This is a genomic window from Georhizobium sp. MAB10, assembly GCF_045012825.1.
Taxonomy (GTDB): Bacteria; Pseudomonadota; Alphaproteobacteria; order Rhizobiales; family Rhizobiaceae; genus Georhizobium; species Georhizobium profundi.
The window spans coordinates 1115485-1173155 of the sequence record NZ_CP118314.1 but is presented as its reverse complement, the minus strand read 5'-3'; the positions used below and the strand labels follow the sequence as shown (position 1 = coordinate 1173155).

The window sequence follows — 57671 nt, the reverse complement described above, 5'->3', positions numbered from 1 at the left end:
TGTAATCAGAATAAAAGCTCGACCGTTTTCCATGACCACGCTGCGCATACATCAGCACCGCATCGATGGTGAACGGCTCACGCTTCCATTTGAACCAAGGGCCGCGCGGCCGGCCGGGCACGTACGGGCTGTCCCACCGCTTCAGCATCAGCCCTTCGATGATCGGGTGCGGTGGCTCGGTGCGGAAGTCGACGATCTGCTGCCAGTCGGTGAATTCGACGAGCGGAGAGATGTCGAAGCGCGTCGGATCGAGCCCGAGCACGAAAGCTTCCAGGCGCGCCCGTCGCTCGCGAAACGGCGCCGCACGAAGGTCTTCGCTGCCGTCTTGCATCAGATCATAGGCGCGGATGAAGGCCGGATAGGCCTCCATCGTCTTCGCGGTCACGGCCTTGCGGTTCAATCGCTGCTGCAGGTCGCCGAAAGTGCCAATCTCGACCGGACCCTGCTTGCCCGCTGTCAGGTCAGGGCTATGGCCGACGAGCAGTTCGCCGTCCATCGCGCCTTCGAAGTTAAGCGCCTCGAGAATATCGGGAAATGTGCCGGAGATATCGTCACCAGTCCGGGTATAAAGCCGGCGCACCCCCCGCTCCGATGTCGCCTGAACCCGGATGCCGTCCCACTTCCATTCGGCGGCGTAATCGGCAGGGTCAAGCTTGTCGAGATCGCCATCCTCGATGGCGGTGGCCAGCATCACCGGCCGAAACGGCGCGGCGGCAAGGCTCTCAGGCTTCGGCGCATGGCCTTCCAGCCATGCAAAAAGTTCCAAATAGGGCAGCTTCAGCCCGTGCCAGAGCTCCTCGATCTCGACCACGTCGACCCTGCCGAAATCCGCGAGCGCCTGTTTGGCGAGCCGCGACGACACGCCGATCCTCAAGCCCCCGGTTGCCAGCTTGATCAACGCATAACGGCCCGATGCGTCGAGGCGATCAAGCCAGTCCGCCATCACGGCCGGAGTTTTAGCCCGGCTCGTCGCATCCAGCGTCTGCACCACTTCCGAAAGTGTCGGCACATCGTTTCGCCGGTCGAGCGCGCTCGCCTCGGTCGGCCAGATGAGCGCGATCGTCTCGGCCAGATCGCCGACATAGTCATAGGAATAGCCGAACAGGATCGGATCGATCCGCTCCTCGACCAGCGCCCGCAGCATCGACGGCTTTACCGAGGCGATCGACAGATCGCGCGTGATCGCGGCAAGCGCCAGCCCCCGTTCGGGGTCCGGCACCGACTTGAAATAGTCGACGAGCAGCGTGAGCTTGCCGTTGCGCGACGGGGTCAGGAGCAGGCGGTCGAGCAGTTCGGCGAAGCGTTTCATCGGATCACGGCGCGGGCGTCAAAGCAATGATTTCAAAGAACGTCTCGTCCTTCGGCTGCATGCCGCGTGCCTGCGTCGAAATCAGGTAGACGCTGTCGCCGAGTTGCGCCGCCAGGCCCACCTTGTTGCCGAAATTGGAATTGCCCGCATTGGCGGGGTTGGCCGCGTCGTAAGCGTTTTCGCTCTGGCCTTCGAGAAACGTGCGGCCGACATAGACCGTCCGGTCACCATCTGCCACGAGATTGGCGGCGAGGCGCTCACCCGAAATCTTCTCGACGATTGTCCCGATCTCGGCTTCGGTGACCCGGCAGCGATGGTCGCCAACCCGGCGCGCGCCCTGGTCCAAGAAACCGTACCAGTAGACCGTGCAGGCATAGGCGCCCGGGGCCAATGCGATCGCCGAGAAGGTGTCGTTCAGCCCGGTCAAGGCGTTGTCAGCAGCGTCCATGGCGCCGGCATCGAGCGGCTCGCCGCTCGACTCGATCTCGGCCAGTGTCCGCTCCGCAGCCGCCCGCATCGTGTCGAGGTCGGCCCGATCCTCGCTCGCCAGAAAAGCAAGGGCATCGCCGGTTGCCGCAGTCATGGGCAATTCACCGCCAAGTTCGGCCTCCTCGCTCTGCTTATCCATCACGCAGATGCGTTCGACCGCCGCCTCGCCAACCCGGCCGGAAACGATCGCAAGGCCGTACGTTTCGCTGCCGAACGGGTCGACCCGAACCGCCTCGATCTCCATCTCGCCCTCGGCCAGCGCGCGGCACTTCTCGTCCACGGTCTCGGCGAATTCGGCCCAGGCGTCCGGAGACGCTGCCGACACCGGTTGCAGGCAGGCCGCGAGCAGAACTGCGGTCGTTCCTAAAAGTCTGGCAATCATCACTCAGCCTCGTCTTCGTATCCGACCAGATGTAACGGGCGAGCGCGGATACCGTTCAACTCGCACCAGCGAACCAGCGCCTCTTCGCGCCCATGCGTCACCCAGACTTCCGAAGGCGAGATGGCGGTGATCGTTTCGATCAACTCGTCCCAGTCGGCATGGTCGGAAAGAATGATCGGCAGTTCCACGCCGCGTTGCTTGGCGCGCTGGCGCACGCGCATCCAGCCCGAGGCGAAGCAGGACACCGGATCGGGAAAACGCCGCGCCCAGCGATCGGCAAAGGCCGACGGCGGTCCAACGACGATCGCGCCCGCGAAATCGCCCTTCTTGCCGTTGTCGATGGTGGCCGGCGCCAGCGGACCGAGCGCAACCCCTTGGGATTCGTAATAGTCGCAGAGCGTCTTCAGCGCGCCGTGGATGTAGATGGTTTCGTCATAGCCCGCGTCGCGGATCAGCCGGATCACCCGCTGTGCCTTGCCGAGCGCATAGGCGCCGACGAGGTGCGAGCGCTCCGGAAACTGCCGCACGGACTTCAGGAGCTTGCCGATCTCTTCGCGGTCGTCGGGATGGCGAAACACCGGCAGCGCGAAGGTCGCCTCGGTGATGAAGACATCGCAGGGCACCGGCTCGAACGCCGCACAGGTCGGGTCCGGCCGCGGCTTGTAATCGCCGGACGCAACGATCCGAAGCCCATCCTTCTCGACGCAGATTTGCGCCGATCCCAGCACATGCCCGGCGGGATGAAACGACACGGTGACGCCGTTGATCGTCAGCCTCTCGCCGATTGCCGCTTCTTGCCGGCTGGCCGCGAAGTTCTCGCCATAGCGGATCGCCATGATGTCCAGCGTCTGCCGGGTGGCGAGCACGTTCTGATTGCCCGGTCGGGCGTGATCGGCATGGCCGTGCGTGACCAGCGCGCGCTCCACGGGGCGCACCGGATCGATGTAGAAATCTCCTGGGGGACAATAGAGCCCCTCGGGGCGCGGCTTGAGCAGATCATCGGGGCGCATAACCTCTAGATAAGGCGCCTGTGGTGTGGCGAAAAGGCGCTTGCCAAATCATCGCCATGCGCGCATAGCCCGCGCCGTCCTCCTTTGGCGCTTGATCATCATGACACAACTGTCGTTTTCCTCCGGCGATCTGGTCGCCGATCGGCGCGCCGATTATGCGCGCATGCTCGCCGATGGCGGCGACTTCGCGGCCGCTGCCGATCTCATGCGCCAGGCCCTCGAACTCGTGCCCTCATGGCCGGCAGGCCATTTCACCCTCGGCGTGCTTGAGGAAAAGTCCGGTCGTCTCGAAGCGGCGAGCGATGCCTTTCGCGAGGTTCTGCGTCTCGCCCCGGCGGATATTTATGGCGCCGGGCTGAAGCTCGCGGCGCTCGGCCAGGCACAGGCCCCGAGCCAGCCCCCGGCCGCCTATGTCGCGCGGCTGTTCGACGACTACGCCGAACGCTTCGATTCAGCGCTCGTCGAGGGCCTGTCCTATTCGATCCCCGAGAAACTGACCGCGCTGATCGTCGCCAACGCGCCGGACCGATTCAAGACGGCAATCGATCTCGGCTGCGGAACCGGACTTCTCGGCGAACGCCTGCGCAACCGCGTCTCCTTCCTCAAGGGCTACGACATCTCCAAGGGCATGTTGGCAAAGGCAGCGGAAAAAGCGGTCTATGACCAGCTCGCACCAGCAGACCTCGCAAGCGGCCCCGCCAACGGGGGCGTGCCGCTTCCTGAAAACGATGCGCTGAAAGCCGATCTCGTCACCGCCGCCGATGTCTTCATGTATTTCGGCGATCTGGAGCCGGTCTTCGCGACGGCTGCCGCGATCATTGCAACCGATGGCTATTTCGCCTTTTCGGTCGAGGACGGAGCAGCCGATGTCGACTGGCAACTGCAGCCATCCCTTCGCTACAGGCACGGCGAACACTATCTGCGCGCCCTTCTGGATCGGCATGGCTTCGACATCGTGGTGACCGAGCGCGGGCCGATCCGCAAGGATGGAGCCGAGACGATCATCGGTCTTCTGGTCGTTGCCCGTAGGCGCTCGGCCGCGGGCGTCACGCTCGCCGATCTGCCGGTGATCGACGCTTCACCCGATATCGCACCGACGGAAGTGCTGCACTGAGCGTCTGCGCCTTGGCGATTGCCGATGCCGGGCCTACCTTAACGGGTCATGGAGCATGACCCGCGACTGGCAGCACAACTCGAGGTGGATGGCGAAGGGCCTGGGTTTGCCCTGCCTGCGCAATTCATCGACTGGTTCGCCTCGCGCGGGTGGCAGCCGCGTGCGCACCAGTTGGAACTGCTGGCGAAGGTTCGGTCGGGCAAGTCGGTTCTGCTGATCGCGCCGACAGGTGCTGGCAAGACGCTCGCCGGCTTTCTCCCGAGCCTCACCGATCTGGCCGAGCGCGGGCCTGCAAAACCAGGCGCTGCCAGAAACGGCATCCACACGCTCTACATTTCGCCCCTCAAGGCCCTCGCCGTCGATATCGAGCGAAACCTGTCGCGCCCCGTCGACGAAATGAAGCTGCCGATCCGCACCGAGACGCGAACCGGCGACACCTCGCAGACCAAGCGCACACGGCAGAAGACCAATCCGCCCGACATTCTTCTGACGACGCCGGAGCAGCTGGCGCTTCTCCTTGCCTCCCCGGATGCCGATCGGTTCTTTTCCAACCTGAAGACCGTCATCTTCGACGAGCTGCATTCGCTGGTGACCTCGAAGCGCGGCCATCTGCTGGCACTCGGGCTCGCGCGGCTCCGGCGCCTGCGCCCGGATCTCGTGACCATCGGGCTCTCGGCGACCGTGGCCGAGCCGGAAGAACTGCAGGGCTGGCTGGTGGCGCAGGATGGTCGTGAGCGCCGGCTGGCCGAGCGCATCGTCGTCAGCGGCGGCGCGAAACCCTTGATCAGCATCCTGCAATCGGATGAGCGCGTGCCCTGGGCCGGCCATTCGGCCCGCTACGCGATCCCGGACGTCTACAAGGCCATCAAGGACCATCAGACAACCCTGCTCTTCGTCAACACGCGCAGCCAGGCGGAAATGCTGTTCCGCGAACTTTGGCACGTGAACGAGGACAATCTTCCGATCGCGCTGCATCACGGCTCGCTCGATGTCAGCCAGCGAAGGCGCGTGGAAGCGGCGATGGCCGACAATGCGCTGCGTGCCGTCGTCGCGACCTCCACGCTCGATCTCGGCATCGACTGGGGCGATGTGGATCTCGTCATCCATGTGGGCGCGCCAAAGGGCGCAAGCCGGCTCGCCCAGCGGATCGGGCGTGCCAATCACCGCATGGACGAACCGAGCCGCGCGATCCTCGTTCCGGCCAATCGCTTCGAGGTGATGGAGTGTCAGGCGGCGCTTGACGCCAACTATCTCGGTGCACAAGACACGCCCCCGATCGGCGCCGGCGCGCTCGACGTTCTGGCCCAGCACATGCTCGGCATGGCCTGCTCGTCCCCTTTTGATGCGGATGAGCTCTTTGCAGAAGTCACCTCCGCCCTGCCCTATCACGAGGTCGAGCGCGACACGTTCGACCGGGTTCTGGAGTTCGTGGCCACAGGCGGCTATGCGCTGAAGACCTATGACCGCTATGCCAAGATCCGGTTGACCGAAGACGGCCTCTGGCGCGTCTCCCATCCGCGGATCGCCCAGCAATATCGCCTCAACGTCGGAACGATCGTGGAGGCCCCAGCGCTCAACGTCCGGCTCGTTAAGCGCGGCAAGGCAGGCGTGACAGCGGCGCGTGGCGGGCCCACGCTCGGCAAGATCGAGGAATACTTTCTCGAGACGATGGTTGCCGGCGACACGTTTCTCTTTTCCGGCCGCGTGCTGCGTTTCGAAGGTATTCGCGAGAACGAGTGCATCGTTTCGCTGTCGCCGAGCAACGATGCGAAGATCCCGACCTACGCCGGCGGCAAGTTTCCGCTCTCGACCTATCTGGCAGACCAGGTGCGCGCCATGCTGGCCGATCCCACCCAATGGGGCGCTCTGCCCGACCAGGTCGGAGACTGGCTGCGCATCCAGAAGGAAAAATCGATTCTGCCATCACGCGACGAGCTCTTGATCGAGACCTTTCCCAGAGGCCGACGGCATTACATGGTCGCCTATTCCTTCGAAGGCCGCCTCGCCCACCAGACGCTCGGGATGCTCCTGACGCGTCGCCTGGAGCGGGCGCGCGCAAAGCCGCTCGGCTTCGTGGCAACCGACTATGCCCTGGCGATCTGGGCACTGTCCGACATGGGCGAACTTTTCGACAGGCGCCGGCCGGCTCTCTCCGATTTGTTCGACGAAGACATGCTGGGCGACGACCTCGAAGCATGGCTCGCCGAATCCTGGCTGCTCAAGCGGACCTTCAGGCAGTGCGCCGTGATCTCAGGACTCATCGAGCGCCGGCATCCGGGCCAGGAAAAGACCGGCCGTCAGGTCACCGTCTCATCCGACCTCATCTACGATGTTCTGCGCAGCCATGAGCCGGACCACATCCTCCTGCAGGCGACCCATGCCGATGCGGCGGCGGGACTTCTCGACATCCGGCGTCTTTCCGACATGCTCGCGCGCATCAAAGGGCACATTGTGCTAAAGCGGCTGTCGCACATCTCGCCGCTCGCGGTGCCGATCATGCTCGAAGTTGGCAAGGAATCGGTGGCCGGCGAGGCCAATGACGCCATCCTGGAAGAAGCGTCGGAAGATTTGATTGCGGAAGCCATGGGCGAATCGGGTATCGGTCTGTGACGAACAAGCCGAGAACGATCAGACCCTACCATGAACCATCATGCCGCCCTTCGGCTTTCCTCCGCCGAGCCTGACATGCCCGGCCGCACGATCGCCATAGAGATCGCTGGCGTCGAAGTCGTGTGCGACGCGCTGGGCGTGGCCTATCTGGAACGAAGCGGCACGCTGATCGTCAGCGACCTGCATCTGGAAAAAGGCGCCGCTTTTGCCCGGCGTGGCATGATGCTGCCGCCCTACGACACGGCCGCGACCCTCGATCTCCTGGAAGCGGCCATCCGGCGCTACGAGCCGAAAGCCGTGATCAGCCTCGGCGACAGTTTCCACGACCGAATCGGCGCGGCCCATATGCCGGCGATCTATGAAGAGCGGCTGCGCCACGCCATGGCGGGTCGGCAGTGGTTCTGGATCTCCGGCAACCACGATCCGGAGCGGCCGGCGAACCTGCCGGGCGAAGCGACCGACGCGCTTTATGTCGATGGCTTGTGCTTTCGCCACGAACCGACTGCACGGCGCGCCGACTGCCGGGGCGAAATCGCCGGCCATCTGCATCCCTCCGCCCGCGTCGTTCGGCGTGGCCGCGCGGTGCGCCGCCCGTGTTTTGCCTCCGACGGCACCCGCCTCGTTATGCCGGCCTTCGGCGTGACCACCGGCGGGCTGGATTTGCGCCATCGCGCCATGCAGGGCCTCTTCGACCGCGCAACGCTGTCGGCCCATCTTCTCGGCCGCGAACGCCTCTATTCGGTGCGCTTCGCCAATCTGATCGGCTAAGCATAAGCGTTTCCAGGTGAAGTGGATAGCGGTTCACCGTTCGGAAACGCGACAACTCAGACTCAGTTCTTGCGGAAGATCACGCTGCCGACCCAGCCGGTCAGCATGGCGAGCACGACGCAGACGATGCCGTAAAGCAGCGAATCCTCGTAGGCCGCGGAATAGATGAACTGCTCCAGGCCGGTCTTCACCACCCGCAGCGGCAGATCGCGCTCCATCACGAAATTGCCGCTCTTGAACAGATAGGCGCGGATCGTGTGCTCGCCGAGCGGCACGTTGGCCGGCAGGCGGATCGAAGCCCGAAACAGGCTGGAACTGACGAAATCGACGCCGTGCGGCGCGGCTTCATAAAGCCCGCTCGTCTGCTTCAGGCGCCGGAGCGCATCGCGAAACACTGCGATATTGCTGCCGTCGCCAATGGCGCCTGTCGGCACCAGCCGGATGTTGTTGGACCCGATCTCGTAGCGATCGAGCACGATCGACCCGGTGATTCGCTCCACCGGCCGCGTGCTTGACAGCGAATAGGAAGCCGCGACGGGCTCGAATTCCATCGATCGACGGTTGACCCAGATGCCGAGCACCCTTTCCTTGCGCCAGACGGTCGTCTGGCGCTGCGGGCCGACCAGCGCCACGACGATGTCGTACTCGCCGAGTTCCAGGAGAAACGGATCGGCACTGTCGAGCGCCCCGAACACCGTGATGTCGGCCCCCGTGAAATCGGATGTGATCGCGATTTCGTTCGTCGAGACGCCGATATCGAGGCGCTCGGTAGGCTCGCGTTGCTGGGCGAGCGCTGCCCCAGCGAGCAGGCAGACGAGGATGCCGAAAAGTGCTGCGAACGGCCTCATGTCAGAACACCGCTCCTTCGATGATCACCGAATAGACTTCATCCGGCGGCAGCAGGAGATCGAGCCCGAGGCGCATGCCGACGGCGAGCACCAGAAGCGCAAGCAGCGCCCGAAGCTGCTCGCCGCGCAGTTTCTGCCCGACCCGTACGCCATATTGCGCGCCGATGACGCCGGCGACCATGAGCAGGAAAGCAAGAACGATATCGACCGAGTAGTTCGTCGTCGCCTGCATGATTGTGGTGAAGGCCGTGACGAAGATGATCTGGAAGAGCGATGTCCCGATGACGACGTTTGTCGGGATGCGCAGGAGGTAGATCATCGCCGGAACCATGATGAACCCGCCACCGACGCCCATGACCGAGGTGAGAACGCCGATGGCAAACCCAAGCGCGATGACCGGGATGACGCTGAGATAGAGCTTCGATTTCTTGAAGCGCATCTTCATCGGCAGCCGGTGCACCCAGATGTGCTGGCCGGGCTTGCGCAGCGCGACCGTCTCCTTGCGCGCGGCGCGGCGCATCGAATTGATGCTTTCCCAAAGCATCAATCCGCCGACGATGGAGAGAAACAGCACGTACATCAGCGAAACGATCAGATCGAGCTGACCGAGCCGCCGCAAAAGCGTGAAGATCCAGATGCCGAGTGCCGCCCCCGCGATGCCGCCGATAAGCAGCACCACCCCGAGCTTGATGTCGAGAGAGCCACGCTTGAAATGCCAGAGCGAGCCGGAGAAGGACGAGGCCACGACCTGATTGGCGCCGGTGGCGACGGCGACTGCAGGCGGGATGTTGTAGAAGATGAGAAGCGGCGTGATGAGAAAACCGCCGCCGATGCCGAACATGCCCGACAGGAATCCGACCGCCGCACCCATGCCGAGAATGACGAAGATGTTGACCGATAATTCTGCGATCGGCAGGTAGATGGTCACGTCTTGCCCCTGAGCGCTCCGCACGGTTCTCGGGCGTTTCCAGGTGAAATGCGAACCGGTTCACCGTTCGGAAACGCGGTATGTCACAAACCTGGAGCAGCGGACCGCTTTGATGAAGCGAACTGCTCAAGGCGCCGGCCGAACGCCGAAGTCCCGCCAACAGTGCAATTGCGCAACGTTGAACGGGATGTTGGCAGCACAGGGTTTATTCGCCGTTAAGACGAAACCGGGCGCAAAGCCCGATGCCCAACCGCGACCGGTTGTGGGACGATCATCTGCGCGTTTCGGGACGCCCTGTCAATTCAGGGCGTCCGCGAATTGAAGGCTTGAGGTGACGGCTCAGCCGGCGTTTGTCTGCGCGAGCAAGGCTTCGACCAGCGGTGCGTCGATGCGGCCGGTCGGCTCGAGTTCGTTGGCTTCCTGGAATGCGCGGATCGCTGCCGTCGTCTTTGCGCCGATCACACCATCAGGCGTACCGGCATCGAAGCCACGGTCGTTCAGAATGCGCTGGATGTTGCGCACCGCATCGGCCATGTCGATGGTCGCGGTGCGGGTCTGCGAAACGCCCCACTCTTCCGGCAGTTCGACGGAATTGGCAGCTGGATCGACCGCCTGCGGCTCCCAAAGCTCGACTTCGGCACGGGCGCGCTCCAGCGCCTCCGGGCTCATGGCATTGGCCACCTCGTCGCGCTTGTTGGCCGCGTCTGCATCGCCTTGGTCGGCTGCGATCGCAAACCATTTGTAGGACTGGCCGAGATCCTGCTCGACGCCGCTTCCGCGGGCATAGAGCACTGCCAGGTTGAACTGACTGTCCGAAACGCCGTGTTCCGCAGCCATGGCAAACCAGCGCGCAGCCTCGTCGAAATCCGAATTGCCATCAACGCCGCCGGATGCATACAGCACCGCGAGATTGTGCATAGCGCTGACATTGCCGCCGAGTGCTGCTTCGCGGTACCAGCGCTCCGCCTCGACCGGATCGCGATCGACACCCGTTCCGCGCTCGTAGAAATTGCCGATGCGGTACTGCGCCGGGGCCAGACCCTGTCGTGCAGCGTCGAGATACCATTGCGCTGCCTGGTCGACGTTCTCTTCGACGCCGCGACCTTCCATGTAGCGCGATGCGATCTCGAACAGTGCCCGGCCCTCGCCGGCTTCAGCAGCGGCGAGCAATGCGGCCGTGCCAACACTGTCCGGCAGAGCAGCGATGCGCGCCGACCGTTCAGCCGAATTCGTCTGAATTGCCATTGCCGGCGTCACTTCAGCCGGCGCATCTGCACCAGAGGCCTCAGTCGTCGGCGCGGTCGCACCCTCGGTTGAGACGGGCTCATCGGCGCCGGCAGAAGACGCTTCGAGGCTGGACGGTGCGACCGGCGTGGCGGTGTCACGATCGAGGCTCGACGTCGTCATGGACGCCTCGTCATCCACAGATGGCACGAAAGCCTGCCGTGAAAGGCCGGCCGGGCGACCGGGCGACGGCTCGGCGACAGTCGGTGCCTCGGCGACCGGCGCCTGTACAGGCGCAGCTGTTTCCACGGCGATTTCAGGTGCAGTGTCGGAGCCGGTGGCGTCGCTGGAGGAGACAGCCGCGCTATCCGTCTCCGCCGGAGTAACGGATTGAACCGCGACAGGCGCGTCAGCCTGGCGGGAGCCGCCACCCATCATGTCGGAGATGAGCGGATAGGACATGACCGCAAGAAGGATGGCGCCAACAGCGATGAGGATCGGCCGGCGACGGGAGGAGCCACCATCGGTGCGTTTGTCGTCGCCCTTGCCAGCCGACTGTTTGCGGCCGGAATTTTCGACATCGGCAGCTGCGGCCTGGGCAGCGCGGCGGGCGGCGGCGATGAAATCGGCGCGGTCGTCCTCGCTGTAGACGCTGTTGCCGACACGCGATCCGCTCGTCTGCTGATCGCGCACCCGCTGCAGAATGCGGTTGAGGTCCGGCGTGCCGGAGCCTGGCTCGAGCGGCTCGTTGGCGATCCCCGCATCGATCTGCTGGCTGGGATCGATGGGCGGCGTCGGCTCGACGGTCTCGCGGGCAATGGCAGGCGTGCTTGCGGGCTCGACCTTCGGCGCCGCCTCGGGTGCGGCAGCCGGGCGGCGCGGACGGACCTTCTCGGCAATGCGGCCGATCAGCGAGCGCGGCGCTTGCGTCTCTGTGGCCGAGGCCGATGCGGCAGAAGCGGTTGCGGCTGCCATGACGGCGGCGGTGCTGACAGTCTTGCCAAGCGCTGTCTGGTCGGCCTTGACCACATTGGCGGCCTTGGCTGACAGCGGCTCCTGCCGTTCGAGATCCGGGGCAGCAGCGGCCCCCACGGAAATGGCGGGCTCTGCGAAGGCCGGCGCTGCCAGGGCTGAGGCGGCAACAGGCATCTCGCGCGAGACATTCAGTCCGCGATCGAGGCTCTCGAGGCGCTCCGCGATCTTCATCAGCGTGTCGTGCACCGCATCGAAGGCGCGCGCGCTGCGGTCGTTGCTCATCCGGGTGAGCTTTTCGAGCGCCCGCAGATCTTCCGCCAGACCGGTCACCGCCGACAGATCCTCGGCGCCGCCCTCATAATCGTCTGCACCGCTTTCGAGGAAGGCGGCAACGGCCTGCTCGGCAGCACGGCTCGCAGCTTCGATCACATCCTGGCGGCCATGCGTCAGATGCGTTTCGATCGCGGCCAGACGCGGCTCCAGGCCGGCGAGGCCGGAGCGATCGGAAAGATGCTCCGAGAGGGTGAGAATTTGTGCTTCGAGCGAGCGCATCGCATCGTCGCTTGCCGGAGCCGAGGTCGCCGTGCCGCGATCGAGACGGCTCGTGATCTCGTCCAGTTGCCGGTGGAGACTTTCCAGTCCGGCGACGGGCAGCGGATCCGATAGGCGCGCCTCGGCACGATCGACCAGGGCTTCCAGCCGGTCGAAGTCGACGCTTGCCTGAGCGACCGCCAGGGTCTCGATCTGCTCGGAGATATGCTCCAGATGTTCCACCACCGCCTGCGACGGCTCCTGGTTGCCACCGCTGGAAAGCGCGGCCACCTGATGTGACAGCGCATCGAGGCGGCTCAGCACCGCGCTGTCTGTGCCGCCCTCGCCCAGCCGTTCGATCTGGTCGGCAAGAAGCGCAAGATGCGGCGTCAAAGCAGCAGCGATGCCACCGGCGACAGCATCGTCCTGGGTCGCAAGGTCTGCCAGAAGCGCTTCGATCCGCTCAAGCCGCGCACTGTCGATCGCCATGTCGGCCTTGTCGGACACCGCGAGAATGGCTTGCGAAATCTCGTCCAGCCGAATGTTCACGCGATCAAGCTCGCGGGCAACGCCCTCCATGTCCGAACCCTGGCCCGCGATCATTTCGACGGCACCGGCGATCGTGCGCATTTCGGCGCCGATCTGGCGGGTCCAGTCGCCGTCGGGCAGGCTGGTCATCAGCACCTGCATCTCGTCGAGCCGCTTGACCATGACGGCGATCTCGTCGCGCATGGTGGCCGGATCGATCTCGCTGATCAGGTCGCAGATTTCGCTCCAGCGATTGTCCAGCCCACGCACGGTCTCATCCTTGGCGAGACCATCGACGATGGCGGAGATGCTGCGCACTTCGGCGCGCAATTCGACCAGCGCATCGCCACCATCGCTTTCGCTGAGCGCGGTGAGCTTCTGTTCGATCGAGACCAGTCCCGCATGGAGCTCGGAGGGCAGGCTTTCAAGTTGATCGAGCGTCTTCAGATGCATGAGGTCGCCGCGCAGCGAGCCGAGATGGCGTGCGACGTCTTCTCCCAGATCGCGACGCATCTCGTCGCGCAGGTTTTTCCCAAACGTGTCGAGCAGGCTTTCCATCCGGGCGCCGCCCGTCTGCACCATGTCGGCTGCTGCGACGGGCTCGACCGCTGGCTTGGCAACGAGAGCTTCGCGACGTTCGGCGGCTTTTGAGCGGAAAGCGTCGAGGCGGCGCTGGCGCTCCTTGATCTGAGCCACCGCATCGTTCTGAGCGGGGGCGGCACGCGTCTCGGGGACGCTGGCCCGTTCGACGCGCGGTGCACTTGGCGTCAACGTACCGGGAGCACGCTGGCTTTTCGATGCCATGATCCCGTCCAAGCGGCTCTCGAGCGCTTCGAGCGTTTTGTTCAACGCATCGAAGGGCGAGGATCCTTGCGACTGGCTGCGGGTATCGCGTGAGGTATCGTTCATTGCGAAGCTCATCTCGGTTTGCCCCACCATCGCGGTGAAGCCGGGTTTTGCCGCCGGATGCTGGTGCCCGCATAACGATGCGGACGAAGCTACCGGAAGCGCGTCAGGCAATCCGAAGAGACGCAATACTGTTGTCGGGATTCACCTCTAGTTGCCGCACAATCCACCAAACGTGGTAAACAAGCCGTTAAGCTTTTGGGTCTTGGTCTTCATCCAGCACAGGAAATAGACATGGACCTCGCCAGCTGCGCTTGTATCATCGCACGCCACCGAGACGGCGTTCCGACTGGATGCAATCTTTAGTGGTGTACGTGGATAGTTCTCTTAATGATTGAAGATGGAGTGAAGCTTGCCTAGTCGCCAGCAAGCCCAGATCGACGAGACGGACATTCTCTCAAGCCCTCGCGCGGAGACCGACGACGGCGCATTCGGGCCGGACGATCAGCTGTTTCGCATCGGCGACCTTGCCTCCGAGTTCGGCGTGACGCTGAGGACCCTTCGCTTTTATGAGGACAAGGGGCTCCTGCAACCGCGTCGCATCGGCGTGACCAGGCTCTACTCACGTCGCGATCGCGCCAGGCTGAAGCTCATCTTGCTCGGCAAGCGTCTTGGCTTCTCGCTGGAGGAAGTGCGCCGGATGATCGAGCTCTACGATCCGGAAGGCCGCAACAAGACACAACTGAAGGTGGCGCTGGACAAGGGCGGCGAACAGCTGCAACGCCTCAAGGAGCAGCGCGTGGAGATCGATACGGCCATCCGCGAACTGGAACAGACGATGGCTGTCGTGCGCGAGATGCTGTCGTCGTCGACGTGAATCGATCGACACATATGCACGCCTGCGCGATAAAATTGACGTTTACGCAAACGTCAATTTTTGCTATGCCGTCATCAACCAAACGCTCCTGCTGTATTCGCGCTTCAATGAGGAGGCATTCATGCCCGTGTACAAGGCCCCGGTCGACGATACCCTGTTCATCCTGAACGATGTGCTGGGCTTCGAGCGGTACAACAATCTCGCCGGCTTTTCCGACGCATCGTCCGACATCATCGAAGCCGTGCTGCAGGAAGGCGGCAAGTTCGCCGAAGAGGTCCTGTTTCCGCTGAACCAAGTTGGCGACCGCGAAGGCTGCGAACGCCTGCCCGACGGCCAGGTCAAGACGCCCACCGGCTTCAAGCAGGCCTTCGAGCAGTATCGCGAAGGCGGCTGGCTCGGTCTCGCCGCGGATCCGGAATATGGTGGCCAGGGCCTGCCCTACGCGCTGCACACCGCCGTCGGCGAATTCATGTCGTCGGCCAACATGGCGCTGATGATGTATCCGGGCCTGACCCAGGGCGCGATCGCCGCGATCCAGGTCCATGGCTCCGACGAGCAGAAGCAGGCCTACCTGCCGAAGATGATCGAGGGCACCTGGACCGGCACGATGAACCTGACGGAGCCTCATTGCGGCACCGATCTCGGCATGCTGCGCACCAAGGCCGTGCCGAAAGGCGACGGCTCCTACAAGATTTCCGGCCAGAAGATCTTCATCTCCGCCGGCGAACACGACATGGCCGAGAACATCGTCCATCTGGTGCTTGCCCGCATCGAGGGTGCGCCGGAAGGCACCAAGGGCATCTCGCTCTTCATCGTGCCGAAGTTCAAGCTGAACGCAGCCGGTGAGCCCGGCGAGAAGAACGGCGTTTCCTGCGGCTCCATCGAAGAGAAGATGGGCATCCACGGCAACTCCACCTGTGTCATGAACTATGACGAGGCGGAAGGTTACCTGGTCGGCACCGAAAACCGCGGCCTGAACGCCATGTTCGTGATGATGAACGAGGCGCGTCTCGCCGTCGGTCTGCAGGGCCATGCGATTGCCGAAGTCGCCTACCAGAACGCCGCCAACTACGCCCGCGAGCGCATCCAGGGCCGCGCGCTCTCCGGTGCCAAGGCGCCTGAGAAGAAGGCCGACCCGATCATCGTCCATCCGGACGTGCGCCGCACGCTGATGACGATCCGCGCCTTCAACGAGGCTGGCCGTGCGCTGCTCCTCTGGACGGCTCTGAAGTCCGACATCGCGCACCGTTCCGACGACGAGAAGGAAAAGCAAGCCGCCGATGACGTGCTCGGCCTGATGACCCCGATCATCAAGGGTGTCCTGACCGACAAGGGCTTCGATCACGCGGTTGCTGCCCAGCAGATGTATGGCGGCCACGGCTACATCGAAGAATGGGGCATGAGCCAGTTCGTGCGCGATGCCCGCATCGCCATGATCTATGAAGGCGCCAACGGCATCCAGGCGCTCGATCTCGTAGGCCGCAAGCTCGGCCTCAATGGCGGCCGCGCCGTCATGGCCTTCTTCAAGGAGGTCGAGGATTTCTGCGCCGAGAACCGCGAGAACGAAAAGCTCTCCTTCTTCACCAAGCACCTGAAGAAGGGCCTCGGCGACCTTCAGGCCTCCACCATGTGGTTCATGCAGAACGCCATGGCGAAGCCGGACAATGCCGGTGCCGGCTCGACTGACTACATGCATCTCTTCGGCCTCGTCGCGCTCGGCTATATGTGGGCGCAGATGGCGAAAGCCGCATCCGAGAAGCTCGCCGCCGGTGCGAACGGCCAGTCTACCTATCTCGAAAACAAGCTGATCACGGCAAAGTTTTACATGGAAAAGGTGATGCCGGAGACGGCACTGCGCCGCGCCCGCATCGAGACCGGTGCGGATTCCATGATGGAACTGGCCGCCGAGGCGTTCTAGAAGTCGATCGGCCTCGTTGGGCAGGCGCATCTTGCAGTGCCTGCCCGAACTGTTTTGGAGGAAACAGTCATGATCCAGCCATCCGAAGTTCTTGGAACGCCCCTGCCCGCCTGGCGGACAGACGACGTCGCCATGCTCGAAGATATGGCGACGCGCTGGCTCGAGGACGAGATCGCGCCGCACTACGAGCGGTTCGAAAAGCAGGAGATGGTCGACCGGGAAAGCTGGACGAAGGCGGGAGAAGCAGGCCTTCTCTGCGCATCCATGCCGGAGGAATACGGTGGGTCGGGCGGCTCCTACGCCCATGAGGCGGTGATCATCGAAGCGCTCGGCCGCACCGGTACCGACGGCTTCGGTATCGCGCTCCACAACGCGATTGTCGCGCCCTACATCCTGCATTACGGCTCCGAGGAGCAGAAGCAGAGATGGCTGCCTCGCATGGCGACCGGCGAACTCGTCGGCGCGATTGCCATGACCGAGCCCGGTGCCGGCTCCGACCTTCAAGGCGTGAAAACGACCGCGAAGAAGGACGGCAACCAGTACCTGATCAACGGCTCCAAGACCTTTATCACCAACGGCCAGCACGCCAACCTGATCATTGTCGTCGCCAAGACCGACCCGGCGAAGGGCGCCAAGGGCACCTCGCTGATGGTGGTGGAAACCGACGAGGTCGAAGGGTTCGAGCGCGGCCGCAACCTCGACAAGATCGGGCTGAAGGCCAACGACACGTCCGAGCTCTTCTTCAACGATGTCCGCATCCCGACGTCGAACATGCTCGGCACTGACGAGGGCCAGGGCTTCATCCAGCTGATGGAGCAACTGCCGCAGGAGCGCCTGCTGATCGCCAATCAGGCGATCGCGATGATCGAGCGGGCGCTTGCCGTCACCATCGACTACGTCAAGGAACGGAAAGCCTTCGGCAAGGCCGTGATCGAGTTCCAGAACACGCAGTTCAAGCTCGCCGAACTGAAGTCCGAAGCGACGATGGCACGCGTCTTCGTCGATCATTGCGTCGATCAGCACCTCAAGGGCGAGCTGACGACGACCACGGCGTCCATGGCCAAGTACCTCTTGAGCGACCTGCAGTGCCGGGTCGCCGACGAATGCCTGCAGCTCTTCGGCGGCTATGGCTACATGAACGAATACCCCATCGCCCGCATGTTCCGCGACGCCCGCGTCCAGCGGATCTACGGCGGCACCAACGAAATCATGAAGCTTCTGATCGCCCGCTCGCTTTGAGCGGGTGGCCATAGCTTCGAACTAGGGAGACCTGACGAATGGCCGACGTTTATGTTTACGATCACGTCCGCACCCCGCGCGGCCGCGGCAAGAAGGACGGATCGCTGCACGAGGTGCCATCGGTGCGCCTCGGCGCCCATGTGCTGAAGGAAGTGCGCGACCGCAATGGCCTCGACACGGCAACCGTCGACGACATCATCTTCGGCTGCGTTGACGCGGTCGGTGAGGCTGGTGGCGACATCGCCAAGGCGTCGTCCTTCGAGGCCGGCTACAAGACCCAGGCGCCCGGCATACAGATCAACCGCTTCTGCGCTTCCGGTCTCGACGCCATCAATTTCGGCGCCGCCAAGATCGCTCAAGGCGCTGACGACATCGTCATCGCCGGTGGCGTGGAATCCATGTCGCGCATCGGTCTTGGCATGGCCGGCGGCGCATGGTTCATGGATCCGTCCGTCGCCTTCCCAGCCTATTTCATGCCGCAGGGCGTTTCAGCCGATTTGATCGCCACGAAATACGGCTTCTCGCGCGACGACGTCGATGCCTATGCGGTGGAAAGCCAGAAGCGCGCCGCCAATGCCTGGGAGAAGGGCTACTTCAAAAAAGCCGTCGCTCCGGTCGAGGACATCAACGGCATGACGATCCTCGACCATGACGAGCACATGCGCCCGTCGACCGACATGCAGGGTCTTGCAAGCCTCAACGCGTCCTTCGTCATGCCTGGCGAAATGGGCGGCTTCAACGCCGTCGGCATCCAGGCGCATCCGGAGATCGAGACGGTCAACCACGTCCACCACGCCGGCAACTCCTCCGGCATTGTGGATGGCGCCGGCGTCGTGCTGCTCGGCTCCAAGAAGGGTGGCAAGTCCATGGGCCTTGCGCCCCGCGCCCGCATCAAGGCCTTCGCCAATATCGGCTCCGACCCGGCGCTGATGCTGACCGGCCCGGTCGATGTGACCGAGAAGCTCCTGCAGCGCGCCAAGATGAAGCTCGAGGACATCGATCTCTTCGAGCTCAACGAGGCATTCGCGGCCGTCGTGCTGCGCTACATGCAGGCCTTCGACATTCCGCACGACAAGATGAACGTCAATGGCGGCGCCATCGCCATGGGCCACCCGCTCGGCGCCACCGGCGCCATGATCTTGGGCACCGTGCTCGACGAGCTGGAACGCCGCGACCTCAACACTGCGCTGGTCACGCTCTGCATCGGCGCCGGCATGGGCACGGCGACGATCATCGAGCGCGTCTGAGAACCGGGGAGATTTGAAACCATGGCTTACAAGAACTTCACCGTCGAAACCGACAATGACGGCATCGCTCTCTTCACCTGGGACATGCCCGACAAGTCGATGAACGTCTTCACCATGGAGGTGATGGACGAGATCGAGGCGATCTGTGACGCGACGACAGCCGACGACAAGGTCAAGGGCGTCGTCTTCACCTCCGGCAAGAAGACCTTCTCCGGTGGCGCCGACCTCACCATGCTCAAGGGCATGTTCGCGATGATGGCCGAGGAAAAGGCCAAGGACGCCGGCAATGCCACGAAGAAGCTCTTCGACGCGGCCGGACGCATGAGCTGGCTGTGGCGCAAGATCGAGACCTGCGGCAAGCCGTGGGTTTCCGCAATCAACGGCACCTGCATGGGCGGCGCGCTGGAACTGTCGCTCGCCTGCCACGGCCGCGTCGCGGCAGACGACAAGTCGGTCAAGATCGGTCTGCCTGAAGTCAAGGTCGGCATCTTCCCGGGCGCCGGCGGCACGCAGCGCGTTCCTCGCCTCACCAATGCGCAGGACGCCCTGCAGATGATGACGACCGGGTCGTCGCTGTCGCCGCAGCGCGCCAAGGCCATGGGCCTGATCCACGAAATCACCGAGCCGAAGAAGCTCGTCGCCACTGCCAAGAAGATGATCAAGGACGGCCTGAAGCCGGTTCAGCCGTGGGATGAAAAGGGCTTCAAGGCTCCCGGAGGCGCCGTCTGGTCGCCGCAGGGCGCCCAGCTCTGGCCTGCCGCCTCCGGCATTCTGCGCCGCGAGACCAATGGCAATTATCCGGGCGCGCTCGCGATCCTCAAATGCGTCTTCGAAGGCCTGCAGCTGCCGTTCGATACGGCGCTCAAGGTCGAGCAGCGCTATTTCACCCACGTCCTACAGACGCCGGAAGCCTTCGGCATGATCCGCTCGCTCTTCGTCTCCATGCAGGAGCTGAACAAGGGCGCGCGCCGTCCGGCAGACGTAAAGCCGACCAAGTTCAAGAAGATCGGTGTCGTCGGCGCCGGCTTCATGGGTGCGGGCATCGCCTATGTGACGGCCAAAGCCGGCATCCCGGTCGTGCTCGTCGATCGCGACATGGAAGCGGCCGAAAAGGGTAAGGCGCATTCCGCCGACATCGTGAAGAAGGGCGTCCAGAAGGGCAAGACCACGCAGGAGGAAGGCGATGCACTCCTCTCGCTGATCACGCCGTCGTCCGATTACGCCGATCTCGACGGCGCTGATCTCGTGATCGAGGCGGTGTTCGAGGATCGCGACATCAAGAAGACCGTCACCGAGGCAGTCGAGGACGTGCTGAAGCCGGCCGCCGTCTTCGCCTCCAACACCTCGACGCTGCCGATCACCGGCTTGGCCAAGAACTCCAAGCGCCCGAAGAACTTCATCGGCATCCACTTCTTCTCGCCCGTCGACAAGATGATGTTGGTCGAGATCATCCTCGGTAAGAAGACGGGCGACAAGGCGCTCGCCATGGCTCTCGACTATGTCGCCGCGATCAAGAAGACGCCGATCGTCGTCAACGACACGCGCGGCTTCTACGTCAATCGCTGCGTGCTCGGCTACATGAACGAAGCCTACAACATGCTGATCGAGGGCGTCCCGCCGGCGATGATCGAGAATGCCGCCAAGATGGCCGGCATGCCGGTCGGCCCGCTGTCGCTCAATGACGAGGTGGCGCTCGACCTGTCACAGAAGATCCTGAAGGCTGCCATCGCCGATCTTGGAGAAAAAGCCGTCGATCCGCGCCACATGGACCTCGTTAACACGATGGTCGACAAGCACGGACGCTTCGGCCGCAAGAACGGCAAGGGCTTCTACGATTACCCGGCAAAGCCGGCGAAGAAGCATCTCTGGCCGGAATTGAAGACGCTCTTCCCGCAGCAGAAGGCCGACGACATCGACGTCGAAGTCCTCAAGCAGCGCTTCCTGGTCGGCATCGCGCTGGAAGCGACCCGCACCATGGAGGAAGGCATTGTCACCGATCCGCGCGAAGCCGATGTCGGCTCGATCCTCGGCTTCGGTTTCGCGCCTTACACCGGCGGCGCCATCTCCTACATCGACGCCATGGGCGCGGCGAAGTTCGAGGAACTCTGCAAAACGCTCGCCAAGAGCTACGGCAAGCACTTCAAGCCGACCCGCATCGTTCAGGAACTCGCAAAATCCGGCGAGACCTTCTACCAGCGCTTCGGCCAGGAAGAAACGGTCAAACAGGCCGCCTGAACCGGCGCCTTTTCGCGCGACCAGAAACCCGGCGATCTCCGCCGGGTTTTTTTATGCCATTGCCGCAGCATCGAGGGCGCGATAGGGAACGGGCATGACCATTCTCCTCCTCGCCATCCATGTCCTTGCTACCGTCTTCTGGGTCGGCGGCATGGCCTTCGCCTATCTCGTCCTGCGCCCCGCCGCGGCTCCGCTGGATCCAGCCGCCCGGTTGACGCTTTGGCGCAACGTCTTTGCCAAATTCCTGCCAGCCGTCGGCTGGGCCGTCATCGCACTTCTTGTTACGGGGTTCGCGATGATCTTCGTCACCTTCGGCGGTTTTGCCGGCGCGCCTGTCTCCGTCCATGTCATGACGCTGACGGGCATTCTCATGATGCTGCTCTTCTTCCACATCGTCGCGGCACCCTGGAAGCGGTTCCGAACGGCAATCGACGCAGGCGACTATGCGCAAGGCGCGCGCAATCTCGACAAGATCCGCAAATTCGTCGGCATGAACCTCGTGCTCGGCCTGCTGACGGTGGTGATCGCCACAACCGGACGCTATTGGTAACAGGCAGACCACAGGGAGCAGCCCCGATGGCCACGATCGACTATTATTTCTTCGGCGCGTCGCCCTTCGTCTATCTCGGCCACAAGGCGCTTGAAGACACTGCCGCCAAGCACGGCTGCGGCATCGCCTACAAGCCGGTCGACATCGCCGCGATCTTCGGCAATTCCGGCGCCAAGCCGCTGAAGGAGCGGCCGCTTGCCCGCCAGCGCTACCGGCTTCTGGAACTGCAGCGGGCAGCCGACCGCCGCGGCCTGCCCATCAATCTCGCGCCGCGGCATTTCCCGGTCGATGCGACTCTCGCCGACCATGCCGTGATCGCGCTGCTCGACGAGAAGCAAGACCCGTCGGCCTACATGTTCGAGATCTTCTCCGCCGTCTGGGCGCGTGAGGAGAACATCTCCGATCCCGCCGTCATCACGCGCTACCTCAATGCCTGCGGCTTCGACGGAGACGCTATTTTGAGAGCCGCGCAAGGCGAAGATGTCGCCGCTCGCCGCCGCCAGAACACGCAAGAAGCGATCGCCGCCGATGCCGTGGGTGTGCCGGCCTATGTGCTCAACGGCGAAGTGTTCTGGGGCCAGGACCGCATCGACGATCTCGACCGCGCGCTGTCTTCGGGCCGTGCTCCGTTCAGCGCTGCAAAATCCTAGGTCATTCTAGGGATTTTATTCCTACATCTCTTTACTCCGCGCTGTCCTGGCGGTAGAACGATCAAGACGCAGCCGCATTCAATGGCCGCCCTGATCGAGCGGGAACCCAACCATGCTTTCCCATGACCGCATATGGGCAGCGATCGATGCCTTGGCCGAGCGCCATAAGCTCTCGCCATCGGGCCTCGCACGGCGTGCCGGGCTTGACCCCACCTCCTTCAACAAGTCCAAGCGCCAGGCATCCGACGGCCGGTCCCGCTGGCCGTCGACCGAGTCCGTGTCCAAGGTGCTCGAAGCGACGGGCTCCTCGCTGGAAGAGTTCATGGCCATGGTGCGCGGCCAGGCGGCAGGCGCAGGATCCGAGCGTGCCGCACCCGGTTCGAACGCCATTCCCCTTCTCGGTTTCGCCCAGGCCGGCGCCGGCGGTTTTTTTGACGATGGCGGATTTCCGGCCGGCCAGGGTTGGGAGATGGTCGATTTCCCGACGGCTCCCGGCGGCAAGGGCGTCTACGCGCTCGAAGTTCAAGGCGAATCCATGCTTCCGCTCTACCGGGACGGAGACGTGTTGATCGTGGAGCCCCATGCCCAAGTGCGGCGCGGCGACCGCGTGGTGGTCAAGACGCGAGAAGGCGAGGTCATGGCAAAGATCCTGCACCGCCAGACGGCCCGCACGATCGAACTGTCATCGCTCAATATCGAGCATGAAAACCGGGTTTTCGACATGGCGGACGTCGAATGGGTCGCCCGCATCATCTGGGCAAGCCAGTGATCAAGCGCTTCCTGCGCAGCCTGATTCTGCCGGTGACGCTGATTGCGTGCCTGCTGATCGGCCTCTTTACCGCCATGGATTATTTCGCCGCCCTGGAAGTGGTGGAGCGCCCGCCTCAGCCGGCCGCCGAGATATCGGCCGAGCCGAAGCTTGAAGAGCCGCAGCGCCGGGCATCACCCTCACCGCCTTCACAAACCAACATGCCGAGACCGGTCGATCCCGATCTTTTCGGCCAGCCCTTCACGGCGGCTCCTGCCGAGCTGGAACGGATCGAGGCGCGCCAGCCGATCTCCGAACCGCCACCGCCGCGCGAGGAACCAAAGCCGCTCCTCTACCGCCCGCTTGCCTTGTCCGCTGGACTGGTCTCGATTTCCGGCCGCAATCTTGCGCTCGAAGGCATCGTGCCGACGCCGGCCGACCGGTTTTGCCCCGATGAAAGCGGGCAGCGCTGGCCGTGCGGCATGATGGCCCGCACCGCCTTCCGCAATTTCCTGCGCGGCCGCGCGCTCGCCTGCGATCTCGACGAGGCGAACTGGGAAGGGACGGCAACAGCCAACTGCATGCGGGGAGAGACCGATATCGCCGCCTGGCTCGTCACCAATGGCTGGGTCGATGCAGAGCCGGGTTCCGCCTATGCGGAGCTTGCCGATGCGGCGCGCGAGGCCCGCATCGGCATCCATGGTTCTGATCCGCGCTGAGACGGAGGTCAGGCAGCCGTCAAGCGGCCCTCAAGAGCGTCGTCGATCAGCGCCCGCGTTTCCGCAATCCCGTAAAGCGCGGCAAACGAGCCGAAGCGCGGCCCGCGCTCCTGCCCGAGAAGCACCTCATAGATCATCTGGAAGAAGGCGATCGACACGCCGGGCCCACCCGACGGGCTCTTCTTGGCGTGATCCTGGTAACGCTCGATGGCGCGCGCCACGTCGAGCGCCGCGTCCTGAATGACCGCGCCGTCCGCATCCGCCGGCAGCGTACCGAGTTTTTCCGACAGCGCCGCCAAGGCTTCCCGCTCGACCGCATCCGGCGCACGGAACCGCTTCGCCGGCTTCACGAAATCGTCGAAATAGCGGATCGCATAGCCGACCAGCCGGTCGAGCTCTGGATGCGTCTCGGCCGTCACGCCTGGCGCATAGCGCGAGATGAAGCCCCAGAGGACCGCATTGTCGTGAGCGTTCGACGCGCTGACGAGATTGAGCAGCAGCGCGAATGGCACCGGCAGATCGATCGCCGGCGGCTCACCATCATGCATATGCCAGACGGGATTGGAGAGCCGGGTCGGCCAGTCCTGCTTCCCGTAGGCGCTGAGGAACTGGTAGTATTCGTCGACAGCACGCGGAATGACGTCGAAATGCAGCCGCTTCGCCGTCTTGGGCTTCTGGAACATGTAGAGCGACAGGCTCTCGCTCGGCGCGTAAGCGAGCCATTCGTCGATCGTCAGGCCGTTGCCCTTCGATTTCGAGATCTTCTGCCCCTTGTCGTCCAGGAACAGCTCGTAGTTGAAGCCTTCCGGCGGCGTTCCGCCGAGCGCCTTGCAGATCTTGGAGGACAGCGTGACGCTGTCGATCAAATCCTTGCCCGCCATCTCGTAATCGACGCCGAGCGCGAACCAGCGCAGCGCCCAATCGGCCTTCCACTGGCACTTGACGTTGCCGCCGGTCACCGGCGTTACCATGCGCTCGCCGGTCTCAGGGTCCAGGTAGGTCACCGTTCCCGCCGCGACGTCGCGATCGACCATCGGCACCTGCAGCACGACGCCCGTGCGCGGGCAGATCGGCAGAAAGGGCGAATAGGTCGCGCGGCGCTCCTCGCCGAGCGTCGGCAGGATGATCGCCATCACGTCGTCATAGACGGCCAGCATGCGCAGGAGCGCTTCGTCGAACCGGCCTGACGTGTAGTAGTCGGTGGCGGAGGCAAATTCGTAGTCGAAGCCGAAGCGATCAAGGAACGAGCGCAGCCGGGCATTGTTGGCGGCAGCGAAAGAGGGATGCGCATCAGAGAACGGGTCCGGCACGCGGCTCAGCGGCTTGCCGAGATAAGTCGCCATCATCTCCTTGTTCGGCACGTTGTCCGGCACCTTGCGAAGCCCGTCCATGTCATCCGAGAAGCAGATGAGCTTGGTCGGCACCCGGTCGCCGGTCAAAACGCGGAACGCGTGGCGCACCATCGAGGTGCGCGCCACTTCACCAAACGTTCCGATATGCGGCAGGCCCGAGGGGCCATAGCCGGTTTCGAAAAGCACCACATCCGGAAAGCCGCTCTTTTCATAGCGTTTGACGAGCTTGCGCGCCTCCTCGAACGGCCAGGCCTTTCCGCCTTGAGCCGCCGCGATCACATCCGGATCGAAACTCTCGTGATGGGACAGGCTTGCGCCTCGCTCGGGATCGCTCATCGTCTCAATTGTCCGTGCTTGTCAGAGGGGCCGGCACCTGAAGCACCCGCAAGGCCGGCCCGTGGGGCTGGCTGGCCGCAGCTATGCCGTGCCGACCCTTTCGCGTCAACATTTCGCGCCTTCGTGAACGCAGTTTGCGTTGCGGCAACCGGTGCTCGGCGCCATATCGATGGTAGAGGCAATCAAGGAGCGACCCCTCGCGATGGAACTGTTCGGCTTGAGCGAACCGGTCGTGCGGATGGGCGTCTTTATCGCCATCTTTGCGGCTTTGGCGCTTTTGGAACTGGCAGCACCCCGGCTGGAGCGGCCCGAGATGGTTGGTGCGTGGCGCTCGAAGCGTTGGATTACCAACGTCTCCATGGTCGTCCTGTCGTCGGTCTGCCTGCGCATCGTCTTTCCGCTGGCTGCCGTCGGCACCGCGCTTTGGGCAGAAAGCCGCGGCATCGGCCTCTTCAATGTGCTCGACGTTCCCGTCTGGCTTGCCGGCCTCATCGCCTTCATCGTGCTCGACTTCGCCATCTGGCTCGAACACTGGGCGAGCCATCGCTTCCCGCTATTGTGGCGCATCCACCGCATGCACCATGCCGACAGCGGCTTCGACTTCACCACCGCGTTGCGCTTTCATCCTCTGGAGATCGTGCTCTCCATGGTCTGGAAAGCTGTGATCGTCATCCTGCTCGGCGCACCTGCCCTTGCCGTTCTGATCTTCGAGATCGTTTTGAACGGCGCGTCGATGTTCAATCACGCCAATCTGAGGCTGCCGAAATGGCTGGATGCGCCGCTGCGCCTTGTGATTGTGACGCCCGACATGCACCGCGTCCACCACTCCACCGATAGGCGCGAAACCAATTCCAATTATGGGTTCAACTTTCCCTTCTGGGATCGACTGTTCGGTACTTATGTCGACCAGCCGCGGCGCGGCCATGACGGCATGGAGATCGGCCTCGAGCACTATCGTGGCGAAGAAACCGCAAGGCTCGGCTGGGCGCTCGCCCTGCCGTTTCGCAAGCTCGACAGCTAGAGCTCAGTAAAGCCCGTTGGGGAAGTAGCGCAAATAGAGTTCCGCGAAGCGGCCGCTTTTGTTGAGCGACATCAGCGCGTAGTCGAGACCTTCCGCGAGTTGGGGCAGATCGTTCCTGACAGCGATCGAGAGCCCGTTGCCGAGAAACTCGCGCGACAGGAAGGGCCCGTCCAGAAACCCGCAGCATTCGGCCGAAGCCGGACTGCCGAGCCAGAACGACAGTTGCAACCCGTCGGCAAAGATCCCGTCGACCCAGCCGCCCTGGACGGCGCGGTAGAGCATGGTGGAACTCGCGAACGGAACCGGCGTCAAATCCGGAAAGAAGCGCTGAAGCATCGCTGCATGGGCGGAGCGTTGTATGACACCGATCCGGGCACCCAGTTCGAAATGATCGGCTGCCACCCGGTCGGTTCCGGCCTCAGCGGCCTTCACGACGAAACGCGCCGGCAAGTCCATGATCGTGCGGGTGAAAAGATAGCGCTCGCGGCTTTCCTCGCTCACCTGCAAACCGGCCATGATCACCTCTCCCTCGCCGGCCGCGAGCGCCGGTTCCAGCTCGTCCCATGGCAGCGCCTGGACCTGGCAGCGGGGCTCGATGTCCAGTTCCCCGCAGAGCGCCCGCGCTAAGTCGACATGAAAGCCGGCAAGCCGCCCGCTCTGGTCGAGAAAGCTGAATGGCGGAAAATCGGTCGTCATCAGGAAGCGCACGCGTCCCGCGCCAGACAGGTCTGGCAAGGCCAGCCGCTCCCGTGGATCAAAAACATTCGGGACTTTTACGGTCTGGCCCCAAGCAGAACCGCTCGGCAAGCCGATCAAACAGAGTAAAAAAACAATTAACCCATAGAAAGCCAGGGATGTTTTATTTTGTTGTCTCGCTAGCATGCTAGGCCTTGAGCAGAGTGGGGCAGGCATCGCCTGGGGCTGTGTGACACAAGACCAATACACGTCCGCGGCGGCGCGGCGAAGTATGCTTTTGACTTCCGTTCCAACTTCCGACGCCGGCGGCCTCGGCCGCGCCATCGCCCGTGCTAGCCTGCCCCTTGCAAGATCAGCAACTGAAGAGTGCTCGCATCCGGTCGACATCCTGTCCCGCGTTCTGAGACGGCTGAACCTCTCAGATCAGCAATTGGCCGAAGCGGCGGACCGCGCCTTGCGGAATTCCACCTCCGTCGATCGCGAACTGCTCGCAGCCCGAACCGTAACCGAAACAGCCTATTACCAGGCGGTCGCCGCCGAACTCGGCCTCGCCTTCATCGAGACGATCGATCCGCATTTGGTCATTGTGACGCCGTCGATCGACGCGCTGCTGATCATGCCGCACAAACCGATCGGCATCGATCATCGCGGACGCACGCGCAAACTGATCGCACCGGATCTCGCAGGACTGGTCAGTCTTGCCGAAAAGCTCTCTCGGCACGGTGGTCTGCGCCTAGCCTTCGCGATCACCACACCCTCAGCCGTCAGGCAGGCCGTATGGGCGGTCCGCAGCCAAGAACGCGTTGCGGAAACCGTCGGGCACCTCTTCGAAACACAGCAGGCGGCGAGCGCGCGGATCGTGGCGACCGGCAGCCAGGGGTTTGCCTTCGGGACCGTCTTCACGATGCTGGCAGCGCTTCTGATCGCCTTTCCGGTGATCATGCTGATTGGGGCGCATCTGTTCCTGACAAGTCTGTTCGCCACTCTCCTATGGTTACGGGCAACCGCCTTGATCGACGGGTATCGCTTCGATCCGGAGATCGCGCCTGCCGACGCCACCGATCCGACGCTGCCGGTCTATACGGTGATGGTGGCGCTTTACCGCGAACACGCGATGGCCGGGCAATTGGTACGCGCGCTGGACGCAATCGACTGGCCGCGCGCCAAGCTCGACATCAAATTTGTCTGCGAGGCGAATGACCCGGAAACGATCGCCGCCTTGCGCGCGCAGCCACTCGGCCCCGAATACGAGATCGTCGTCGTGCCGCGCGTTCTGCCCTACACGAAGCCCAAGGCGCTGAACTACGCCATGGCCGGTGCACGCGGCGAGCATCTCGTCATCTACGATGCGGAAGACCGCCCGCATCCGGCACAGCTGCTCCAGGCGCTGGCGCGCTTCAGGGCCGGCGGCCCCAAGCTCGGCTGCGTCCAGGCGCCCTTGGTCATCGCCAACCCGCGCCACTCCTGGATCACGGCTCTCTTTGCGCTGGAATATGCGGTGCTCTTTCGCGGGCTCCTGCCCTTTCTCGCCCGCAACGACCTGCCGCTGCCGCTGGGTGGAACCTCCAACCATTTTCGAACGGCAACGCTGCGGGAGGTGGGCGCGTGGGACCCTTTCAATGTGACCGAAGACGCCGATCTCGGCTTTCGGCTTGCCACGCACGGTCATCGGCTGGGCGTGATCTCCCTGCCGACGCTTGAATCGGCGCCCACCGATATCCACACCTGGCATAACCAGCGCACGCGCTGGTTCAAGGGCTGGATGCAAACCTGGCTCGTGATGCTGCGCCGCCCGCGCGGCGGACCGAACGCGCTCGGCTTCGTGCGCTCCGCCACCTTCCAGATCATGACGATCGGGCTTCTCGTTGCCGCCTTGCTCAGCCCGGCAATGGTCTATTTCTTCGGCTTTTCGATGATCTCGGCACTGTCGGTCGACGATCCCAGCCGCACGGGCTTTGAATCCATCCTGTTCGTCGCCGACATCACCATCCTGACGGCAACCTTTGCTTGTTTCGTCCTGCTCGGCCAGCGCGCGATGTCGCCGCTTGAGCGGCTGCGGGTGGGATGGCGCTGGATGCTTCTGCCCGTCTACTGGGCGCTTATGACATGGGCCGCTTGGACCGCGCTTTACGAACTTCTCCGCCGGCCGCACCACTGGGCGAAGACGCCGCACCGGCCGACATCGGCTGCAACGGGCGCCGCCATCGATTCCACTGAGAAAAGTCTGCCAGCCGCCTGCCCGCGTGATCGGCACAGAATCATTTCACCGGAAGCGCGCTGATCGGGCCCAGATTTCGCCATAGTGTATGAGGGTTTTTCTGGAGCGGGTGAAGGGAATCGAACCCTCGTATGCAGCTTGGGAAGCTGCCGTTCTACCATTGAACTACACCCGCTCAATGCCGCTAAACCTATCTGTGCAAACGCCTTTCAGCAAGCCGAAAAAGCTTAGGAACTACTCGTCGTCCGGCCAGACGAGACTGGCTCGATGACGGATTGCCGCAGGCAATTTTTGATAGTTTGACAAGTCCGCCCCCACTCCTCACACTCCGTAACAGTTCGAAACAAATCCGGAGGGAAAAGATGGGCATTTCTGACAAGTGGAACGCATACGAGCCGACCAAGGGCACTCTCGGCTGGGTCGCCGCAGGCTCTGCCGTTGCAACGGTCGTTCTGGGCTTCACGCTCGGCGGCTGGGTTACCGGTGGCACCGCCAATGAAATGGCGCGTGATGCCGCCAATGCGTCGCGTGCCGAACTGGCCGCCTCCGTCTGCGTCGACAATTTCCGTGGCGTGGACACGGCCCGTGCCGATTTCGAAGAACTGACCGGCATGCGGCCGCATCAGCAGCGCGGTTTCGTCGAGAAGGCAGCATGGGCGCAGATCCCGGGCGTCGACCGTCTCGGTCGGGATGCAGCATCGCGCTGCGCGGAAATGATCGTCGCGCTCGATCCTTCGGAACTTTCCATGCCGGTCGCCGAAGTCGTGGATGATGAACCGGAAACTGCGATTCAGTAGGATCCGGCCTCCAGTCAAAGGGCGGCGTCGTCCCTGCCTCCGCCCTTTGACCTTTTCGATTTCTGAGACAGCTTGACTTGCAGGGCCCCGCATTCCACCTAACGGCCGCTCTTCCCTGCTGCAGGCCGCCCCATGAATTCGCTGAAAACCCTGATTGAATCCCGCCGTTTTGAATGGTTCATCACCGCCTTGGTGGTGATCAACGCCATTACGCTCGGGCTGGAAACCATGCCCGCCGTCATGGAGCGCGTCGGCGGGTTCCTGAGGGTGCTCGACCGCGCGATCCTTACCATCTTTGTCGTGGAACTGCTGGCGCGCCTCGCCGTCTACCGAATGGCCTTCTTCCTTGATCCCTGGCGCATCTTCGATCTGCTGGTCGTCTCGATCGCCGTTCTGCCCGCAACCGGCAATCTCTCCGTTCTTCGCGCATTGCGCATCCTGCGCGTGCTGCGCCTCATCAGCGTCGTGCCATCCCTGCGCCGTGTCGTCGGCGGCCTGATCAACGCGCTTCCGGGCATGGGATCGATAGTCTTCCTGCTCGGCCTCGTCTTCTACGTCTTCTCGGTCATGGCGACCAATCTTTACGCGCAGAGCTTCCCCGAATGGTTCGGCTCCATCGGCGAATCCGCCTACACGCTGTTCCAGGTCATGACGCTCGAAAGCTGGTCCATGGGCATCGTCCGGCCGGTGATGGAAACCTACCCGCTCTCCTGGCTGTTCTTCATCCCGTTCATCGTGGCGACATCCTTCACCGTGCTCAATCTCTTCATCGGCATCATCGTTTCGGCGATGCAGGAGGAGCATGAGGCAAGCGCCGCGGACGAGCGCGACGACATGAAGGAAAACCAGCGCAAGATCCTGGCGGAACTGTCCGCTCTGAAGGCAGAGATCGCTCGACTGAATGGCAGCCCGGCGGCGGCTCTCAAGGAAAGCAGTCAGCCCTAGTCGATCGACCGGAAATGCTTGGAAAGCTTCAGGCCCTGCGCCTGATAGTTGGACGAGAGATCCGTGCCGTAAAGCGCATTCGGCCGCTCCGCCATGTGCTCGTAAACCAGGCGCCCGACGATCTGCCCATGTTCCAGGATGAACGGCACTTCGTGGCTGCGCACTTCCAGCACAGCCCGGCTGCCGGCTCCGCCGGCGGGATCGTGCCCGAAACCGGGATCGAAGAAGCCGGCATAATGCACCCGGAACTCACCGACCAACGGGTCGAAAGGCGTCATCTCGGCCGCGAAGAGCGGCGGCACATGCACCGCCTCGCGCGAAACGAGGATGTAGAACTCGTCCGGATCGAGCACCATCTCGGCCGCCTGGCGGCGATGGATCGGCTCCCAGAAATCGAGAACGTCGTGGGCAGCCTTGCGATCGACGTCGATGACGCCCGTGTGACGCTTGCCGCGGTAGCCGATAAGCCCACGCTCATCGCCTTCCAGATCGATGGAAAGCGCAATGCCCCCGCCGGAGATATTGGCATCGCCCGTACTGACCAGGCGCTCCGACGCATGCAGATCGACAAGCTGCTCCTCGTTCAGGAGTGCATTGCCGCTGCGGAACCGGATCTGCGACAGACGTGAGCCGGCACGCACGATGATCGGGAACGTGCGCGGGCTGATCTCGATGTAAAGCTCGCCGTGATAGCCAGCCGGAACCTTGTCGAATTCCTGACCGCCATCCACCATCACGCGCGTGAAGATGTCGAGCCGGCCGGTCGAGCTCTTGGGATTGGTGGAAGCGCTTAAGCCCGCAGGCAACGCCAACCTTTCCATCAGAGGCACGATATAGACGCAGCCTGTCTCCAGAACCGCGCCTTCGCTCAGATCCACCTCGTGCAGTTTCAGGCGATCGAGCTTCGTGCGCACAGGCGTTTCGCGCCCCGGCAGGAAGCTCGCGCGGACGCGAAAGGCCCGTGCACCGAGGCGAAGATCGAGGCTTGCCGGCTGGATCTGGTCGCCGTCCAGCGGCCGCTCGGTGACAAGCGCTCCCGTTTCGAACAGCGCCGCAATCGCGGCATCGGCCAATATGCCGGGTGTCAAGATCGTTCCCTCGCCAGCGTCTCAAGGCCGCATCATTCGCAGCCATGCAGAATTGACGCAAGATTGGAGTGCCGGTATAGCCTCCTTATCCCGTGGTGATTTGGCCGGCCGGCTTGCAGCCACGTTAAAGAAGTTGCTAAAATGGTCGGGTGTCACGAACCGGCCAGCTATGCGGCCGGTTTTTTTGTGACCGCGTTGCGGTTGAGAACGGAAAAAGCACGATGACATCGAAGACCTGGCGTACGGCAACCGCCCTCGTCCACGGCGGCACCACGAGATCGCAGCACGGCGAGACCTCCGAGGCCCTCTTCCTCACGCAAGGCTACGTCTACGAAAGTGCGGAAGCCGCCGAAGCGCGCTTCAAGGGCGAGGCGGAAGGCTTCATCTACTCGCGCTACGCCAACCCGACCGTCGACATGTTCGAAAAGCGCATGTGCGGGCTGGAAGGCGCCGAAGACGCCCGGGCGACCGCAACGGGCATGGCCGCCGTTTCCGCAGCGCTTCTCTGCCAGGTGAAGGCGGGCGACCATGTCGTTGCTGCCCGCGCGCTCTTCGGTTCCTGTCGCTGGGTCGTCGAAAAGCTGATGGCGCGCTACGGCGTGGAGACGACGCTGGTCGATGGCCGCGACATCGAGAACTGGAAGAAGGCCGTTCGCCCGAACACGAAGGTCTTCTTCCTCGAGAGCCCGACCAACCCGACGCTGGAAGTCATCGACATTGCTGCCGTCGCAACGCTCGCCAATGAGATCGGCGCCCGCGTCGTCGTCGACAACGTCTTCGCAACACCCCTTTTCCAGAAGCCGCTGGAGCTTGGCGCACATATCGTCGTCTATTCGACCACCAAGCACATCGACGGCCAGGGCCGTTGTCTTGGCGGCGTGATCCTCTCCGACAAGGAATGGATCAACGAGCATTTGCACGACTATTTCCGCCACACCGGCCCGTCCATGTCGCCCTTCAATGCCTGGACGATGCTGAAGGGCCTGGAGACGCTTCCCCTGCGCGTCCGTCAGCAGACGGAAAGCGCGACCCGCATCGCCGACGCGCTCGATGGCCGCAAGGGCGTCAACCGCGTCATCTATCCGGGCCGGGCCGACCACCCGCAGGCCGACATCATCGCCAAGCAGATGAGCGGCGGCTCGACCCTCGTTGCCATCGACATCGAAGGCGGCAAGGCGGCAGCGTTCGCGTTCCAGAACGCGCTCGAGATCATCCGCATCTCCAACAATCTCGGCGATGCCAAGAGCCTGATCACCCATCCGGCCACCACGACGCACAAGAACCTCGCCGAAGACGACCGCGTGGAACTCGGCATTGGCGCCGGCACGCTGCGCCTGTCCGTCGGGCTCGAGGATACCGACGATCTGATCGAGGACATCGACCGGGCGCTATCGGCGATCTAGTCCGGGTCGGCGAACAGGCTGCGCGCCTCAACGATCCGCGACAGCGCCGTATAGAAGCAGAGGATCGCGAAGAAGATCGCGATCCACGCAAAATATCCGGGCACAAGACAGAAGGCGAGGAAGACGAGCAGCGTTTCGGCAGCCTCCGCCAAGCCTGTCGTGAAATAGAAGGATTTCACGCCGCGCGCCTCGGTCGAGAGCCCACGCTTTTGCGCAATCGTCGCGAAAGCCAGAAAGCTCGCGCCATTCACGTAGAAGGACAGCAGCAGCAGCCCGCCGGCGATGCCGTTTTGCTGCGGATCCTGAATAATGAAGGCCAGCGGGATGAGGCCGTAGAAAGCGAAGTCGAGAACGATATCGAGAAACCCGCCGAAATCGCTTGGCGCCGTTGCGCGCGCCACTGCGCCATCGAGACCATCGAGCGCACGGCTCACCAGAATGAGGACGAATGCTGCGAAAAACTGCTCGGCGACGATCGCAGCTCCGGCGAAAACGCCGATCAGCAGGCCAACGAGCGTGACGTGGTTGGCGCTGACGCCCCAGCCTGCCAGCCCCCGGCCAATGCGGTCGAGGGTCGGCTGGATGATGGATTTGGCTGCTCCGTCCAGCATTGTGCCTGCCCCTGATGACGAAATGCCACGCCGCTGTAGCGTCCCTTGGCGCTTCTGGCCAGCACCGCCGCGTCACGCTGCCGTGAGGATGCCGTTAACACTACCGAAACTATGATTCTTGACGTGTCGTGGCCGCTGTAGAATATCAGCGAGAGAATAGGCCGCCGTTGCGGCTTGGAAGGAATGACCATGTATCGCGCATTGACCCGCGACATCGAAGTAACGGTCGAGCCCTTCTATCTGGACGACCAATCGGACCCGGACGACAGCCGTTATGTCTGGGGCTATCGCATCGTGATTGCCAACAAATCCAACACGGTCGTTCAACTGAAGAGCCGCTACTGGCACATCACCGACGAGCAAGGCCGCGTCGATGAGGTTCGCGGCCCTGGCGTCGTCGGCGAGCAGCCCATCCTGCGCCCCGGCGACAGCTATGAGTACCAGTCGGGCTGCCCGCTCGATACGCCGTCCGGCGTCATGTACGGCCTCTACGAGATGCAGTCGGAAGACGGGGAGAGCTTCGAAGTGGCCATTCCCGCTTTCTCGCTGGATCGACCAGGAGCGGCGAGAACCCTCAATTGAGCGATGCGCTCGATTTCCGGCCGGTTTTTCTTGTTACAGGCACCCTCCTCGCCGCGCTCGGGCTGGCCATGCTCGTTCCGGCGCTCGTCGGGTTTGCCGCTCAGGACGAAGACTGGACGGTTTTTGTCGTCTGTTCGCTGATCACCACGCTCGTTGGCAGCTCGCTCTTCGCCGCAACCAGAGGCACCGCGCAAGGCCTCTCCCGGCGTCAGGCATTGTTGATGACAGTGATCTCATGGCTGGCGCTCGTCTTCTTCGCCTCCCTGCCCTTCGTCTGGACCGGCGTTCTACCGAGCTACACCGACGCATTTTTCGAGAGCATGTCGGGTCTGACGACCACCGGCGCGACCGTCATCATCGGGCTCGACACCACCTCGGTCGGGGTTCTGTTCTGGCGCGGCCTACTGCAATGGCTGGGCGGCCTTGGCATCATCGTCATGGCAATCGCGGTGCTGCCCATGCTGCAGATCGGCGGCATGCAACTGTTCAAGGCCGAAGCCTTCGACACGGCCGAAAAGATCCTGCCGCGCGCGCGCCAGATATCCAGTTCCATCACCTTCGTGTTCATCGGCATCACGCTGATCTGCGCCATGTGCTACGGCGCCGCCGGTATGGGCATCACCGATGCGGTCATCCATGCCATGACCACGGTCGCCACCGGCGGCTTCTCCACCAAGGACGCCTCTTTCGGCCATTTTGACAGCGCTTCCATCGAGTGGATCGCGGTCTTCTTCATGATCGCCGGATCGATCCCGTTCCTGCTTTACGTGCAGCTGCTGCAAGGTCGGGCCCGCTCGCTCTTCGATGACGATCAGGTGCGGGCGTTCCTCCTGTTCGTGCTCGCGGCTTCCCTGATCGCCTGGGGCATCGCCGATCGCAGTGGCTACCACCAGGGTCATGACGCTCTGCGACACGCGGCCTTCAACGTGATCTCCGTCGTCACCGGCACCGGCTATGCGTCGACCGATTACGGCCTCTGGGGCTCGCACGCCGTTGCATTCTTCTTCGTCATCATGTTCGCCGGCGGCTGTGCCGGGTCGACTTCGTGCGGGATCAAGATCTTCCGCTTCATCGTGCTGTTCGAAGCGGTGCGGGAACACATCTACCGCGTGCTCTATCCGCGCGGCATCTTCCGGCCGAAGTTCAACGGCCGACCGATCGAAGGCTCCGTCATCACCTCGGTGATGAGCTTTTTCTTCCTGTTCATCATGGCTTTCGCGTTTCTGTCGCTCGGCCTGATGATGACCGGCCTCGACATGACGACGGCGCTCTCCGGCGCCGGCTCGGCGCTCTCCAATGTCGGCCCGGGGCTTGGCCATCTGATCGGGCCTGCCGGAAACTATGCGAGCCTCAACGATACGGCGAAATGGATCCTGTCGGCGGGCATGTTTCTTGGCCGCCTGGAGCTGTTCACGATCCTCGTGCTCTTTCTGCCGCGGTTCTGGCGAACCTGATCCGCACTTAAAGAGACGCCGGTGTCACCGGTGCCCGGCGGCCGTAGATCGCCGAAAGCGCGCCGCGGATATCGTACCCGATACCGATGAACGCCGGCACCAGCATCAGCACGAGCACGGTCGAAATGCCGAGGCCGAACACGATCGTCACGGCCATCGGGATGAGGAACTGAGCCTGGACGCTCGTCTCGAAGATCAGCGGAAACAGGCCGCCGATCGTCGTCAGCGACGTCAGAAGCACGGCCCGGAACCGATCGCGGCTGGCGCCGATGGCCGCCTCATCGACAGCGTTGCCGGCTTTCAGCCGCTCCTCCATACGGTCTACGAGAATGATGGAGTCGTTAACCAGAATCCCGCCAAGACCGAGCAGACCGATGAGCGACATGATCGTCAACGGAAAGCCCAGCACCCAATGGCCAAAGACGGCACCGGCAAGCCCGAATGGAATGATCAGCATGACAGCGATCGGTCGCCAATAGCTGCCGAACACCCAGGCGAGGATGATGTAGATCACGGTCAGCGCCGCCATGGTGGCGATCGTCAGATCCGAGAACGCCTCTTCCTGTTCTTCCGCGCGGCCGCCGAAATTGAAATCCACACCATGTTCGGCGGCAATCAGATCAAGCCCGCCGCTGCCTCTCAGCTGCGCGAGAACCGCATCGGGCGTTGTCTGAGCTAAATCGACGTCCCCGGTCACCGACAAGGTCGATTGACCGTCCCGACGGCGGATCGAGGAGAAGCCCTGCCGCTCAGAGAGCGATACGACCTCGGTCAGTGGCACATAGCTGCCATCGGCCGTGCGCAGCTCGAAATTTCTGATCGCGCCGGAGCCCTGCTGACGCATCGTCTGGCTGATGCGTACCGTCACTTCGTCGTCACCGCGCGCGAAGCGAAACGGGATCGCGCCCTGGAATGCATTGCGGATCTGCCGGCCAACCTCGTCCGTCGTGAAGCCGAGTAGCGCGCCACGCGTCGTCAATTCCATGACAAGCTCGGGCTTGCCGTAGGGCAGATCGTCCTCGACGCCGGAAACGCCGGGGATCGTCGCGAGCAGCGCGATCACATCGTCCGATGCTGCCTTGAGAGAGCTGATGCGGTCGCCCTGCAAGCGGATTTCGACATCACGGCCGGGAGGCCCAAGGCGCGCCTGGAAGATCGAAAAGCGCCGAACGCCGGCGATGTCCGGCGCAGCTTCTTCCCACGCGGCGACGATCTCCGGCGTGCGGATGGTCCGGCTTTCAGATGTCGTCAGCTGCACATTGATCCGCGCTGTCGTATCGCCGCTGCGGCCCGATGTGCCGAGCGTCGTGAAGGTGGCGGCGATCAGCGCGCCTTCTTCGGCAAGGCCTCGTTCCGCCTCCCGCAGCGCCGCCTCTATGCGCCCGATGGCGGCAACGGCTTCCGCTTCCGGCAGGCCCGCATTGAAGACGATGCTGCCCGAAATCGTTTCGGCTTCCGGGGATTCAAAGAAGACAAAAGGCACATGCTGACCGCGCAGCAGCCCGACGCTGACGATCATCATCACGCCGACCGACAGCGCCACGGTCACGTAACGCCAATGAAACGCCGCGGAGACGACACGGTGAAACGGCCCGTCGCGGAAGGCTTCGAACCGTCGATCGAAGCCTTTGCGGAAGCGGCTCTTCTGCGAAGCGGACGAACCGGCATCGCGGCGCTGCAGATTCTGAATGGCAAATTCCAGCAAGCCCGCGATGAGCAGCGCCACGGCGCCGATGATCGCCGCCTGAAGCACCGGCGCCAGAGTGCCAAGCGCGAGCGAGGCCTGGCCGAGCAGCGAGGCGCTTTCCGCGCCCAGACCCGATTGACGCGACAGGAAAACGGCCGCCGCAAACGTCAGCATCAGCGCAATAGCGAGATGGCGCCAATAGGACCAGCCGACGCGCCGCTTGCGCCCGAGCGAATGGGCCAGGTGCCCCGGAAGCACGAAGAAGCATTCGACGAGGCTCGCCACCAGAACGGCAATGACCACGAGCGGCAAAGCGCTCATCATCTGCCCGATCGGTCCACCCAGGATCACGATCGGGGCGAATGCGGCGAGCGTCGTCGCCATGGCCGCGAGCACCGGCGTCATGACCATGCCGACGCCGTTCTCCGCTGCCGTCAGCGGGTCGTCGCCCATCTCAAGCCGCGTGTTGGTCTGTTCACCAACAACGATCGCATCATCGACAATGACGCCGAGCATCATGATCAGCGCGAAGATCGAGATCATGTTGATCGACTGCCCCGACACATACATGAGCCCGAGCGTGGCCATGACCGCGACCGGAATTCCCGCGGCGACCCAGAACGCGATGCGGAAGTCGAGGAACAGGAACAGCACCACGATGACGACGAGCAAGCCGCCGATGCCGTTCTCGATCAGGAGCCACACCCGTTCTTCGAGCGCGTCGGACGCCACGTCATAAGTCTGAATCTCGATATTTGCCGGAAGTTGCGGCGTGAGGCTTGCGAGATAGGTGTTGAGGATCGATGCGGTCTGCAGGGTATCGGCGTTGGCGGCACGCTGGATGTCCAGTTCGATCGCAGGCGTGCCGTTCGAAAAGCCGCGCTGCTCGTCGGGATCGTATCCACCCTCGATGCGCGCAACATCGCCTAGCGTCACGCGCTCGCCGGTCGGCAGGGTCTTGATCTCCATGGCGGCGAGGCGCGCTGGCGTCTCCCGCTCGGCAATCAGCCGCACCTGGCGCTCGACAGAGCCTTCAACATTGCCCGAAGGCACATCCCGGCTGTTCGCCGAAATCGCCTGCGAGACCTCCTCGATGGTCATGCCAAGCCGACGGAGCTCGCGTTCATCGATATCGATGACGATTTCGGGGCTGCGCAGCCCCGTGAATTCGATCCGGTCGATGCCGCGCGCGACCAGATCGTCGCGGATACGCTTCGCCCAATTGCGCTTCACGTCTTCCGACGCTGCTCCGGTCACAGCGAGTTTGGCGACACCTTCGAAGAACTGTGCGCGGGTGACCCGCGGCGTCTCCACGTCGGTCGGCAGGTTAGAGACGCCGCGCACGGCGCTTTCCACTTCCGCCAACGCGCGCTGCATGTCCGTGCCTTCGGCGAAGTCGAGCCGGATCGAGCCCGATCCCTCGCTCGCCGTGGACGACATGTCGTCGACGCCGTCGATATAACGCACCGCCGGCTCGACCAGCGCCAACACGTTGCGCTCGACGTCCTCGGCGCTTGCCCCTGGCCATGCGAGCGACACCGAGATGCTCGGTTGTTCGACAGGCGGGAAGAACTGGGTGTTGATCCGTGCCAGGCTGAAAAGCCCGAAGATGATCATCAGCGCCATCAGCATGTTGGCGGCGTTCGGATGCCGCACGAAGGTGCGCAGGATACCGCCGCCGGCAGCGCGTCCGGCACGCTGGCGGGCTTCCACCATCGATTGGCGAATGGGAGAGCGCGCCATCGTCAGCCTCCGAAGGCGCGCATGGCGCCTCGGCCACCGGGCCGTCTGCCGCCGCTGCGTTCACCTGCGGGCTCGACAGCCTCGGCCGCAGGATCCGTATCGCTCGCTTCGCCGGCAATGCGCACGGCCAGGCCCTCATCGGCCTCCGTGAGACGCGTCGTCAGAACGCGCTCACCCGGCTGCAGGTCGCCTCGAAGCAGAACCGTGTCGCCTTGATAAGCAAGAACCGTCACCTCGCGGCGCCGCAGCACGCCCTCTTCGATGACATAGGCATGGCCGGGATCGTAAACCGCGCTTTCAGGCAGTTCGATGGTGTCGGCATAGAGCCGATCTGGCACGGATAGTGCGACGAAGGCGCCCGGCCGCAACTGCACGGCATGATCGGCCGGAGCCAGCCGCGCGAAAACCTCGACACCGCCGCGGTCGGACGCAACCGTGGCACCCAGGCGATCGATCGTGCCTTCATACCGGTAGGTCTCCGTGCCCACGACCCACGATGCCTCGATCGCGCGCCCGATCAGCGGTTCGCCATCGGACGAGATCCGGCCGTATTGCGCATCGGTGAGCGTGAAGCGGGCCTCGAGCAGCCGGTCGTCGTAAATGGAGGCGATGATGTCGGCGCTGCCGGCAATACGCCCCGGCTCCGCGATGGCTTCGGAGATCACCCCGGCAAAAGGTGCCGTCAGCGTGGTGTTGGAAAGCGCGCGCTCGGCTTGGCGCACCAGCCATTCCTGCCGCTCGATCTCCGCCTGCTGCTGGTTGCGGCGTGCCTCTTCTACGAGAAGCGTGTTCCTGCTCTGGCTGACTGCCTGACTGCGCTGCGACACGACAAGGCGGCGTTCATCGAGCTGCTGCTGCGTGCCAGCGCCGCGATCGAAGAGAGATTGCGCGCGGAGAAGATCGCTCTCGGCGATCTCCAATTGCAGTTCCGCACTCTGCTGCTGCTCTCGCTCGGCCGTGATGCGCGCATCGATCTCGCTGAGCACCGCCTGTGCCTGCGCCAGGCTCGCGCGCGCTTCGGTCAACTGCCCTTCATAGGTGAAGGGATCGATGCGGGCGAGAAGTTCGCCCTGCTCGATGCGCTGGCCGGCTCGCAACTGCGGATTAACCTCGATGATCTCGCCCGTCACCTGGGCGCGCAGATCGACCGTGCGCTGTGCGACGACATCGCCATAGGCCAGAATGTCGGGCCGGTGATCCTCGATCACGACATTCTGCGCAGCCACCGCATAGACCGTCGGCGTGATCGGGCTCGGCACCCGTTCGGGACGCGCGGCGATCACCATCGTCATGACGACGTAGGATCCGACGAGGATCGCCAGCATCAGCACGAATTGGAGGACGAAGCGACCGGTGCGCCGCATCGTCGAGCCGGACGCACGCGTGGCATCGTTCACGCGATCGGTGGATACGGACTCGTCATGGGGAGAGATCAGCATAAGCGTGCTCCGTCAAACTCATCGTCTGGGATAGTCGCGGGCTCGGCACTTCGGCCCTTTTGTCCCGCGAGAACCGCCATCCGACCGACGTCCCCGGCGCACGGCTTTCATATGTGTTCAAGCTAGATGCCGAACGGATGAAGACAAGGCAAATTAAAGTTTTGTCATGTGATCGCGGCTCCAGGCGATGCATACCCCCGCCCAAAGCGACTTGAGCCGCATGACGCGGCTCAAGATTTCTAGTGGAGGTGGCTTTCGCTTTCCGCGCTGTTTGCGCCGAGCTCTTCGGGTTCGAAGCGGTACTCGGTCGAACAGAACTCGCAGGTGACGGCGATGACGCCATCCTCGGTGCTCTCGGCGATTTCGTCGCTGGTGAAATTGTCGAGCACCGACTTGATCTTCTCGCGCGAACACGTGCACCGGTCGAGAACGGGCGCCGGTTCGAAAACGCGCACGCCGCGTTCGTGAAAGAGCCGGAACAGCAGCCGCTCCGAGCCGACGAGCGGATCGGTCAATTCATCCGCATCGATGCTTTCCACCATGGCGACGGCTTCGACCCAGGCGTCGTCGTCCTCGACGCCCGTCGGCTCAAAATCATCCGGCGCATCGCCGCCGGGTAGATCACTCTGACGCATGCGTTCGGGCGCATCGGGCAGGAACTGGACGATGACGCCGCCGGCCCGCCATTGATGCCGCGGCCGGCCATCCTCATCGCGATCATAAAGCTGCGCCACCGAAAGCCGAACCTTCGTCGGTATCTGCTCGGACTGCCGGAAATAGGCGCCGGCGATCTCTTCCAGCGTCGCGCCATCCAGTTCGACGATGCCCTGATAGCGCTGCATGAACTCGCCCTGGTCGATCGTGAAGGCGAGGATGCCCTTGCCGAGCAGTTCATGCGGCTCGAGCCGGTTGTCGGCGACCGCTTGCGCAAGCGCCTGCTCGTTAAAGCGCGCATAGGCGCGCACGGCATCAGGCGTGGTAAAGTCTGCCACCAAAAGGTCGACCGGCCCATCGCCCTGCGTCTGCACCATGAACTTGCCATCGAATTTCAGCGACGTGCCGATCAGCACCGTCAGCGTGATCGCCTCGGCAAGCAGGCGAGCGACAGGCTCGGGGTAATCGTGGCGCGCCATGATCTTGTCGAGCATCGGGCCGAGTTGCACAGCACGGCCGCGCGCATCGAGCGCCTCCACCTGGAATGGCAGGACGTGATCGTCGCCGGCATAGTCGAACTCGCCCAGTCTGGGGCTTTGGTCATTCATCGGGTTTCTCCGGGGAAGAAGTGCCGGCAACGAGCGCACGGCTGAACTATTTGCCGGATATTTAGGTACTCAGACGCCCATGCACCAGGCGATGATGGCCTTCTGCGCGTGCAGCCGGTTTTCCGCCTCGTCGAACACCACCGATTGCACGCCGTCGATGACACCATCAGTCACTTCCTCGCCGCGATGCGCCGGCAGGCAGTGCATGAAGAGCGCATCCGGATTGGCTTCCGCCATCAGCGCCTCGTTCACCTGATAGGGCTGGAAGACGTTGTGGCCGCGCGCGCGATGTTCCTGGCCCATGGAGAACCAGGTATCGGTCACCACGCAATCGGCGCCGCGCACCGCATCCATCGGGTCGTTCGTGACATTGACGATGCCGCCATTGGCGCGCGCCCAGTCCACATAGCGCGCCTCCGGCTCGGAGCCTTCCGGCACCGCGACATTCATCGTGAAACCAAAGCGCGCCGATGCCTCGATCAGCGAATGCAGCACGTTGTTGCCATCGCCCGACCAGGCGACCGTCTTGCCCTTGATCGGCCCGCGATGCTCTTCGAAGGTCAGGATATCGGCCATGATCTGGCAGGGATGGGTGTCGTCCGTCAGCGCATTGATCACGGGCACGGTCGCGTGTTCAGCCAGTTCCAGCAGGCGGCTGTGCTCGGTCGTGCGGATCATGATGATGTCGACGTAGCGCGACAGCACCTTGGCCGTATCGGCAATCGTCTCGGCGCGCCCGAGCTGCATCTCCGTGCCGGAAAGAAACAGCGTTTCCCCACCGAGCTGGCGCATGCCGACATCGAAGGACACGCGCGTGCGCGTCGACGGCTTTTCGAAGATCATGGCAAGCACTTTGCCGGCGAGGGGCTTGTCGCCCTGACCCGACTTCAAGGCATCCTTGATCGTGCGCGCATTGTCGATCATCCCGCGAAGATCGTCTGCCGTCGTGGTCGATAGATCGATGAAATGACGTGGCGTGCCGTTGGCGCCCATGGTGATGATCCCCGTGCCCCGGCCTGCTTTCAGGCGGAAATTGCCTGTTTGGATGAAGAAAGTTCAGAAGCGACCATGTCGATGCGCGACAGCCCTTCGCGCATTTCCTCGGCCGTGATGGTCAGCGGCGGCAGAAGGCGAACGACGTTGTCGCCAGCCGGTACCGACAGCATGTGATGCGCGCGAAGGCCCGCGACCATCTCCGTGTTCGGCACGACGGTCTTCAACCCGAGCATCAGGCCGCGCCCGCGGATTTCGGCGACCACATCGGGATAGCGATCCTTGATTGCCTCGAGGCCCTGCTTTGCCACCAGCGACAGGTCGCGCACATGCTCCAAGAAGCCATCCGCCAGGATGACGTCGAGAACGGCATTGCCAACGGCCATGGCGAGCGGATTGCCGCCATAGGTCGTGCCGTGCGTGCCGGGCACCATTCCCGCGGCCGCTTCGGACGTTGCGAGACAGACGCCGAGCGGGAACCCTCCACCGATGCCTTTGGCGACCGCCATGATGTCCGGCGAAATGCCCGACCATTCATGCGCGAAGAGCTTGCCCGTGCGACCGACGCCCGACTGCACCTCGTCGAAGATCAGCAGCGTACCGGTCTCATCGCACAGAGCCCTCAGCTGGCGCAGCCGTTCGTCGGGAACCGGCCGAACACCGCCCTCGCCCTGCACGGGCTCGATCAGAATCGCGGCCGTATCCTCGGTGACAGCGGCTTCGAGTGCGGCCCAATCGTCGAACGGTACCTGGTCGAAACCCTCGACCTTGGGCCCGAAGCCTTCGAGATATTTGGGCTGGCCACCGGCAGCGATCGTCGCGAGCGTCCGCCCGTGGAATGCCCCTTCGAAGGTGACGATGCGGAACCGCTCGCCCTGCCCGCGCGCATGATGATAACGGCGTGCGGTCTTGATCGCACACTCCAGCGCTTCGGCACCGGAATTGGTGAAGAAGGCGCGATCCGCGAAGGTCGCCTCCGTCAGGCGGCGCGCAAGCCGCTCCTGCCCGGGAATCTCATAGAGATTGGACAGGTGCCACAATTTGTCGGCCTGCTCCTTGAGCGCGGCGACGAGATGCGGATGGGAATGCCCGAGCGAGTTCACGGCGATGCCAGCGGCGAAATCCAGATATCGCTTGCCATCCTCGCTCGTCAGCCAGACACCATCGCCACGCTCGAAGCGGAGCGGAGCGCGGTTGTAAGTCTCGAAAAGCGGCGACGCCGGTGCCATCTGGCGCAAACTCCCATTCAAGGCCACACCGCAAAAGGCTCGGACGGTTCGCGTCGCAAACTTCAAGGACTGCGGCCTGAAAATTGAAAAGCCGCCCTGCGGCGGCCCGACGCACTATCTTCATTTCGCCCGGCGCTGTCAAGAAAACGCCCCTTGTGCCGGCTACCACGCAATTCGCCTAAAAAGCCCCAAGTTGGGGAAAACTCAAAAAAGCGAATCGGCCGATTCCCGGGACTCTTGTCACGGAGTCTGCCGACCATTAAGTTGAAATAACAGCACTAGACTGCATGCGGCGGACCTAGTCATCACACAGTATTAAGGCGACGCGGTTCCGTTGATACTTCGGGCCAGCGCCGAGGGATTCTGCTGCGCCCTATATCGAAACTGGAGTTGCGGCCATGAATTGGACCGACGAGCGCGTCGAAAAACTTACCAAATTGTGGGCCGACGGCCTCAGCGCGAGCCAGATTGCCGCACAATTGGGTGGCGTGACACGAAATGCTGTCATCGGCAAAGTACATCGCCTGAACCTGCCGGGACGTGCAAAGTCCGGCGGCACTCCTGCGCCGCGCGCAAAACGGCCGGCACCGGCTCCGCGCCCGGCCTCCAACTTCAACGCCCGCCCTGCAGCACCGCGCGCGATTTCCCGTGGTGGCGCAGCTGCTGCGGTGCGTGAAGATGTCGCCATGGAAGCAGCGCCGCAGACACGTCCCGTCAGCGACGTCGTCGTGCCGATCGCCAAGCGCTTGGCGCTGGTCGACCTGACCGAGCGCACATGCAAGTGGCCGGTTGGCGACCCGATGCACGAAGACTTCCACTTCTGCGGCCACGATTCAGGCGAGAACACGCCCTACTGCAAATACCACGCGCGTCTCGCCTTCCAGGTCTCGGGCGAAAGGCGCCGGGCGCGCTGATCGCGCGCCGTCGTCGTCAAATTTAAGTTGAGAATGAAGAAGGCGCTCAGCCTTCCAGCGCGTAGCCGGCGCCCCGCACCGTGCGGATGACATCACGCATATTGGCGAGATTGATCGCCTTGCGCAGCCGGCCGACATGCACGTCCACCGTGCGCTCGTCGACATAGATGTCATGGCCCCACACGCCATCGAGCAGTTGCGCGCGTGAATAGACACGGCCGGGCGACGACATCAGAAATTCCAATAGCTTGAATTCTGTCGGTCCAAGCCGGATTTCGCGGCCCTTGCGGTGGACGCGGTGGGTTTCGCGATCGAGCGTGATGTCGCCGCTCTGCAGCACCGAAGAGATGACCTCGGGCTTGGCACGGCGCAGCATGGCGCGAACACGCGCCATCAGTTCAGGCGTCGAAAACGGCTTCACCACATAGTCGTCGGCACCGGTCGCGAGACCGCGAATGCGCTCGCTCTCTTCAGCACGCGCCGTCAGCATGATGATCGGCAAGCGTTCGGTTTCAGGCCGCGCGCGCAGGCGGCGGCAGAGCTCGATGCCAGAGACGCCGGGAAGCATCCAGTCTAGGATGAGCAGGTCCGGAACGCGCTCCTTCAGCTGGATCTCGGCCTCGTCGCCGCGGAGAACAGTGTCGACCTTGTAGCCTTCGGCTTCCAGATTGTAACGCAGGAGCACGCTCAGCGCTTCTTCGTCCTCGACGACCGTTATCTTTGGCAGCATCTTCCCATCGTCTCCGTCAGTGGCCGCTGGCCATCACTGTCGCAGTCTTGTCGCCGCGCGGGCGTTCGCCGAGCAGCCGGTCGCCTGTCGCCATGTAGTAGATCGTCTCGGCGATGTTGGTCGCATGATCGCCGATGCGCTCGATGTTCTTGGCGCAGAACAGGAGATGCGTGCAGGCCGAGATGTTGCGCGGATCTTCCATCATGTAGGTCAGCAACTCACGAAACAGCGACGTGTACATCGCGTCGATTTCGTCGTCGCGCTGGCGCACCTGGTTCGCCGCAACGGCCGAGCGCGTCGAATAGGCATCGAGCACTTCCTTCAGCTGCGTCAAAGCGAGTTCGGAGAGGTGCTCGAGCCCCCGCACCAGCTGCTTCGGCTGGGCCGATCCCTGTACGGCGACGACGCGCTTGGCGATGTTCTTGCCCATGTCGCCGACGCGCTCGAGGTCGGCGGCGATACGGATCGCGCCCATCACTTCGCGCAGATCGTGTGCCATGGGCTGGCGCTTGGCGATGACGACGATCGCACGCTCGTTGATGTCGCGCTCGGCGTCGTCGAGAATGATGTCCTCGGCGATGATCCTCTGGGCGCTCCCCGCATCGGAAGCCACCAGCGCGGCGACGGCGTCGCCCACCATGCGTTCCGCGATTCCGCCCATCTCCGAGACCCGGCGCATCAGATATTTCAGCTCTTCGTCGAAGGACGAGACGATATGCGGATCGCTCATTGTTCTCTCCGTGGCCACAGCCGGTTGGTCAGCCGAACCGGCCTGTGATGTAATCCTGGGTGCGCTTGTCTTCCGGGTTCGTGAAGATCTTGTCGGTCGGACCTTCCTCCACGAGATTGCCGAGATGGAAGAACGCCGTCTTCTGCGAAACGCGCGCCGCCTGCTGCATCGAGTGCGTCACGATGATGATCGTGTAGTTCTCGCGCAGTTCGTCGATCAGCTCCTCGATGATGGCCGTTGCGATCGGGTCGAGCGCCGAACACGGCTCGTCCATCAAAATGACTTCCGGACCGACCGCGATGGCGCGCGCGATGCAGAGGCGCTGCTGCTGGCCGCCCGAGAGGCCGGTGCCCGGCTCGTGAAGACGATCCTTGACCTCGTTGAAGAGCCCTGCCTTGCGCAAGCTCGACACGACGACTTCTTCCGCATCAGCCTTAGTGCGGATGAGACCGTGGATTCGCGGACCGTAGGCGACGTTTTCGAAAATCGATTTCGGAAAAGGATTGGGCTTCTGAAACACCATGCCGACGCGGGCACGCAGTTCGACGACGTCCAGCGAGGGATCGTAGATGTCCTCGCCGTCGAGTTCGATCTTGCCGCCGACACGCGCGCCTTCGATCGTGTCGTTCATGCGGTTGATGCAGCGCAGGAACGTGGACTTGCCGCAGCCCGATGGGCCGATGAAGGCCGTAACGGCGCGGTCAGGAATGTCGACCGACACGTCGAACAACGCCTGCTTGGCGCCATAGAAGACCGACACGTCGCTGGCACGCACGCGAACGCTGCGTTGGGCAAGCTCGGCTGCGCCGTGGTCCCTGGCGTGCTCTGCGTTCGGGGCGAGTTCCGCATGTGGAAAGTTCATTCCAGAGGCCATGACGGGATCCTTGGTGATGGTGCTATCTGACGTCACTTGCGTTTCTCCAGTCGCGACCGAAGGAAGATTGCGATCGCATTGAGGCTCAGCATCAGGCCGAGTAGCACGATGATGGCGGCAGAAGTACGCGCTTCGAAGAAATTACGGTTTTCGTTGCCCTGCCAGAGATAGATCTGCACCGGCAAGGCAGACGCCTGGTCCATGGGACTGCTCGGAATGTTGGCGACGAAGGCGTTCATGCCGATCAGCAGCAGAGGAGCAGTTTCCCCGAGCGCCTGAGCGACGCCGATGATGGCGGCAGTCAGAATGCCCGGATAGGTGATCGGCAGCACATGATGGAAGACCATCTGCGTGCGCGATGCGCCGAGACCAAGGGCCGCCTGGCGAAGAGAAGGCGGCACTGCGCGCAGCGATGAGCGCGTGGCAATAATGATCGTCGGCAGCGTCATCAGCGTCAGAACGAGGCCACCGACGAGCGGCGCGGAAAGCGGCAGACGGAAATAGTTGATGAAGACCGCCGCGCCCAGCAGACCGAACACGATGGAAGGCACCGCCGCCAGATTGTTGATCGTGATCTCGATCACATCGGTCAGCCGGTTCTTCGGCGCGAATTCTTCGAGATATACGGCGCTTGCGACACCGATCGGCACGGCGAGCACGATGACGATCAGCATCATATAGAGCGAGCCCATGAAGGCGCCCGCGAGACCCGCGCTGGCCGGTGCCGAGCGGGAGTCGACATTGGTGAAGAGGTGCGACGCGAAGGCGAAGCGGATCTCGCCGCGCTCCAGAAGGTCGTCAGCAAGCGCCCGCGCATCCGCCGAAAGCTGCTGGCGGGCATCCGGCAGGCTGCGGTCGATCGTGCCCTTCAGCCAGTTATCGGCGTCAGCCGAGGCCAGAAGAGAGAATTCGCGGGTCTGACCGAGCAGCGACGGGTCGTTCGTGAACGCATCACGGATGACGAAGCGCTGAGAGCTGTCGATGATGGCAGCAATGTCACGCGCGTCCCCCTCGAACTCCGGCACAATGTTGCGGATCGAAGTCTCAAGCAGACGGTTCCAGTTGAGCAGGGCTGCGTCGCGCAGCCATCCATTCAACTGCGCGCTGTAGTCAGCCGGAGACTGACCTGGGCTCTGTACTGGACGCTCACCAAGATCGATGACCTCGGGATCGAAATAGACATCGACCGTCACCTGCGCCTGCTGGAACGCCGGAAGGCCACGCTGCAGCACGTCGTAGAAAAGAATGGCGACGAAACCGAGCGCCAGGACCACGGCGGTAATGCCGAGGCCATGGAAGAGGCGCTCCTTGCGGTGCCGTGCGCCGAGGCTCTTCTTGACCCGCTGGCGCCGCTCTTCGGCGGCAGCCGCAGTGCCGGCGCTGGCTGTCGTTGTGCTGTCGAGATTAGCCATGATCAGTCATACTGCTCCCGGAAGCGGCGGACGATGTAGAGCGCACCGACGTTGAGAACCAAGGTCAGCACGAACAGCGTCAGGCCAAGCGCGAAGGCGACGAGGGATTGGGGTCCGGCGAAATCACTGTCGCCGGTGAGCTGGTTGACGATCGAAACGGTGATCGTCGATGTCGGCTCGAAGGGATTGAAGCGCAGCACTGGGCTGTTGCCGGCCGCAAGAACGACGATCATCGTCTCGCCGATCGCACGGCTGACAGCCAGAAGGATTGCGCCGACGATGCCCGGAAGAGCAGCCGGCAGGATGACCCGGCGGATCGTCTCGGACTTCGTTGCGCCAAGTCCGAGCGAGCCGTCGCGCATGGCAGTCGGCACTTGGCGGATGATGTCGTCGGACAGCGACGAGATGAACGGGATGATCATCACGCCCATCACGATGCCGGCCGTGAGAGCGCTGGTGGCGCGGATATCGACGCCGATCGCGTCACCAAAGCTTGCGAGGAAGGGTCCCACAGTCACCAGAGCGAAGAAGCCATAGACGATGGTCGGGATGCCCGCGAGCACTTCGATCAGCGGCTTGACCACGCTGCGAACACGCGGCTTGGCATATTGCGTCAGGTAAACGGCGGCCATCAGGCCGATCGGAACGGCCGTCAGAATGGCGATAATTGTGATCTGGATCGTGCCCCACAGAAGCGGGATCAGGCCATATTCCCCACCGCCACCGGCACCAGTCGTGGAAAAGCGCGGGTTCCAGACGGTCCCGAAAAAGAAGTCGAGCGGATTGACGAAAGAGAAGAAGCGCATGGCTTCGGTCAGGAGCGACGCCACGATGCCGAACGTCGTCAGAATTGCGACGACGGAGCAAGCGAGAAGGAGGAGGCGTACTGCACCCTCGACTTCGTTGCGGGCGCGAAACTGAGGCGTGATGCGCTTGCGGGCATAGAAGAGGCCAAGCGCGGCAAGCGTGGTGGCTGCCGCCACGACAATCAGGAAAGCTGTGGTCTGAAACCTTCCAACGGCCTGCGCAGCTGTCCGCTCGAACTCCTGAACCTCACCGACGACGCCGTAGCCCGTCGCAAGAGCCTCAACGCGCGCGATCGAGGCGCGCAGCGCATTGCCGCCCTCGGCAACCAGGCTTTCAGGCAGATACCAGGTGATGAAGGTGCGGATGACGTAACTGTCGAGCAGGGCCCAGGAGCCGAGTACGAGAAGCAGCGGAACGAGCGTCCAGATCGCAATCGCAGAACCATGATAGGATGGGCGCGAATGCAGACGGCGGCCTGAAGTGCCCGCCAAGGCGCGACTTCTGGAAGAACCGGTCTGGTAGGCGATGCCGAGAAAGGCAAGGATCAGCGCAGTGATGATCAGGGTGTTCATCGGCGTGCCTTGAATGACCAAATGTCAGGGAAGCAAAATGGGGCCCCGCCGCTACGGCGAGGCCCCGTCTGGTAGATTACTCGGCGCCGAGGCTTTCGACGGTCAGCGCTTCGCCGCCTTCGAAGGCTTCCAGAACGGCAGCGGTTTCTTCAGCCGGAGCCGGGATCATGCCGGCAGCTTCAAGCGCGCCGCCTGCACCGGCCATCTGGTCGGAGAGGAAGAACTGGACGTACTCTTCGATGCCCGGGATGACGCCGATGTGCTCGCCCTTGACGTAGAAGAAGAGCGGACGCGAAACCGGATAGTCGCCCGAAGCGATCGTCTCGAGCGAAGGCTCGACGCCCGATACGGTTGCAACCTTCAGCGTGTCGCGGTTCTGGTCGTAGAACGACAGGCCAAAGACGCCGACGGTTGCCGGGTTCGACTGCAGGCGAGCGAGCGTCTCGGTGTAGTCGCCGGCGATTTCAACGACGACGTCCTGGCGGAATGCGAGGCAAGCTGCTTCCATTTCCTCTTCGGACATTTCCGGCAGTTCAACAGCTTCGCAGCCCGGAAGAACGACGCGCTCTTCGAAGACTTCGCGGGTGCCGTGGTTGGAAGCCGGGATTGCAAGAGCAATCGCCTGGTCAGGCAGGGAAGCGTCGATTTCCGACCAGTTGGTGTACGGGTTGGCGACCATTTCGCCGTCCTGCGGAACCTGGGCTGCGATCGCCATGAAGACGTGCTGCGGCTCGAGAGCGAAATCGCCCTGATCAGCAGACGTTGCGAAAACGATGCCGTCGTAGCCGATCTGGATTTCGCGGATGTCTTCTACGCCAGCCGTGTTGCAGGCTTCGACTTCGCCGGCGCGGATGCGGCGCGACGAGTTTGCGATGTCGATCGTGTTTTCGCCGACGCCTTCGCAGAACTGGCGCAGACCGCCCGACGAACCGCCCGAACCGACGACCGGCGTGCCGAAATCAGGGAAAGCAGCGGAGAATTCTTCAGCAACGATCGATGCGAAAGGCAGAACGGTCGAAGAACCGGCAATCTGGATGGTGTCGCGCGACTGTGCGACGGCAAAACCGGCAAACGTCGTGGATGCCACGAGGGCAGCGACGGAAATCTTAAGAGCGTTCATGGATGTCTCCCGCTTATTAGCTCTTTGAATGGGCGCCTTAAGGGCGCCTGTGGGTGCCCCTTGAGGCCGTCGGTGTTCTAACACCCCGCTGACCCACCTTTTATGACAAGAGCATAACGGATTTATGACACCCTAAGACCTTGTTTTTCCTTATCAATTAGACGAAGCACGACATCATTCGGCGTTTTTTGTCGCTCAAATCTGACAATGAAGGTCGTGCCCTCTCCCAGTGTCGATTGAACCACCAGTCTCGTCCTGTGGCGGGTGAGAATGTGCTTGACGATGGCGAGCCCGAGACCGGTGCCACGCTTCGACCGGCTGCTCTCTATGTCGACCCGGTAAAAGCGCTCCGTCAACCGCGGCACATGCTCAGGCGCAATGCCTGGACCATAGTCGCGCACGCGAAGTTCGGCACTGCCGTAGCCTTCGTCAGTGGGCAGAACATCAACCGCCACATCGACGCGGCCACCACTCTGTCCGTATTTGCACGCGTTTTCGATGAGGTTTTGCAGCACCTGGATCAGTTCATCCCGGTCCCCCTGGATGACCACGCGCTCGTCCGGCACGGTTAACGCCACCGTCACACCCATTTCCGCCGCCAGCGGCTTCATGCTGTCGGTGACATGGGCGACGAGGCGGTTGAGGTCCACGCGGTCTGTCGGCGCCACATGGGTCTTCATCTCAAGCCGCGACAGCGACATCAGATCGTCGACGAGACGGGTCATGCGCGTCGCCTGCTCGTACATGATGTCGAGAAACCGCGCCTGCGCGTCGCGATCGTTCTTGGCCGGCCCCTTGATGGTCTCGATGAAGCCCGTCAGCGAGGCGAGCGGCGTGCGAAGCTCATGGCTGGCATTGGCAACGAAGTCGCTGCGCATGCGATCCATCCGCCGCGCTTCGGTCATGTCGCGAAAGGTCAGCAGATAGAGCTTGCCGCCGTGGTCGCGGGCGGGTGCACCCGCAATCGGCGCGCAGCGCACCTGGAACCAGCGCTCGGAGGGCACGCGCTCGGAATGATCGACAGAGCGGGGCTCGTCGTCCTCCATCGCCTGTTGCACCATGCCCAGAATGGCCGGTGACCGGATGCGGCCGGAAAGATGCGTGTTCGGCTCGGAAACGCCGAACAGGGCTTCTGCTGCTTCGTTCTGGAATTTCACCGTTCCGTCGACCCGCAGGAGATAGGCCGGCTCGTCCATGGCCTGCAGCGGCAGGGCGATCGCCTGACGCCAGTCCATCGCCGGTGCTTTCTGCCGGGCAGCCAGCCGCATGGAACGGGATCGCCGCGGCAGCGCGGCGGCAAGCGCGATGATGAGATAGAGAAGCGCGCCCGACAGCCACCCGATGGCTCCACTCGCTGCGAACGCCGCAATGGCGAGCGCTCCGGCGATCAGGATGTAGCGCGCATCCTTGAGCCGCATGGATGCAAGCCGCACCGAACCGCGTTCGGTCGTCTCGTTCATCGGCAGGCCGCCTTCAGACATGGCTCGTTCCATCCTCAACCTGAACGCACGAAAGACGAGCAGCTTGAATTCGCCGCGCCCCTGTGGCCCAAATCCTCCACGATCCCGGGCACACCGGAATCATCCGGCAACCATGACGCCCCCATGCGAGACATTTATGACAGATGAGCAGGAAGAGCGAGCAGTCGAGATCGTGATCGGCGGGGCAAAAAGACGGTTCGACATCGACGATCCCATCCTGCCCGATTGGGTGAAGACCCTGCAAGAACAAAGCGCCGTCGGTCAGCCGGACAAACTGGGCAGGTCGGACTACGACCGCGATCTGGAACTGCTGCAGGTTGAACTGGTCAAGGTGCAGGCCTGGCAGCAGGCCACCAGCGCTCGCGTTGTCTTGCTGTTCGAAGGCCGTGATGCGGCCGGCAAGGGTGGTGCGATCGCAGCAACGCGCGAATACATGAACCCGCGCAGCGCCCGCATCGTGGCGCTGCCGAAACCGACCGAGCGCGAGCGCGGCCAGTGGTACTACCAGCGTTATGTGGAGCACCTACCGTCCGCTGGCGAATTCGTGATGTTCGATCGGTCCTGGTACAACCGTGCCGGCGTGGAGCCGGTCATGGGCTTTTGCACCCCGGACGAGCATGCGCACTTCCTGGCTGAAACACCCGATTTCGAGCGGATGCTCGTCAAAAGCGGCATCTATCTCTTCAAATTCTGGCTGGATATCGGCCGCGCCAAACAGCTGGAACGCTTCCATGATCGTCGCCACACCATTCTGAAGGCGTGGAAGCTATCACCGATGGACATAGCGAGCATTCAGCGCTGGGACGATTACACCGCCATGCGCGATCAGATGTTTGCGAGCACCCACACCGATCTCGCGCCATGGATCGTGGTGCGTGCCGACGACAAGCGCCGCGCGCGCCTCAATCTCATCCGCCGCGTTCTTCTCGGCGTGCCCTACGAGGGCAAGAACATCAACGCTATCGGGCGGGAAGAACCGGCCATCATCGGCGGACCGGAACTGGCCGTTCAGGCCTGAGGAGGCTTCGGTTCAACGCCAGAACGCTCTTACGCGCCCGGCCGAAGACGGACGCTGAGGAGATCGATGCCCGCGCCTTCGCCGGCCACGTCGGCGTTGAGCATCACCGTACCGCCACTTGCTGCTCCGCCGGCGGCGCTGAGGTCGATGTCGAGCAGGAGGTCCGCGGGCGTCTGGTTGACCTCGAAGCGACGGCGCCCGCATCCGGCTTCAGCCGGGAAGCTGCACCGCATATAAATCTGGGTCACGCCCTCACCGGCCGAACGGACGGTCAGCGCAACGGTTGCCGGTCCTGCGGCAAGGGCCTCTGCCGTGTCGCCCTGAAGCGCGATGCGCACTTCGCCATCTTCGCCAGCACTTTGCGATTGAATCCTGAGAAACGGCTCGCTGGTATCGTCCACGACATCGACCGTCGCCGCCGATCCGGCTGAAACGCTATCGACGGTGTCGGTTTCGACGACCGTGATCCATTCACCAGTGAATTGCCCGGCGCCCACACGCTGGCCGGGCACGCTGGCACCATCCTCGCCCGGCTCAGCCAGGAGTCCGGCGCCGGATTCGGCGAGATTGCGGCCCACCTGCTCAATGCCGCCATTGGCGGAAATGAACCAAAGCGCTCCGGCAATCAGCAGCAATACGAAGCCAAGCTGAAGAGCGAGCCCGATCAGCGCACCGCCGCGACGCTTCTTCTTCCGACGCGGCGCTTCGACGACCGTTTCGACTTTGGGCTTGCCGCCACCACGGCGCAGAAAGCCTCTTTTTCCCCGGCCGGGCCGGACGTCTCCTGCCACGGAAGGCGACGCGGCACCCTCCACCGTTGCCGAAGCGGTTGACGCAGCCGGCTCGGTCCCAAGGCCCATATCCGGCTCCCGCCGGCCCATGCTGCTGCGCGGACCGTCGATCGAAAAACTGTCCGACCGATCGACCGAAGGTGCCCGATCATCAAAGTTAACGTCACGCCCTGCCCTGCCGTCGCGATCGACCGACACGATTGGCGGCTCTGCATCGGACCTGCGCCGAAACGCATCGTCCGGCATGACCTGCGGGGCATTGCCGATATCGGGTGCACCACCGGGAGCAGAAGGCGCTGGATCCGCGACGGACCCGATCGTCGGAACCGGTGTGATCGAGCTTACGCGTTCCCGTTCTGCAAATTCCTTTTCAACCCTGGCAATGACGCTCTCAGCCTCGATGCGCTGCTGGTTGATCACCTCCGGCGCGACATCCGCCTGCTTCGCGAACGAGTTCTGGACGGCCTGGCGCGCCGACGCATAAACGCGCTGGCGCGTTTCGGCATCGGGATTGCCGGCACGTGCCAGGGCATTGCGGAGGGCGGTTTCGAGACCTTGCACGAGCGGGCCTTTCGGTAAGGCAGGCGCTCTGGGCACCTGGGCCCAAGAGCATTGGGCGAAAATTGAGTTCATCTTGCGTCAAACTCACCGGTACAAGCTCAATTCGTCCCGCGCAAGCAAGGCGTTAACCAAGACCGAGATGCGTGCCGAACAATTGCGCCGCTCTCAGGCACGCCAAGGTGGGCTGGACGGAAAACGCTCCGAATGGCATAGGTGGCCACAAGCGCAGTTTACGTAAGTGTCAATCAAAACGCTCTCGAGGTGATGCTCCATGGCTCTTCCGTCCATTCTCAAGGACCGGCTCCGCCTTCCCGTTGTTGCTGCCCCCCTGTTCATCATCTCGCACCCGCCGCTGGTCATCGCGCAGTGCAAGGCCGGCGTCGTCGGCTCGTTTCCGGCACTCAATGCGCGTCCCGAAGCGCAGCTCGATGAGTGGCTGGCGGAAATCACCGAGACGCTTGCGGCCCATGACGCAGCGAACCCGGACCGCCCTTCCGCTCCCTTTGCCGTCAACCAGATCGTCCACCGCTCCAACCAGCGGTTGGAACACGATCTGCGGATGTGCGTGAAATACAAGGTGCCGATCGTCATCTCGTCGCTTGGCGCCGTGCCAGAAGTCAATGATGCGATCCACTCCTATGGCGGCATCGTGCTGCACGACGTCATCAACAACCGCCACGCCCATTCGGCGATCAAGAAGGGTGCCGATGGCCTCATCGCGGTCGCGGCCGGCGCCGGTGGCCACGCGGGACCCCTCTCGCCCTTCGCGCTCGTCCAGGAAATCCGCGAATGGTTCGACGGCCCGCTCCTGCTGTCCGGCTCGATCGCAACCGGCGATGCGGTTCTCGCCGCACAGGCCATGGGGGCCGACATGGCCTATATCGGCACGCCCTTCATCGCCACGCCGGAAGCCCGCGCAATCGATGCCTACAAGGACATGATCGTCGAAAGCACCGCCAAGGACATCGTCTATTCGAACTTCTTCACCGGCATTCCCGGCAATTACCTGAAACCGTCGATCGCCAAGGCCGGCATGGATCCCGACAATCTGCCGCAAGCCGATGCCTCGAAGATGGATTTCGATGGCGCTGCAGCTGGCGCCAAGGCCTGGCGCGATATCTGGGGCGCTGGCCAGGGCATCGGCGCCGTGAAAGAAGTCGCTCCCGTGGGCCAATTGGTCGACCGGCTGGAACGCGAATACCGCGCCGCCAAGGCCCGCATCTGCGCCTGAACGCGCTCTGCTCGGAATTTGCCTTTGCCCGCTTGAAATGCCCGCACAATCGCGGTATCTGCGGGCACCTATCGTGGCGGCCCTGTTCGGGGTAGCCACCGGGCCGCTTTAGCTCAGTTGGTAGAGCACATCATTCGTAATGATGGGGTCAGGTGTTCGAGTCACCTAAGCGGCACCACTTCTACAAGCCAGTATGTCTCGATGGCACGGCGCCTTCCTCAAAGCAAAACAGACTGCCTCATCGGGCGGGCTGCAATCTCATCCGGAATTCCATGACACCCAGATGAACAACACGCCAATTCCGGCGTTAGTCGCGGACCAACATCATTGGAGGCCGCCTTGGGAAACACACCGCAGGATCGTTCACGCGTCGCCGGAAAGCAGGACCACGAAGTTCGCTACGAAGCCGACAAGACCGGCAAATCAAAGGCCGAGGTCAAGGACGCGGTGAAAGAAGTCGGCAACAGCCGAAAGAAGGTCGAACAGAGGCTCGATAACAAATAGCAGACCGAGCGGGTTGGCCGGGTGGCGGCAAACATCCTTCTTCTGCCCCTCCCACCTTTCGAAACCCTCGTGCGATCATCCCGCGGCGACCTGCGCATGATCGCTCTCGGAACACTCTGCCATGTCGCCGGTTCTGCTCATGAAGGAGACCGCCATGGCCGATGATCGCAACGAGTGGACGAACCCCCAGGATAACGACGAGGCGGAGATCAAGTATCTCGTCGAGAACACCGACCTGTCACCGCTTCAGGCGAAGGAACTCGTCGCCGAGCACGGTGCCAATCGTGACAAGCTTTTGGAGATCGCAAGGACGATGCAGGCGGAA

General features: G+C 63.1%; 47 protein-coding genes, 2 tRNA genes and 1 riboswitch (2 of these 50 only partly in view). Of the genes, 25 read left to right on the top strand and 24 right to left on the bottom strand.

Annotation, left to right across the window (positions count from 1 at the left end):
* The 3 genes in view from PU133_RS05325 to PU133_RS05315 are tightly spaced (at most 4 nt apart) and all read right to left on the bottom strand, a layout consistent with a single transcriptional unit that may run on beyond the window.
* Positions 1-1309 carry the 5' portion of a cisplatin damage response ATP-dependent DNA ligase gene (locus PU133_RS05325; RefSeq protein WP_404863802.1) on the bottom strand. 326 nt of this gene lie to the left of the window's left edge, so only the first 1309 of its 1635 coding nucleotides appear in the window; the start codon lies at positions 1307-1309; the stop codon falls past the left edge of the window.
* A gap of 4 nt (positions 1310-1313) precedes the next feature.
* The gene (locus PU133_RS05320; protein WP_404863801.1) at positions 1314-2180 is read right to left on the bottom strand and encodes a hypothetical protein; all 867 of its coding nucleotides are present in this window, start codon (positions 2178-2180) and stop codon (positions 1314-1316) included.
* Positions 2180-3190, bottom strand: coding sequence for a ligase-associated DNA damage response exonuclease (locus tag PU133_RS05315; protein ID WP_126008422.1), 1011 nt, complete (start codon positions 3188-3190; stop codon positions 2180-2182). The genes PU133_RS05320 and PU133_RS05315 overlap by 1 nt, the downstream gene beginning before the upstream one ends.
* Before the next feature lie 100 nt (positions 3191-3290).
* Here PU133_RS05315 and PU133_RS05310 point away from each other — a divergent pair, with 100 nt between their 5' ends.
* From PU133_RS05310 to pdeM, 3 genes are read left to right on the top strand one after another with little or no spacing between them, the layout of a single operon-like run.
* Positions 3291-4304, top strand: coding sequence for a methyltransferase domain-containing protein (locus tag PU133_RS05310; protein WP_404863800.1), 1014 nt, complete (start codon positions 3291-3293; stop codon positions 4302-4304).
* Between the two features lie 48 nt (positions 4305-4352).
* A complete protein-coding gene (locus tag PU133_RS05305; RefSeq protein ID WP_404863799.1) occupies positions 4353-6914 on the top strand; it encodes a ligase-associated DNA damage response DEXH box helicase in 2562 nt (853 codons plus the stop codon).
* Positions 6915-6944: 30 nt separating this feature from the next.
* Entirely contained in the window at positions 6945-7682 is a 738-nt protein-coding gene (gene pdeM / locus PU133_RS05300) for a ligase-associated DNA damage response endonuclease PdeM (RefSeq protein WP_404863798.1), read from the top strand.
* A 62-nt stretch (positions 7683-7744) separates the two neighbouring features.
* Here the strand turns inward: pdeM and PU133_RS05295 are convergent, their stop codons facing one another.
* From PU133_RS05295 to PU133_RS05285, 3 genes are all read right to left on the bottom strand, one after another.
* The gene (locus PU133_RS05295) at positions 7745-8530 is read right to left on the bottom strand and encodes a TIGR02186 family protein (protein WP_404863797.1); all 786 of its coding nucleotides are present in this window, start codon (positions 8528-8530) and stop codon (positions 7745-7747) included.
* Position 8531: 1 nt separating this feature from the next.
* On the bottom strand, positions 8532-9458 hold the full coding sequence (locus PU133_RS05290; protein ID WP_404863796.1) for a sulfite exporter TauE/SafE family protein: 927 nt from the start codon (positions 9456-9458) through the stop codon (positions 8532-8534).
* A 339-nt stretch (positions 9459-9797) separates the two neighbouring features.
* Positions 9798-13625, bottom strand: coding sequence for a peptidoglycan-binding protein (locus tag PU133_RS05285; protein WP_404863795.1), 3828 nt, complete (start codon positions 13623-13625; stop codon positions 9798-9800).
* Positions 13626-13974: 349 nt separating this feature from the next.
* Here PU133_RS05285 and PU133_RS05280 point away from each other — a divergent pair, with 349 nt between their 5' ends.
* The 9 genes from PU133_RS05280 to PU133_RS05240 all read left to right on the top strand — a co-directional run bounded on the left by PU133_RS05280 (position 13975) and on the right by PU133_RS05240 (position 23745).
* Positions 13975-14439 carry a MerR family DNA-binding transcriptional regulator gene (locus PU133_RS05280; protein WP_404863794.1) on the top strand — a complete coding sequence of 155 codons (465 nt, stop codon included), beginning with the start codon at positions 13975-13977 and terminating at the stop codon, positions 14437-14439.
* Positions 14440-14560: 121 nt separating this feature from the next.
* Positions 14561-16357 carry an acyl-CoA dehydrogenase C-terminal domain-containing protein gene (locus tag PU133_RS05275; RefSeq protein ID WP_404863793.1) on the top strand — a complete coding sequence of 599 codons (1797 nt, stop codon included), beginning with the start codon at positions 14561-14563 and terminating at the stop codon, positions 16355-16357.
* A gap of 69 nt (positions 16358-16426) precedes the next feature.
* Positions 16427-17596: an acyl-CoA dehydrogenase family protein gene (locus tag PU133_RS05270; protein ID WP_404863792.1), complete on the top strand. Its 1170-nt coding sequence runs from the start codon at positions 16427-16429 to the stop codon at positions 17594-17596.
* 38 nt (positions 17597-17634) lie between these two features.
* Entirely contained in the window at positions 17635-18843 is a 1209-nt protein-coding gene (locus PU133_RS05265; protein ID WP_404863791.1) for an acetyl-CoA C-acetyltransferase, read from the top strand.
* A 21-nt stretch (positions 18844-18864) separates the two neighbouring features.
* The gene (locus tag PU133_RS05260; RefSeq protein WP_404863790.1) at positions 18865-21078 is read left to right on the top strand and encodes a 3-hydroxyacyl-CoA dehydrogenase NAD-binding domain-containing protein; all 2214 of its coding nucleotides are present in this window, start codon (positions 18865-18867) and stop codon (positions 21076-21078) included.
* A gap of 94 nt (positions 21079-21172) precedes the next feature.
* Positions 21173-21628 carry a CopD family protein gene (locus tag PU133_RS05255; protein ID WP_404863789.1) on the top strand — a complete coding sequence of 152 codons (456 nt, stop codon included), beginning with the start codon at positions 21173-21175 and terminating at the stop codon, positions 21626-21628.
* Positions 21629-21654: 26 nt separating this feature from the next.
* A complete protein-coding gene (locus PU133_RS05250) occupies positions 21655-22278 on the top strand; it encodes a 2-hydroxychromene-2-carboxylate isomerase (RefSeq protein ID WP_404863788.1) in 624 nt (207 codons plus the stop codon).
* Positions 22279-22390: 112 nt separating this feature from the next.
* Positions 22391-23047, top strand: a complete 657-nt coding sequence (locus tag PU133_RS05245) for a helix-turn-helix transcriptional regulator (RefSeq protein WP_404863787.1) — start codon at positions 22391-22393, stop codon at positions 23045-23047.
* A complete protein-coding gene (locus tag PU133_RS05240) occupies positions 23014-23745 on the top strand; it encodes a thermonuclease family protein (protein WP_404863786.1) in 732 nt (243 codons plus the stop codon). The genes PU133_RS05245 and PU133_RS05240 overlap by 34 nt, the downstream gene beginning before the upstream one ends.
* A gap of 8 nt (positions 23746-23753) precedes the next feature.
* Here PU133_RS05240 and PU133_RS05235 read toward each other — a convergent pair whose 3' ends face one another.
* Entirely contained in the window at positions 23754-25433 is a 1680-nt protein-coding gene (locus tag PU133_RS05235; protein ID WP_404863785.1) for a lysine--tRNA ligase, read from the bottom strand.
* Positions 25434-25635: 202 nt separating this feature from the next.
* Between PU133_RS05235 and PU133_RS05230 the strand changes: the two genes are divergently transcribed.
* Positions 25636-26454, top strand: coding sequence for a sterol desaturase family protein (locus PU133_RS05230; protein ID WP_404863784.1), 819 nt, complete (start codon positions 25636-25638; stop codon positions 26452-26454).
* Between the two features lie 3 nt (positions 26455-26457).
* On the opposite strand, the gene PU133_RS05225 is transcribed toward PU133_RS05230, so the two are convergent.
* Positions 26458-27189, bottom strand: coding sequence for a transporter substrate-binding domain-containing protein (locus PU133_RS05225; RefSeq protein WP_404863783.1), 732 nt, complete (start codon positions 27187-27189; stop codon positions 26458-26460).
* Positions 27190-27421: 232 nt separating this feature from the next.
* Here PU133_RS05225 and PU133_RS05220 point away from each other — a divergent pair, with 232 nt between their 5' ends.
* Positions 27422-29431: a glycosyltransferase gene (locus tag PU133_RS05220; protein WP_404863782.1), complete on the top strand. Its 2010-nt coding sequence runs from the start codon at positions 27422-27424 to the stop codon at positions 29429-29431.
* Positions 29432-29469: 38 nt separating this feature from the next.
* Here PU133_RS05220 and PU133_RS05215 read toward each other — a convergent pair.
* Positions 29470-29543, bottom strand: a tRNA-Gly gene (locus PU133_RS05215).
* Positions 29544-29730: 187 nt separating this feature from the next.
* Here PU133_RS05215 and PU133_RS05210 point away from each other — a divergent pair.
* Positions 29731-30165 (top strand): hypothetical protein, encoded by a 435-nt coding sequence (locus PU133_RS05210; RefSeq protein ID WP_404863781.1) that lies wholly within the window; start codon positions 29731-29733, stop codon positions 30163-30165.
* A gap of 132 nt (positions 30166-30297) precedes the next feature.
* Positions 30298-31110: an ion transporter gene (locus tag PU133_RS05205; RefSeq protein ID WP_404863780.1), complete on the top strand. Its 813-nt coding sequence runs from the start codon at positions 30298-30300 to the stop codon at positions 31108-31110.
* Here the strand turns inward: PU133_RS05205 and PU133_RS05200 are convergent.
* On the bottom strand, positions 31107-32198 hold the full coding sequence (locus tag PU133_RS05200; protein WP_404863779.1) for a 2'-deoxycytidine 5'-triphosphate deaminase: 1092 nt from the start codon (positions 32196-32198) through the stop codon (positions 31107-31109). The two genes, PU133_RS05205 and PU133_RS05200, sit on opposite strands and share 4 nt — an antisense overlap.
* Before the next feature lie 82 nt (positions 32199-32280).
* Positions 32281-32359, top strand: a riboswitch (SAM riboswitch).
* Positions 32360-32419: 60 nt separating this feature from the next.
* Between PU133_RS05200 and PU133_RS05195 the strand changes: the two genes are divergently transcribed.
* Positions 32420-33601, top strand: coding sequence for an O-succinylhomoserine sulfhydrylase (locus PU133_RS05195; RefSeq protein ID WP_404863778.1), 1182 nt, complete (start codon positions 32420-32422; stop codon positions 33599-33601).
* Here PU133_RS05195 and PU133_RS05190 read toward each other — a convergent pair.
* On the bottom strand, positions 33598-34212 hold the full coding sequence (locus PU133_RS05190) for a CDP-alcohol phosphatidyltransferase family protein (RefSeq protein WP_404863777.1): 615 nt from the start codon (positions 34210-34212) through the stop codon (positions 33598-33600). The two genes, PU133_RS05195 and PU133_RS05190, sit on opposite strands and share 4 nt — an antisense overlap.
* Before the next feature lie 189 nt (positions 34213-34401).
* Here PU133_RS05190 and apaG point away from each other — a divergent pair, with 189 nt between their 5' ends.
* Both apaG and PU133_RS05180 read left to right on the top strand, forming a co-directional pair.
* Positions 34402-34794 carry a Co2+/Mg2+ efflux protein ApaG gene (gene apaG / locus PU133_RS05185; RefSeq protein WP_126008378.1) on the top strand — a complete coding sequence of 131 codons (393 nt, stop codon included), beginning with the start codon at positions 34402-34404 and terminating at the stop codon, positions 34792-34794.
* Positions 34791-36248, top strand: coding sequence for a TrkH family potassium uptake protein (locus PU133_RS05180; protein WP_245451443.1), 1458 nt, complete (start codon positions 34791-34793; stop codon positions 36246-36248). Before apaG ends, PU133_RS05180 begins: the two co-directional genes overlap by 4 nt.
* Before the next feature lie 7 nt (positions 36249-36255).
* On the opposite strand, the gene PU133_RS05175 is transcribed toward PU133_RS05180, so the two are convergent.
* The 5 genes from PU133_RS05175 to PU133_RS05155 all read right to left on the bottom strand — a co-directional run bounded on the left by PU133_RS05175 (position 36256) and on the right by PU133_RS05155 (position 44601).
* Positions 36256-39678, bottom strand: a complete 3423-nt coding sequence (locus PU133_RS05175; protein WP_404863776.1) for an efflux RND transporter permease subunit — start codon at positions 39676-39678, stop codon at positions 36256-36258.
* A gap of 2 nt (positions 39679-39680) precedes the next feature.
* Positions 39681-41117, bottom strand: coding sequence for an efflux RND transporter periplasmic adaptor subunit (locus PU133_RS05170; RefSeq protein WP_404863775.1), 1437 nt, complete (start codon positions 41115-41117; stop codon positions 39681-39683).
* Between the two features lie 239 nt (positions 41118-41356).
* Positions 41357-42379, bottom strand: coding sequence for an Hsp33 family molecular chaperone (locus PU133_RS05165; RefSeq protein ID WP_404863774.1), 1023 nt, complete (start codon positions 42377-42379; stop codon positions 41357-41359).
* Between the two features lie 69 nt (positions 42380-42448).
* Positions 42449-43372: an ornithine carbamoyltransferase gene (gene argF, locus PU133_RS05160; RefSeq protein ID WP_404863773.1), complete on the bottom strand. Its 924-nt coding sequence runs from the start codon at positions 43370-43372 to the stop codon at positions 42449-42451.
* A gap of 29 nt (positions 43373-43401) precedes the next feature.
* On the bottom strand, positions 43402-44601 hold the full coding sequence (locus PU133_RS05155; RefSeq protein WP_126008369.1) for an aspartate aminotransferase family protein: 1200 nt from the start codon (positions 44599-44601) through the stop codon (positions 43402-43404).
* Between the two features lie 398 nt (positions 44602-44999).
* On the opposite strand from PU133_RS05155, the gene PU133_RS05150 reads away from it, so the two are divergent.
* The gene (locus PU133_RS05150) at positions 45000-45515 is read left to right on the top strand and encodes a GcrA family cell cycle regulator (RefSeq protein WP_404863772.1); all 516 of its coding nucleotides are present in this window, start codon (positions 45000-45002) and stop codon (positions 45513-45515) included.
* A gap of 46 nt (positions 45516-45561) precedes the next feature.
* On the opposite strand, the gene phoB is transcribed toward PU133_RS05150, so the two are convergent.
* The 7 genes from phoB to phoR form a co-directional block, all read right to left on the bottom strand.
* Positions 45562-46245, bottom strand: coding sequence for a phosphate regulon transcriptional regulator PhoB (phoB, locus tag PU133_RS05145; protein WP_126008365.1), 684 nt, complete (start codon positions 46243-46245; stop codon positions 45562-45564).
* Positions 46246-46261: 16 nt separating this feature from the next.
* Entirely contained in the window at positions 46262-46975 is a 714-nt protein-coding gene (gene phoU, locus PU133_RS05140; RefSeq protein WP_404863771.1) for a phosphate signaling complex protein PhoU, read from the bottom strand.
* 28 nt (positions 46976-47003) lie between these two features.
* A complete protein-coding gene (gene pstB / locus PU133_RS05135) occupies positions 47004-47885 on the bottom strand; it encodes a phosphate ABC transporter ATP-binding protein PstB (RefSeq protein WP_404863770.1) in 882 nt (293 codons plus the stop codon).
* A complete protein-coding gene (pstA, locus tag PU133_RS05130; protein WP_404863769.1) occupies positions 47882-49261 on the bottom strand; it encodes a phosphate ABC transporter permease PstA in 1380 nt (459 codons plus the stop codon). The genes pstB and pstA overlap by 4 nt, the downstream gene beginning before the upstream one ends.
* Positions 49262-49263: 2 nt before the next feature.
* Positions 49264-50640 carry a phosphate ABC transporter permease subunit PstC gene (gene pstC, locus PU133_RS05125; RefSeq protein ID WP_404863768.1) on the bottom strand — a complete coding sequence of 459 codons (1377 nt, stop codon included), beginning with the start codon at positions 50638-50640 and terminating at the stop codon, positions 49264-49266.
* A gap of 76 nt (positions 50641-50716) precedes the next feature.
* Positions 50717-51760, bottom strand: coding sequence for a substrate-binding domain-containing protein (locus tag PU133_RS05120; RefSeq protein WP_404863767.1), 1044 nt, complete (start codon positions 51758-51760; stop codon positions 50717-50719).
* A gap of 122 nt (positions 51761-51882) precedes the next feature.
* Positions 51883-53220 (bottom strand): phosphate regulon sensor histidine kinase PhoR, encoded by a 1338-nt coding sequence (gene phoR, locus PU133_RS05115; protein ID WP_404864450.1) that lies wholly within the window; start codon positions 53218-53220, stop codon positions 51883-51885.
* Between the two features lie 157 nt (positions 53221-53377).
* Between phoR and ppk2 the strand changes: the two genes are divergently transcribed.
* Complete coding sequence (gene ppk2, locus PU133_RS05110) at positions 53378-54259, top strand: polyphosphate kinase 2 (RefSeq protein WP_404863766.1); 882 nt, start codon at positions 53378-53380, stop codon at positions 54257-54259.
* 29 nt (positions 54260-54288) lie between these two features.
* On the opposite strand, the gene PU133_RS05105 is transcribed toward ppk2, so the two are convergent.
* Positions 54289-55611: a hypothetical protein gene (locus PU133_RS05105; RefSeq protein ID WP_404863765.1), complete on the bottom strand. Its 1323-nt coding sequence runs from the start codon at positions 55609-55611 to the stop codon at positions 54289-54291.
* Positions 55612-55882: 271 nt separating this feature from the next.
* Here PU133_RS05105 and PU133_RS05100 point away from each other — a divergent pair, with 271 nt between their 5' ends.
* The 4 genes from PU133_RS05100 to PU133_RS05085 all read left to right on the top strand — a co-directional run.
* Positions 55883-56842, top strand: coding sequence for an NAD(P)H-dependent flavin oxidoreductase (locus PU133_RS05100; protein WP_404863764.1), 960 nt, complete (start codon positions 55883-55885; stop codon positions 56840-56842).
* Between the two features lie 102 nt (positions 56843-56944).
* Positions 56945-57020: transfer RNA gene (locus PU133_RS05095), tRNA-Thr, on the top strand.
* A 149-nt stretch (positions 57021-57169) separates the two neighbouring features.
* Entirely contained in the window at positions 57170-57346 is a 177-nt protein-coding gene (locus PU133_RS05090; protein WP_404863763.1) for a DUF3606 domain-containing protein, read from the top strand.
* Between the two features lie 154 nt (positions 57347-57500).
* Positions 57501-57671, top strand: partial view of a hypothetical protein gene (locus PU133_RS05085; RefSeq protein ID WP_404863762.1) — the 5' portion only. It continues 6 nt past the right edge of the window; the window shows 171 of its 177 coding nt (coding positions 1-171); the start codon lies at positions 57501-57503; its stop codon lies off the right edge, out of view.

Bases quoted from the DNA above. Each gene is read 5' to 3' on its own strand.
- PU133_RS05320 (WP_404863801.1), bottom strand. From the start codon at position 2,180: ATGATTGCCAGACTTTTAGGAACGACCGCAGTTCTGCTCGCGGCCTGC.
- PU133_RS05315 (WP_126008422.1), bottom strand. From the start codon at position 3,190: ATGCGCCCCGATGATCTGCTCAAGCCGCGCCCCGAGGGGCTCTATTGT.
- PU133_RS05310 (WP_404863800.1), top strand. From the start codon at position 3,291: ATGACACAACTGTCGTTTTCCTCCGGCGATCTGGTCGCCGATCGGCGC.
- PU133_RS05305 (WP_404863799.1), top strand. From the start codon at position 4,353: ATGGAGCATGACCCGCGACTGGCAGCACAACTCGAGGTGGATGGCGAA.
- pdeM (WP_404863798.1), top strand. From the start codon at position 6,945: ATGAACCATCATGCCGCCCTTCGGCTTTCCTCCGCCGAGCCTGACATG.
- PU133_RS05295 (WP_404863797.1), bottom strand. From the start codon at position 8,530: ATGAGGCCGTTCGCAGCACTTTTCGGCATCCTCGTCTGCCTGCTCGCT.
- PU133_RS05285 (WP_404863795.1), bottom strand. From the start codon at position 13,625: ATGAACGATACCTCACGCGATACCCGCAGCCAGTCGCAAGGATCCTCG.
- PU133_RS05275 (WP_404863793.1), top strand. From the start codon at position 14,561: ATGCCCGTGTACAAGGCCCCGGTCGACGATACCCTGTTCATCCTGAAC.
- PU133_RS05270 (WP_404863792.1), top strand. From the start codon at position 16,427: ATGATCCAGCCATCCGAAGTTCTTGGAACGCCCCTGCCCGCCTGGCGG.
- PU133_RS05265 (WP_404863791.1), top strand. From the start codon at position 17,635: ATGGCCGACGTTTATGTTTACGATCACGTCCGCACCCCGCGCGGCCGC.
- PU133_RS05260 (WP_404863790.1), top strand. From the start codon at position 18,865: ATGGCTTACAAGAACTTCACCGTCGAAACCGACAATGACGGCATCGCT.
- PU133_RS05255 (WP_404863789.1), top strand. From the start codon at position 21,173: ATGACCATTCTCCTCCTCGCCATCCATGTCCTTGCTACCGTCTTCTGG.
- PU133_RS05250 (WP_404863788.1), top strand. From the start codon at position 21,655: ATGGCCACGATCGACTATTATTTCTTCGGCGCGTCGCCCTTCGTCTAT.
- PU133_RS05245 (WP_404863787.1), top strand. From the start codon at position 22,391: ATGCTTTCCCATGACCGCATATGGGCAGCGATCGATGCCTTGGCCGAG.
- PU133_RS05240 (WP_404863786.1), top strand. From the start codon at position 23,014: ATGGGTCGCCCGCATCATCTGGGCAAGCCAGTGATCAAGCGCTTCCTG.
- PU133_RS05235 (WP_404863785.1), bottom strand. From the start codon at position 25,433: ATGAGCGATCCCGAGCGAGGCGCAAGCCTGTCCCATCACGAGAGTTTC.
- PU133_RS05230 (WP_404863784.1), top strand. From the start codon at position 25,636: ATGGAACTGTTCGGCTTGAGCGAACCGGTCGTGCGGATGGGCGTCTTT.
- PU133_RS05220 (WP_404863782.1), top strand. From the start codon at position 27,422: ATGCTTTTGACTTCCGTTCCAACTTCCGACGCCGGCGGCCTCGGCCGC.
- PU133_RS05210 (WP_404863781.1), top strand. From the start codon at position 29,731: ATGGGCATTTCTGACAAGTGGAACGCATACGAGCCGACCAAGGGCACT.
- PU133_RS05205 (WP_404863780.1), top strand. From the start codon at position 30,298: ATGAATTCGCTGAAAACCCTGATTGAATCCCGCCGTTTTGAATGGTTC.
- PU133_RS05195 (WP_404863778.1), top strand. From the start codon at position 32,420: ATGACATCGAAGACCTGGCGTACGGCAACCGCCCTCGTCCACGGCGGC.
- PU133_RS05190 (WP_404863777.1), bottom strand. From the start codon at position 34,212: ATGCTGGACGGAGCAGCCAAATCCATCATCCAGCCGACCCTCGACCGC.
- apaG (WP_126008378.1), top strand. From the start codon at position 34,402: ATGTATCGCGCATTGACCCGCGACATCGAAGTAACGGTCGAGCCCTTC.
- PU133_RS05175 (WP_404863776.1), bottom strand. From the start codon at position 39,678: ATGGCGCGCTCTCCCATTCGCCAATCGATGGTGGAAGCCCGCCAGCGT.
- PU133_RS05170 (WP_404863775.1), bottom strand. From the start codon at position 41,117: ATGCTGATCTCTCCCCATGACGAGTCCGTATCCACCGATCGCGTGAAC.
- PU133_RS05165 (WP_404863774.1), bottom strand. From the start codon at position 42,379: ATGAATGACCAAAGCCCCAGACTGGGCGAGTTCGACTATGCCGGCGAC.
- argF (WP_404863773.1), bottom strand. From the start codon at position 43,372: ATGGGCGCCAACGGCACGCCACGTCATTTCATCGATCTATCGACCACG.
- PU133_RS05155 (WP_126008369.1), bottom strand. From the start codon at position 44,601: ATGGCACCGGCGTCGCCGCTTTTCGAGACTTACAACCGCGCTCCGCTC.
- PU133_RS05150 (WP_404863772.1), top strand. From the start codon at position 45,000: ATGAATTGGACCGACGAGCGCGTCGAAAAACTTACCAAATTGTGGGCC.
- phoB (WP_126008365.1), bottom strand. From the start codon at position 46,245: ATGCTGCCAAAGATAACGGTCGTCGAGGACGAAGAAGCGCTGAGCGTG.
- phoU (WP_404863771.1), bottom strand. From the start codon at position 46,975: ATGAGCGATCCGCATATCGTCTCGTCCTTCGACGAAGAGCTGAAATAT.
- pstA (WP_404863769.1), bottom strand. From the start codon at position 49,261: ATGGCTAATCTCGACAGCACAACGACAGCCAGCGCCGGCACTGCGGCT.
- pstC (WP_404863768.1), bottom strand. From the start codon at position 50,640: ATGAACACCCTGATCATCACTGCGCTGATCCTTGCCTTTCTCGGCATC.
- PU133_RS05120 (WP_404863767.1), bottom strand. From the start codon at position 51,760: ATGAACGCTCTTAAGATTTCCGTCGCTGCCCTCGTGGCATCCACGACG.
- phoR (WP_404864450.1), bottom strand. From the start codon at position 53,220: ATGAACGAGACGACCGAACGCGGTTCGGTGCGGCTTGCATCCATGCGG.
- ppk2 (WP_404863766.1), top strand. From the start codon at position 53,378: ATGACAGATGAGCAGGAAGAGCGAGCAGTCGAGATCGTGATCGGCGGG.
- PU133_RS05100 (WP_404863764.1), top strand. From the start codon at position 55,883: ATGGCTCTTCCGTCCATTCTCAAGGACCGGCTCCGCCTTCCCGTTGTT.